The 57,671-nt window shown below is 50.7% G+C and carries 36 protein-coding genes and 1 riboswitch (1 of these 37 running past the window's edge); of the genes, 18 read left to right on the forward strand and 18 right to left on the reverse strand.

Translation table 11 applies throughout. The features are described from left to right. Nucleotides 1–350 carry the start of a TonB-dependent receptor gene (locus ACJJIR_RS08245; RefSeq protein WP_444907973.1) on the reverse strand. The gene continues 1,783 nt to the left of window position 1, outside the view, so only the first 350 of its 2,133 coding nucleotides appear in the window; it begins with the start codon at nucleotides 348–350; the stop codon falls past the left edge of the window. A gap of 55 nt (nucleotides 351–405) precedes the next feature. After that, a riboswitch (TPP riboswitch) is annotated at nucleotides 406–521 on the reverse strand. Between the two features lie 61 nt (nucleotides 522–582). On the opposite strand from ACJJIR_RS08245, the gene ACJJIR_RS08250 reads away from it, so the two are divergent. After that, complete coding sequence (locus tag ACJJIR_RS08250; RefSeq protein WP_444907974.1) at nucleotides 583–1,419, forward strand: SDR family NAD(P)-dependent oxidoreductase; 837 nt, start codon at nucleotides 583–585, stop codon at nucleotides 1,417–1,419. A gap of 407 nt (nucleotides 1,420–1,826) precedes the next feature. On the opposite strand, the gene trmA is transcribed toward ACJJIR_RS08250, so the two are convergent. Beyond that, nucleotides 1,827–2,915: a tRNA (uridine(54)-C5)-methyltransferase TrmA gene (gene trmA / locus ACJJIR_RS08255; RefSeq protein WP_444907975.1), complete on the reverse strand. Its 1,089-nt coding sequence runs from the start codon at nucleotides 2,913–2,915 to the stop codon at nucleotides 1,827–1,829. 53 nt (nucleotides 2,916–2,968) lie between these two features. On the opposite strand from trmA, the gene ACJJIR_RS08260 reads away from it, so the two are divergent. Then, nucleotides 2,969–3,373 (forward strand): secondary thiamine-phosphate synthase enzyme YjbQ, encoded by a 405-nt coding sequence (locus ACJJIR_RS08260; RefSeq protein ID WP_444907976.1) that lies wholly within the window; start codon nucleotides 2,969–2,971, stop codon nucleotides 3,371–3,373. A 27-nt stretch (nucleotides 3,374–3,400) separates the two neighbouring features. Here ACJJIR_RS08260 and ACJJIR_RS08265 read toward each other — a convergent pair whose 3' ends face one another. Continuing rightward, complete coding sequence (locus tag ACJJIR_RS08265) at nucleotides 3,401–4,426, reverse strand: Gfo/Idh/MocA family protein (RefSeq protein WP_444907977.1); 1,026 nt, start codon at nucleotides 4,424–4,426, stop codon at nucleotides 3,401–3,403. 248 nt (nucleotides 4,427–4,674) lie between these two features. Beyond that, complete coding sequence (locus ACJJIR_RS08270) at nucleotides 4,675–5,565, reverse strand: LysR family transcriptional regulator (RefSeq protein ID WP_444907978.1); 891 nt, start codon at nucleotides 5,563–5,565, stop codon at nucleotides 4,675–4,677. Nucleotides 5,566–5,656: 91 nt separating this feature from the next. Here ACJJIR_RS08270 and ACJJIR_RS08275 point away from each other — a divergent pair, with 91 nt between their 5' ends. The 5 genes from ACJJIR_RS08275 to ACJJIR_RS08295 all read left to right on the forward strand — a co-directional run bounded on the left by ACJJIR_RS08275 (nucleotide 5,657) and on the right by ACJJIR_RS08295 (nucleotide 30,009). Continuing rightward, on the forward strand, nucleotides 5,657–6,832 hold the full coding sequence (locus tag ACJJIR_RS08275) for an MFS transporter (RefSeq protein WP_444907979.1): 1,176 nt from the start codon (nucleotides 5,657–5,659) through the stop codon (nucleotides 6,830–6,832). 56 nt (nucleotides 6,833–6,888) lie between these two features. After that, nucleotides 6,889–7,599 carry an aldo/keto reductase gene (locus ACJJIR_RS08280; protein ID WP_444907980.1) on the forward strand — a complete coding sequence of 237 codons (711 nt, stop codon included), beginning with the start codon at nucleotides 6,889–6,891 and terminating at the stop codon, nucleotides 7,597–7,599. After that, nucleotides 7,526–7,693, forward strand: coding sequence for an aldo-keto reductase family protein (locus tag ACJJIR_RS08285; protein ID WP_444907981.1), 168 nt, complete (start codon nucleotides 7,526–7,528; stop codon nucleotides 7,691–7,693). Before ACJJIR_RS08280 ends, ACJJIR_RS08285 begins: the two co-directional genes overlap by 74 nt. Before the next feature lie 528 nt (nucleotides 7,694–8,221). Further along, nucleotides 8,222–29,716: a hypothetical protein gene (locus tag ACJJIR_RS08290; protein ID WP_444907982.1), complete on the forward strand. Its 21,495-nt coding sequence runs from the start codon at nucleotides 8,222–8,224 to the stop codon at nucleotides 29,714–29,716. Between the two features lie 5 nt (nucleotides 29,717–29,721). Further along, a complete protein-coding gene (locus ACJJIR_RS08295; RefSeq protein ID WP_444907983.1) occupies nucleotides 29,722–30,009 on the forward strand; it encodes a hypothetical protein in 288 nt (95 codons plus the stop codon). A 748-nt stretch (nucleotides 30,010–30,757) separates the two neighbouring features. On the opposite strand, the gene ACJJIR_RS08300 is transcribed toward ACJJIR_RS08295, so the two are convergent. Further along, nucleotides 30,758–31,009: a hypothetical protein gene (locus ACJJIR_RS08300; RefSeq protein ID WP_444907984.1), complete on the reverse strand. Its 252-nt coding sequence runs from the start codon at nucleotides 31,007–31,009 to the stop codon at nucleotides 30,758–30,760. A 360-nt stretch (nucleotides 31,010–31,369) separates the two neighbouring features. Here ACJJIR_RS08300 and ACJJIR_RS08305 point away from each other — a divergent pair, with 360 nt between their 5' ends. Then, entirely contained in the window at nucleotides 31,370–32,326 is a 957-nt protein-coding gene (locus ACJJIR_RS08305; RefSeq protein WP_444907985.1) for a hypothetical protein, read from the forward strand. 304 nt (nucleotides 32,327–32,630) lie between these two features. Beyond that, the gene (locus tag ACJJIR_RS08310; protein WP_444907986.1) at nucleotides 32,631–32,972 is read left to right on the forward strand and encodes a hypothetical protein; all 342 of its coding nucleotides are present in this window, start codon (nucleotides 32,631–32,633) and stop codon (nucleotides 32,970–32,972) included. Nucleotides 32,973–33,124: 152 nt separating this feature from the next. On the opposite strand, the gene ACJJIR_RS08315 is transcribed toward ACJJIR_RS08310, so the two are convergent. From ACJJIR_RS08315 to ACJJIR_RS08355, 9 genes are all read right to left on the reverse strand, one after another. Continuing rightward, a complete protein-coding gene (locus ACJJIR_RS08315; RefSeq protein WP_444907987.1) occupies nucleotides 33,125–33,460 on the reverse strand; it encodes a TusE/DsrC/DsvC family sulfur relay protein in 336 nt (111 codons plus the stop codon). Between the two features lie 6 nt (nucleotides 33,461–33,466). After that, nucleotides 33,467–33,760, reverse strand: a complete 294-nt coding sequence (gene tusB / locus ACJJIR_RS08320) for a sulfurtransferase complex subunit TusB (RefSeq protein WP_444907988.1) — start codon at nucleotides 33,758–33,760, stop codon at nucleotides 33,467–33,469. A 1-nt stretch (nucleotide 33,761) separates the two neighbouring features. Then, the gene (tusC, locus tag ACJJIR_RS08325) at nucleotides 33,762–34,124 is read right to left on the reverse strand and encodes a sulfurtransferase complex subunit TusC (protein ID WP_444907989.1); all 363 of its coding nucleotides are present in this window, start codon (nucleotides 34,122–34,124) and stop codon (nucleotides 33,762–33,764) included. Between the two features lie 2 nt (nucleotides 34,125–34,126). Next, on the reverse strand, nucleotides 34,127–34,519 hold the full coding sequence (tusD, locus tag ACJJIR_RS08330; RefSeq protein WP_192879334.1) for a sulfurtransferase complex subunit TusD: 393 nt from the start codon (nucleotides 34,517–34,519) through the stop codon (nucleotides 34,127–34,129). 65 nt (nucleotides 34,520–34,584) lie between these two features. Then, on the reverse strand, nucleotides 34,585–35,268 hold the full coding sequence (locus ACJJIR_RS08335; protein WP_444907990.1) for a Bax inhibitor-1/YccA family protein: 684 nt from the start codon (nucleotides 35,266–35,268) through the stop codon (nucleotides 34,585–34,587). Between the two features lie 239 nt (nucleotides 35,269–35,507). Beyond that, nucleotides 35,508–37,937 carry an endonuclease/exonuclease/phosphatase family protein gene (locus ACJJIR_RS08340; RefSeq protein WP_444907991.1) on the reverse strand — a complete coding sequence of 810 codons (2,430 nt, stop codon included), beginning with the start codon at nucleotides 37,935–37,937 and terminating at the stop codon, nucleotides 35,508–35,510. A gap of 10 nt (nucleotides 37,938–37,947) precedes the next feature. Next, complete coding sequence (locus ACJJIR_RS08345; protein ID WP_444907992.1) at nucleotides 37,948–39,222, reverse strand: glycosyltransferase; 1,275 nt, start codon at nucleotides 39,220–39,222, stop codon at nucleotides 37,948–37,950. Further along, nucleotides 39,219–41,462 carry a glucosidase family protein gene (locus ACJJIR_RS08350; protein ID WP_444907993.1) on the reverse strand — a complete coding sequence of 748 codons (2,244 nt, stop codon included), beginning with the start codon at nucleotides 41,460–41,462 and terminating at the stop codon, nucleotides 39,219–39,221. The genes ACJJIR_RS08345 and ACJJIR_RS08350 overlap by 4 nt, the downstream gene beginning before the upstream one ends. After that, entirely contained in the window at nucleotides 41,462–42,169 is a 708-nt protein-coding gene (locus ACJJIR_RS08355; protein ID WP_413662359.1) for a TVP38/TMEM64 family protein, read from the reverse strand. The genes ACJJIR_RS08350 and ACJJIR_RS08355 overlap by 1 nt, the downstream gene beginning before the upstream one ends. Nucleotides 42,170–42,536: 367 nt before the next feature. On the opposite strand from ACJJIR_RS08355, the gene ACJJIR_RS08360 reads away from it, so the two are divergent. From ACJJIR_RS08360 to ACJJIR_RS08390, 7 genes are all read left to right on the forward strand, one after another. Then, nucleotides 42,537–43,859: a TolC family protein gene (locus tag ACJJIR_RS08360; protein WP_444907994.1), complete on the forward strand. Its 1,323-nt coding sequence runs from the start codon at nucleotides 42,537–42,539 to the stop codon at nucleotides 43,857–43,859. 3 nt (nucleotides 43,860–43,862) lie between these two features. Further along, nucleotides 43,863–44,972 (forward strand): efflux RND transporter periplasmic adaptor subunit, encoded by a 1,110-nt coding sequence (locus tag ACJJIR_RS08365; protein WP_444907995.1) that lies wholly within the window; start codon nucleotides 43,863–43,865, stop codon nucleotides 44,970–44,972. Nucleotides 44,973–44,982: 10 nt separating this feature from the next. Further along, nucleotides 44,983–48,663 carry an efflux RND transporter permease subunit gene (locus ACJJIR_RS08370; protein ID WP_444907996.1) on the forward strand — a complete coding sequence of 1,227 codons (3,681 nt, stop codon included), beginning with the start codon at nucleotides 44,983–44,985 and terminating at the stop codon, nucleotides 48,661–48,663. A 141-nt stretch (nucleotides 48,664–48,804) separates the two neighbouring features. Continuing rightward, nucleotides 48,805–49,152 carry a hypothetical protein gene (locus tag ACJJIR_RS08375; protein WP_444907997.1) on the forward strand — a complete coding sequence of 116 codons (348 nt, stop codon included), beginning with the start codon at nucleotides 48,805–48,807 and terminating at the stop codon, nucleotides 49,150–49,152. A gap of 194 nt (nucleotides 49,153–49,346) precedes the next feature. Continuing rightward, entirely contained in the window at nucleotides 49,347–50,237 is an 891-nt protein-coding gene (locus tag ACJJIR_RS08380) for an AEC family transporter (RefSeq protein WP_444907998.1), read from the forward strand. A 138-nt stretch (nucleotides 50,238–50,375) separates the two neighbouring features. Next, on the forward strand, nucleotides 50,376–50,900 hold the full coding sequence (locus tag ACJJIR_RS08385) for a hypothetical protein (protein WP_444897625.1): 525 nt from the start codon (nucleotides 50,376–50,378) through the stop codon (nucleotides 50,898–50,900). Between the two features lie 127 nt (nucleotides 50,901–51,027). After that, complete coding sequence (locus ACJJIR_RS08390) at nucleotides 51,028–51,996, forward strand: UDP-glucose 4-epimerase family protein (RefSeq protein ID WP_444907999.1); 969 nt, start codon at nucleotides 51,028–51,030, stop codon at nucleotides 51,994–51,996. 30 nt (nucleotides 51,997–52,026) lie between these two features. Here ACJJIR_RS08390 and ACJJIR_RS08395 read toward each other — a convergent pair whose 3' ends face one another. From ACJJIR_RS08395 to ACJJIR_RS08405, 3 genes are all read right to left on the reverse strand, one after another. Next, nucleotides 52,027–52,578: a hypothetical protein gene (locus ACJJIR_RS08395; RefSeq protein ID WP_444908000.1), complete on the reverse strand. Its 552-nt coding sequence runs from the start codon at nucleotides 52,576–52,578 to the stop codon at nucleotides 52,027–52,029. Between the two features lie 420 nt (nucleotides 52,579–52,998). Further along, a complete protein-coding gene (locus ACJJIR_RS08400; protein ID WP_444908001.1) occupies nucleotides 52,999–53,709 on the reverse strand; it encodes a hypothetical protein in 711 nt (236 codons plus the stop codon). Between the two features lie 667 nt (nucleotides 53,710–54,376). Continuing rightward, nucleotides 54,377–55,030 carry a class I SAM-dependent methyltransferase gene (locus ACJJIR_RS08405; protein WP_444908002.1) on the reverse strand — a complete coding sequence of 218 codons (654 nt, stop codon included), beginning with the start codon at nucleotides 55,028–55,030 and terminating at the stop codon, nucleotides 54,377–54,379. A gap of 469 nt (nucleotides 55,031–55,499) precedes the next feature. Here ACJJIR_RS08405 and ACJJIR_RS08410 point away from each other — a divergent pair, with 469 nt between their 5' ends. Together ACJJIR_RS08410 and ACJJIR_RS08415 are read left to right on the forward strand one after the other, a co-directional pair. After that, complete coding sequence (locus ACJJIR_RS08410; RefSeq protein ID WP_444908003.1) at nucleotides 55,500–55,736, forward strand: LexA family protein; 237 nt, start codon at nucleotides 55,500–55,502, stop codon at nucleotides 55,734–55,736. Nucleotides 55,737–56,147: 411 nt separating this feature from the next. Next, nucleotides 56,148–56,315, forward strand: coding sequence for a hypothetical protein (locus ACJJIR_RS08415; protein ID WP_444908004.1), 168 nt, complete (start codon nucleotides 56,148–56,150; stop codon nucleotides 56,313–56,315). Nucleotides 56,316–56,441: 126 nt separating this feature from the next. Here the strand turns inward: ACJJIR_RS08415 and ACJJIR_RS08420 are convergent, their stop codons facing one another. After that, complete coding sequence (locus tag ACJJIR_RS08420; RefSeq protein ID WP_444908005.1) at nucleotides 56,442–57,491, reverse strand: alpha-hydroxy acid oxidase; 1,050 nt, start codon at nucleotides 57,489–57,491, stop codon at nucleotides 56,442–56,444. Nucleotides 57,492–57,671 lie beyond the last annotated feature (180 nt).

Raw genomic sequence — 57,671 nt, forward strand, 5'->3', positions numbered from 1 at the left:
TCGATACCGTCGATGATCAGGCCAACTGAGGGGTTTACTGGATCGATAAACTGGCTGCGCTCACCAATGCCGCGAATCTGTACAAATCGTCCCCTGGAGGCGCCGGAGGAAAAATTCACATTGGGCGCCATGTTCAAAAGCTGGTCCAGGTTGGCTGCGCCCCGCGCATCGATCGCGCTTTCATCCAGCACGGTAACACTGGAAGGAAGCTCCAAAAGGTTGGTTTCCCGTAGCTGTGCCGTAACCACCACTTCCTCAAGCCCGGTTTCTGCGGTGGCGATACCGGCGAACAAGCTGCTGGCAAGGCTGACAGACCAGGCAATAGGGTGGGTGGGAAACTGTTTTTTCATGGTTCTCTCTCGAATAACGGCAGTGAAAGAGACCCGGAGTGCGACGTGGGGAGGTTTTGCTTTGTCTACCTATTCCTACGCCGGTATTAACCGGATCAGGTTCAAGGGTTTGTCGCGACAGACCAATTTGATCCCCGGACATCTCAGGCAAGGCCACCCCTTAGGTTTTGCGGGCGCGATGATAGCAGAAACTGGGGTATAAAGTGGTAAAAGCAAGGAAGGGAAAGCGCTTATGGATCAGGTATCTTACTTCAGTGGCAAGACGGCACTGATTACCGGTGGTGCTTCTGGAATCGGTGCGGCCTTGGCCTGTCGACTGGCAGCACTTGGGGCTCAAGCCATTATCGCGGATATCCAGCAGGACCTCGCTACGCAGGTTGTCAGCCAAATACAGGAGTCCGGTGGGAGAGCATCGTTTGTTCACTTGGATGTTCGTAACTTTGATCAATTTTTTCAGGTCATTAGTGAAATATCTCCGTTAGATTTCCTTTTTAACAATGCTGGTATAGGGGTGGGTGGATATTTTTCCGATCATAATCTTGAAGATTGGAAAGCGGCGATTGATATCAATTTGTTTGGCGTTTTTCATGGGCTCCAATGTGGTTTTCAGGTCATGAAGCGCCAGGGCTTTGGCCATATTATCAATACTGCCTCGATGGCGGCTTTAGTTCCGTCGCCAGCAATGGCTGCCTACTCAGCCTCCAAGAGTGCTGTGGTAGCAATATCAAAGGCTATTCGCCCTGAGGCTGAGTCCTGTGGTGTTCGAGTGAGTGTTTTGTGTCCCGGGGCAGTATCAACGCCGATTTTGCAGGGAGGTGGCGTCAATGGGCGGATGCCAACTCCCATTCCTCTTCAACAGCAAGCAGAGATATTCGAGCCTCTGGGGCCAATATCTGCTGATGCTTTTGCAGAAAAGGCTTTGTTTCAAATAGCAAAGAACAAAGAAATCATTGTTGTGCCAGCAAAACTTAAGTTGCTGTGGTGGCTGGAAAGATTATTTCCTTCTTTGTTGTGTCGCCTTTCCTTTAAGCAGATGGAAAAAATACTTCAGCCTTTGGGACTAAAATAATTGTATCTTTGGAAGGGTGGAGTAAATTGGAAAATGATAATTTCCTGTGACCACTGTGGTGAAGTTTGGGCGTTTTCTGCTAAGACCCTGTCGAACATTCAAGGAATAGCACGGGATTTTCCTGAGGGGCGCATTACTGCAAGCTTAGTAAAGGCGCTGAGAAGGGAACTTAAGCTGCCCATGCTCTACAGTAAAAATTTTGCTGATCATTTGACGATGAGAGAGGGATGCTGTTTTTACTGTCAGGAGCCCCTGGGCATAGAAGAGGCGTTTATAAAACACTGTCGGGGCTGTGGTGCCTTGAATTTGGATCGCAGATTCGCTTAATGGAGAGCAGCTAATTTAGAAGCACCCGGCGTGCCAAATTATCAGCATGCCGGGGTGGTGTAGGGGAATAACGGAAGCGATTACTTCTTCACCAACAATAACCCTGTTTCAGTATGGTCGGTATAAGGGAACTGATCGAAGAGCGCGAAGCGCTCAATGCGATGGGTTTTGGTCAGCGACTCCAGGTTTTCCAATTGGGTTTCCGGATTGCAGGAGATATACAGGATTCTCGGGAAGCGGGCGACCATCGCACAGGTGTCTTCATCCAAGCCCGCTCGGGGGGGATCAACCAGGACGGTGGAGAAGTCGTAGCTATCCAGATCTATATCCTTAAGGCGGCGAAAGGGGCGTACCTTATCGATGGCCTGGGTAAACTCTTCACTGGATAGACGTACGATATCCAGATTGGTGATCTGGTTGTTGGCGATATTCTCCTGGGCCGAATTTACCGATACCTTGGAGATTTCAGTGGCCAGGACCTTGCGGAATTTCTCGCTGAGCGGGATGGTGAAATTGCCATTGCCACAGTAGAGCTCCAGCAGATCGCTATCACTGTCTCCGCAGGCACTTCTCGCCCACTGGATCATGGAACGACAGATCGCTCCATTGGGTTGGGTAAAGCTGCCTTCCACCTGTTTGTACTGGTAAGTTTTCCCATCGATATCCAGTTTTTCGGTAACGAAGTCACGCTCCAAAACCACTTTTTGCTTGCGCGAGCGCCCCAAAATCGGGAATCCCAGCTGTGCCTGGAGTGCTTTGGCTTCCTGCTCCCAGGTCTCATCCAGTTTCTTGTGGTAGATCAGCGTAATCAGCGCATCACCATTCAGCGTGGTAAGAAACTCGGCGGAGAACAGGCGTTTGCGTAGGGCTTCGCTATTATTGACAGCAGCCAGCACCTTCGGCATCAACTGGTTCATCAGCTCAGAGCCGACGGTAAATTCATCGATGATAAAGGGCTTCTTGTACTCTCCCTGGCGGTACATGGCGTAATTGGCTACACCTCCCTCATGCCACACCTTGAATTCGGCGCGCAGGCGGTAGTGAATGGGCGGGGAGGGGAAGAGTTCCGGCTCCAGGTCAGTGAACTTGCTGTAAGCCTCTTGCAGGCGCTCGGCCTTGTTTTGAAGCTGTTGTGGGTAGTCGTCAGTATTAACGCGGTACAGTGCCATATTACAATGCGGTGTCAGTACAAAAAGCGGGCGCGAATTATATAGGAAACCGTATGGCAATAGGTGAGATAAAAATTCCGGTTCATGGGCAGGGGCTTCACGAGTTTACCGGCAGTGTAGTTGATTGGGTCAGTGAACAGGCCCTCGATGAAGGCTTGTGTACACTTTTTATACAGCACACCTCTGCAAGCTTACTGATCCAGGAGAATGCCGACCCCAGTGCGCGCCGTGACCTTGAGAATTGGCTCAATCGACTGGTGCCGGAAAATGACTCGCTTTATACCCATACCCTTGAAGGACCAGATGATATGCCGGCTCATATCAAATGCAGCCTTACCGCGACCAGCTTATCGATTCCAGTGCAAAAGGGGCGCCTGATGCTGGGTACCTGGCAGGGGATCTATCTTTGGGAGCACCGCCATCATCATGGGGCTCGGCACGTTATCCTGCATATCTGATTCAATACCGCGCGTTGGTGGCGATAGCTAGACGGCTACGCCAACTGCTTGGCAGTACTGGTCGATCAATGACTGGGTTGCGCGGGCTCTTTCTATAGCCTTGGTACGCTCAACTTGATTATCTGGGGTTGTTAAGTGGCAGAAGTCTTCGATCATCTGTACCGCCTGCGATCGCTCTATTGGCACTTGCTGGTGCTCGAACTCGTCTGGGGATGCCTCCCCCCGGCGAATCACAAATTCTGGCGTATATTCAGGGTTGTAAAAGACTGCGCTGTCTCTCCAGTCGAGCACAAAGTTATCCAGTTGGATCAGGCCGTTTTCACCCAGAATATCCAGGTCCATTTGCCAAACGCCTGAGTCATAGCCGAAGTCAAAAGTTGAAGTCTGTCCGCTGGCAAATTCAATCAGGCCCGCACCGCTAATAATGGTCCCTGTTTGCGAGTCCCGCTTTATCGCTCCTGAAATTGTCTTTATTGCTCCTGTAGGGCGCATATATTCGACGATTGCACGCATGTTGTACCAGCCGATATCCCCGATTGCGCCAGTGGGTTCTTTTTGTGAATTGAAGCGAATATTGTCGCGGTCCATCATTGGGATAAAAAAGGCGCTGTGAACTCTATTAACTTGGCCCAGATAATTTTTTTGCCGCTGAATAATCTTGGCAGTGCGGGGGTGATGGGTGAAATGTGTGGCATCCATAAATGCCAACCCTTCAGACTGAGCCCGAGCGGCAATTTTGGCGACCGAGGCAGTATTGAGAAAAGGTTTCTCACAGAGAAGATGCTTATGGTTGGCCAGTGCCACGAGGCAGATTTCCTCGCGGCTGGTGGTGGGGCTAGCCACGTAAATGGCATCCGAATCTTCCGCCTCTACCAGTGACCTCCAATCCGGGTAGACATTGGGAATCCCGTGTTCGCGGGCGAACTCTTTGGCTGCTGTATGCCGCCTGCTGGCGACGGAGGAAAGACTGGCGTTGCCAGCCTGGCTGATGGCTCGGGCGGTAAAGCCAGCAATATAGCCTGTGCCAACAACTCCGAAACGTATGCTCGCCATTTAAGGATGCCTTGAGGTAGATTGAGGGATGGTAGGGATCAGTTTAGTAGAGAATAGAATAAGCAAAAATTGTTCAGCTGGTTTTGTGTTTGGTTCTAAAATTTGGCCTTGCTTTTAAGGGTAATTTTTTTCAGTGCTTTATAAAATAAAGTGAAGCAGGCTGATTTTTCAGGATATTTGAAAGTGCATGATTAGGTCTTTTTGCCGTTGAGGTTTGAATGTATTGGTGTTGTATTTTCATTGACTTCCTATGCAAGCGTTAAGCGCGGTTCAATAAAGTCTAAAAAAGCACGAATACGAGAAGAGAGGGCTGTGTTGCGATAGAAAACGGCGTTGACGAGTTCGCGCTGGTTCTGCTTGGATACACTCCCCGGTAGTATTTCTAATAGTTTTTTTGCTTTTAAATCCTTCTTGATCATGAAGTGCGATAATAATGCCAGGCCTTCCCCTTGCAGGCACATTTGGCGAATTAGCTCTCCGTTGCTGCTACTGATATTCGGTTTTACATCAACCCCTTTCCCGATAGGCCAACTATTAAGATGTGTGGATTGAGTAAAGCCGATGATCCTGTGGTTGGTTAATTCATTAATATGGTTAGGGGAGCCGTAGCGCTCTAGATATTGCCGGCTGGCAACAATGGATAAAGGGCTTCGCCCTAAAAAACGCGCATGCAAGTTGGAGTCTTTTAAGGGGCCAATTCGAATCGCAACGTCGGTTCGACGCTCAATGAGATCAATAATGCTCTCATTGCTGACAAGCTCTAATTCTATGTGTGGATAGGCTTGTTGAAATTCAGGTAGTAGTGGCACTAATTGGTGAATCATAAACGGCGTCACTGCATCCACCCGTAGCCGCCCTGACGGCTGTTCCTTCAGTTCTTTCAAAGTGTCTTCCGCTTGACTCAAACATTGCAGCCCTTGTCTCACCCTGTCGCTGAAGAGGCGCCCCTCCTCCGTTAGCTCCAGTTTGCGTGTGGTCCTATTTAGCAGGGTGCAGTCTAGTTCTGACTCCAGGCGGCTCAAGGCCCTGGATACCCGTGCAACCTGAATATCCAGTGCGCGCGCGGCTGCGGACAAGCTGCCAGAGTCAATAGTTGCCAGGAAAATTTCTAGGTCTTCGGTACGTGAGATTATTGCCATATTTGCAAAGGTGATTTGATAATGTTGCGGTTTTTAATAAAATTATCAGCCCGCATACTCCGGCGCAACCTTATTGCTCCGGGAGAAGAGTATGCCTATTGCATTGTTGGCACTCACGCTGAGTGCCTTTGCGATCGGGACCACCGAATTTGTGATAGTAGGATTGGTGCCCATCATCGCTCAAGATTTGAGTGTTTCATTGCCGTCAGCTGGATTGCTGGTCAGCTTGTACGCTGTTGGAGTCGCCGTGGGCGCGCCGGTGTTAACGGCCTTAACCGGCCGTTGGCCGCGGAAGCATGTGCTATTGGCACTGATGTCGCTGTTCGTGCTTGGGAATCTTTTGGCATGGATGGCGCCCAGTTATAGTTCGCTGATTACGGCGCGTATTTTGACGGGTCTCGCTCATGGTGTTTTCTTTTCAATTGGCTCGACTATCGCTACAGGGTTGGTTAGTAAAGACAAAGAAGCTAGTGCCATCGCCGTTATGTTTACCGGGCTGACGGTTGCACTTGTGACCGGTGTACCTTTGGGTACATGGATTGGCCAGCATTTTGGCTGGCAAGCAACCTTCATTACGGTAGCGGGTTTGGGGGTGCTTGCATTAATTGGCAGTGCGCTGTTGGTGCCCAATAATCTCAAACAGTCGCCGCCAGCACGGTTATCTCAGCAGCTCAGTGTGTTAACCCAACCAAGATTACTTTTAGTGTACGCAATGACTGCCGTTGGCTATGGGGGTACTTTTACCGTATTTACATTTTTAGCTCCAATCTTAGAGCAGGTTTCTGGTTTTAAGACTGGTGCTATCGGATTAATAATGCTGGTATATGGCATTTCGGTAGCAGTTGGTAATATTTGGGGTGGCAAACTTGCAGATAACTTAGGGCCTATTCGGGCGCTATCCATTATATTTTCCGCACTCGCTTTTATCTTGTTTATTTTTACGTTCACCGCAGCCAATCCCATCACGTCAGTATTGACAATTCTAGTTTGGGGCGCGTTTGCGTTTGGCAATGTCCCAGGGCTGCAAGTTTATGTTGTGCAGCTCGCCAAAAAATATACGCCACATGCAGTGGATGTAGCATCAGGGCTCAATATTGCAGCTTTTAATATTGGCATTGCATTAGGTTCAATCTTGGGCGGCTTCATTATTGAGGATATGTCACTCATGGATACGTCTTGGGTCGGAGGCTTAATCGTAATTTTGGCACTGATGCTTACCCGATTATCTGGGTCATTGGATAAACATAGTTATTTAAAAATGGCGTAAGCCAATTTATTAAATGTGAAAGACAATCTGTTAAATATCATTGAGAGAGAAGTACTATGAGTGAATTACCAAGTTTGGGAATGGGCACCTTCCGCTTAGAAGGTGATGTCGCAATCGAATCAGTTAAACAGGCACTTGAAGCGGGATACCGCCATATTGATACCGCACAAATCTATGGCAATGAGTCTGAGGTTGGAATCGCCATTGAGCAAAGTGAAGTACCCCGCGAAGAACTATTTATCACTACAAAAGTATGGCTGGATAATTTAACGCAAGACGCATTCATAAGCAGCGTAGAAGATAGCCTTAACAAAATAAGTGTTGAATCGGTCGATCTATTGTTAATTCACTGGCCAGAAAAAGATGGAAGGGTCTCCATGGAAACCTATCTTAAGTTATTAGCCCAGTGTCAACAAAAAGGGCTTACCAAGCATATCGGTGTCTCAAACTTCACAATCAAACAGCTAGACGACGCCATTGATATTTTGGGTGAGGGCAAAATTTACACCAATCAAATTGAAGTGCACCCGTACTTGCAAAATACTGCGGTTATTGAACATTGCAAGAAGAGAGGTATTACCGTAACGGGTTATATGCCGTTAGCGGTGGGAAAAGTTATGTCTGATGATGTGCTATTAAAAATTGCAGAGCGCTACAACGCAAGCCCTTGCTTCAATTGCCATTGCGTGGCAATTGAAGCAAGGGCTTGTAACTATACCTTCCTCAACAAAACGCAAGAACCTGGATGCAAACTTGGAAGCACTTAAAATCACTTTAACAGATGAAGATATGGGGGAAATTAGTGCGTTAGAGGCTAATGATCGTATCGCCAAGCCGGAGTTTGCTCCTAACTGGGATTAAACAAAACATAGCTGGGGTCAAAATATTGATGCGTATATTAGAGGTAATGGTTTCATGTACTAGTTTGTGAAGTGATTGCTATCTTCACGAAAATAGAGAAAATTCTCTCTTAAAATCGAACTTGTGAATTTAAATAGAAGTGATTTTCTATAGTATTTTTAGCTCACAGAAATCATGAGTGTCGTTTTTTAGATGGCGTAGGGCCAAGTTGGAGGCTTTATAGGGGTTCTATCAGCGGTAAATGGCTTCAGTAGCAGGCTGATTTAACGTTTTCTCTTTTTGTATAAGCTTGAAGCTAGATTATGTTTCTGAGTGCTTGGCTGAAAATATAAGTCTAGGTCTTGATTACCTCTGTGGGTTTAAAGCAATTGATCAACTTTGTGATCTGCGTCACACTTTTGACGGTTAACTGAATTTTTCCCTGAACGATTTCCAGTAATCCCTGGATGTATATCTAATCGAAAGCAAAAACTGACGACATCTCAGGGTGAGCACGTCAGTACAGATTAGATATTTTAGGGTAAAACTATGGTCGCCGTTATCAGTGGGGAAGCTCTGGGTCTGTTTAATAGCACACAGGCAGGGGTGGGTTCGGCAAGTTTTGGGCAGGGACGTGAATCCATTTATGTCAACGCCTCCACCGGCAATCTGGTACTGCGCCAGCAGGATGAATTTGTCGCGGCCTCAGGCCTGGATCTGTCATTGCTCCGCACCTACAACAGTCAGGGGCAACTGGATGGCGACAACAACGATGGCTTCCGCTTTAATTTTTCCAACCAGCTGACCAACCTGGTCGGCACCCCTAATCAGCCGGGTAGCCAGATTACCCGTATCGGCAGTGATGGGGCCGAGACCATCTACCGCTACGATGCCAGCCTACAGGCCTATATCTCTTCTGACGGTGCCGGCGCCCACGACCAGATTCTGTTCGACAGCGGCAACAACCAGTGGGTCTGGCGCGAGGGCTCCAGTCGCGTTGAAGAAGTCTACGGCAGTATCAACGGCAACTGGAAAATGGTGGCCCGTGTCGATGCCGAAGGCCGCCAAGTCGTTTTTGGCCACAACAGCAGTGGTCTGGTGGACACGGTTACCGACGCCGCAGGCCAGACACTCGCGATTACCTATAGCGGCACTCGCGTTACCGGAGTGACTGTCAGCAGCGACGGCACCACAGAGCAGCGCCTGCACTACAGCTACGACGCTCAAGGCCGCTTGGAAACCGTTACCGTCGACCTGTCCCCGCAGGACAGCAGTATTGCCGACGGCAATGTGTACACCACCACTTACGAATACGACGGTGATAGCACCCGCGTTGCCACGGTGCTGCAAAGTGATGGCAGCCTGATGCGCTTTTACTATACGGATGTGGACGGGCAGGGGGATTACCGTATCTCCGAAGTGCACAGCGGCCGGGTAGCCTCCAGTGGCATGGCGCTGGAGTTTGATAACAGCGACCGCCGCATCACCACTTACAGCTACGACCTGGGCAGCAATAAGACCACGATCACCCAAATCGACAACCCGGAAGCCGGTGGTGGCAGTTGGACAGGGGTGCAAACCGAACTGACGTTTGACAGCGCCGGGCGCATTACCGAGATGAAAGCCCCCGCCGACCAAAACGGCGTGCGCGAGCTGACCCAATATCGCTACGACGCCGACGGCAACCTGCTGAGTCTCACCGACCACAGTGGTGACACCACCACGTATGAATACGACAGCCGCGGCAACCAGACTTTGGTGCGCGACGCCCAGGGCAATACGGTCGAGCGCGAATACGACAGTGCCAACCAGCTGAGCAAAGAAACGGTCTACCTGCGCCCGGACCCCGATGGTGCCGGCGCCGAGCAACCCAGCGAAGCCCGGGTTACCCACTATGTCTACGACGACCAGCAGCGCCTGCGCTTTGTGGTCGGCCACGACGGCACGGTACAGGAAACCCGCTACAGCGATGCCGCACAGAATGCCGAACACGGCATACCCGCCCGCACCGTCAGCGGCATTACCTACTTACAACACGGCTACTTCGACCAGTTCGACGCCGCCAACTACAGCGAAGCGAGTGCCGAAAACCCCGTCGACTTTGCCTACAGCACCCTCACCAACTGGGTGCAAAACACCCAGAGTGATATCCAAGCCAACAGCTTGCACAACGCCACTCGCCGAAGCGACACCCGCCTGGACTTCCGCGGCCAGGTCTACAGTGTGACCGCCTACAGCGCCGTGGGCAGTGACGGCGAGGGCATTGCCGACGGCAGTGAATCCACCCAATACACGGTTTACGACGCCAACGGACAACTGCGCAGCACCGTCGACCCCCGCGGCGGCGCGCAAGATGCCAGCAGCTATAAAACCAGCTACGTCTATGACGGCCTCGGCCGGCTGCTCAGCAGCACCGATGCCGAAGGGCATACCAGCACCACCCTGTACAGCGACGCCCAATCGCAGGTGATTAGCACCGACGCCGACGGCCTGCAGATCACCCGCAGCTACGCCACCAACGGCAGCCTGATCAGCGAAATCCGCCACGACACCACCAACGGCAATGCCACCCTCGGTGAAACCCGCTTCTTCTATGACACCCTCGGGCGTATCCGCGCCACCCAGGACGCGATCGGTGCTATCAGCCACAGCCTCTACGACGACAAAGGCCAGATGGTAGCCGTGATCAGCGCCTCCGGCGCCATCACCGAATTCCACTACGACGAAGAAGGCCGTCAGGTACAAAGCACCCACTACGCCAACCGACTCAGCAGCAGCCAATTGCAGAGTTTGTTGCAGAAAGACAACGACGGCCAAGTGATCGGTATCGATCAAAGTATTACCCTGGCAGACCTGCGCCCCACAGCGATCCCCGACAGTGATCGCAGCACTTATCAATACTACGATGACGCCGGCCAGGTTCGCTTTCTTATCGATGCCGAAGGTTACCTGAGCGAAACCCAATACAACGCCCAGGGACAGGTGCTGCGCACCACCCAGTACGATGTAAAAATACAAAATCCTCAGGGAGAAACCACAGACACCCTAGCGGCAAAGTACGCCGCCAGTAACGCCCACCTCAACGTTACCAGTGACAGTGCCACCCAATGGCTGGACCCACAGCAGAGTTACGCCCAAGCGGATAGTCTCGGTTTTAACCAGCGCAGTATTGTCAATCAAAGTGGCAGTATCGACCTCAGCCAATCTGCCACCACGCGCCCGGCGCAAAATCCCTACGCCCTGAGTGGCACCACCAATGCGCGGGTCGAAAATACACAGACAGAAACGGTGAGTGGCAGTGCTATTACTACTGCCTATACCCGCCCGCCGGTACAGCCCTATACCTATGCCAGCACGGCGATTGTGGCGGAGCAGTTTACGGACTCAGAAACTCGCACTCTTAACGTCGCCAGCCCGATCACAAGTCGGGATGCACAGCTGGAAGGAGACCTGGGGTTTTCTTCCTACGCGTTACAAAACATTGGCGATGTAGAATCACAGAGCGAGACAGTTACTATTTACCGTGAACACACTAAGGTAAGCTCAACTAATAGTAGTACTAAGCTTAATGCAGGCAGCTATACATCTAGAACTGCATCGGCTGATAGTCAAACTAGCAAGTTCTATAGATGGGGTATTTATGTAACAGTAACGCGAAATGATGGAAGTCTTCCATCTGGTTACGATGGAAGTTTTTCTTATAGTGTTTATTCGCGAACTTGGGATGGCAGTGTAGACCTTACGCAGTTTTACGGTGATAACCTCCCGGCAGGAAACTATACTGTTAAGGTGGTAGCTACTGATGTAAGGCAGGTCTATGCCTGGTCAGAAGGTCTTTTATTACCAAGTGGTTATAAGTCTGGATCTAGCTATACGCAAACAAAAACTTATAATGTTGGAACCCGACTAGTTTGGGCTGATCCAACTAATGGCCAGAATAAAACCACCAAGTTTTATTATAAAAGTGGTAGTGGATCTTGGGTCCCCAGGAGCTTTTCCTCAAGTGGTCACACAAATACAGTTAGTTTTGATAATCCTAGTAATGGCAGTTATAGCTATCGGATAGATTATTATTCTGGTAGCGAATTGATGATGCGTGGTGAGAATACCTTTACTACCATTGCGACTTCCAATCAGTCTCGAAGCACAGTTTTTCAAGCTCAGGTAAAATCTGTTTCTGATTCGACGGCTGTTAATAACTATTCGTCAGCGACAAATATTAAATATATTAAGGCTGTTTCACAAAATCAGGAGACAGGGCAGCTATATACTGCCAAAACCTTTCCGCAAGATATTGAGAATGAAGGATTTAATTGGAATGGAAAGGTCAATTTACGTATTGGGAGCAAATTGCCGACAGGGAAATATGACGTAACTCTGTCGATAACCATGGTTGATGGAAGTACTTCAAACGATAGTTTTGTATATGAGTCGGGCACGCAAGTTTTTTATGAGTCTACAGTAGTGACCTGGCCTGCATATAGTGCCGCGAGTAAGTTTAAATACCGCGTAAGTGGTAGCGACGAATGGATTACTGTTGCCCCGACGGGTCCAGATGAAGATGGTAACCATATTGCTACTCTTGAAGTGCTTGGGTGGGACAGTAATAGAAATACCTATGAAAAAACCACCTATGAGTACCTAATTGAGTATTATGGTGGTGATGAGGACTCTTACAGCCATGTAGTAAAGTCGGCAACGGGAACTTTTGTTATCGATAAAGACGGAAAAACCACGGACAGTAGTTCTCCTACTGCAAGCTTTAAATTTGCCTCCACTCAATATATTGAAGTGGGCGCTGCCTCCAGCGTTTCCGGGTATTTTTCTGAAGGTGTGGCAGCATCTGTTACTCGCGCCGATATTGTTGTGCGCGATAAAATTAGTGGTCAGGTTGTTTATAGCGGTAGCGACTATCCGGCAGATTATTTGGCCTCGCTCAAGGCGAAAAACCCTAACGGCTACACTTATAATGGCAACCTCAATATTTCCACGGATTTTGTTCGCCATAGCTTTAACACTAGTCAGAATGTCAGTACCAATAATTGGGAAATCTATGATAGTGATCCTGCTGGGGCGACTATAAAGAGTGTGTATGACAGCACTCTTAAACGCAATGTTATCGAGATTGCCGGTGATGCTGCTAACAATGGCTTTCGCACTCTACATAATGGTCAGGTTAATGCCTGGAATATTGCCGATGGCACCAAGGCCAGAGCCGAACTGAAACTGACGGGTGATGTACAGCTTTATTACAGACTTACGACCTCAAAGGGCGCTGCTTATGTAAATTATCGCTCTGACCGGCAGGAACCCTCGGTCTATGTCTCTTCATCCAATCAAACCTACTATATTTTCCCACTGGAAGATAAATACGTAGACGGCACTTGGCAGACCTTTGAACGGGATATCCTTGCCGATGTAGCTTTCCTGGACCCGGCTGTCGAGGTACAGGAAATCGAGGCCTTCTATATCCGTGGAAATGGGCGGATAGGTACCATTGAAGTGGATACCAATACCCCCACCGGTACGGGCGAGCTGGACAATGGCCGCTACGAAGTGGAGGTCACGACCTATGCGAAAGGGAATAAAATCGACACCCACACCTTCGACTACGAAATCGGTACCCAAACCGAATACCATCCCACCACTTTCCAGTGGCCGATTAGTTCGCGCCCTCCATCCGTTAGTAAAACCATCTTCGAATATGAGGCATCGCCCAATAACTGGCAATCGGTACCTGTCGTAGAGGATGGCAATAATCTCAAAGTGATCCTCGGGGATGTAGATGATGCGACTATTTTAGAGGGCACTTATGACTTCCGTATTCGCTATGAACAAAACGGTGTAACCGTAAAGCAAACCACAGGCAGCCCATCTCTGACTGTGGGCAAGGGCTCTACCAAAGCCAGCAGTTTCGATTTCGAGTACACCGTAGTCTCCCTGCAAAGTGGCAGTGGTCACGCTATTACTGGTTATCCAGTTTCTATCGGCAGCGACCCCGCCCTCAATAAAATTGTCGCGCAAGTTAAAAATAGCAACGGCCAGCTGGTCTCCAGCGCTGAAACTTATCCGCAACTGTTTGGCAGTTACAACGGCGAAGTCAATTTAGCGATAGGCAGTGAATTGACCGCGGGCCAGTCCTATAGCGTGACTTTAACCCTGCACTACGATGATGGTAGCAGCAGTGTGAGAGCGGCCTTCCCGGTGGAAGTGGGGGAGCAGTCAACGCAGGATCAAGTGATTCGGTGGTCCGATGCTCGAGCGTCAGCCAGTACGTCTAGAAATATTTTAAACTTCAATGATATTGATATTCTCGATAATCCGAGAGATGGCACTCAAGATGGTGTCGGATCCTACTCCATCAATGGTGATGGTGACACCTTACATTTTACCGGCAACGCCTGGAAAGGCATCGCTTTTGATTACACGATTACAGAAGACACCATTGTTGAGCTGGAGTTTAGAAGTGACTCAGCAGCTGAAATCCAAGGTTTCGGATTTGATGTTGATGGGGAGTATCGAGACCAGGGTTTTATACAGCTAGCCGGCACACAAAATGTGTCAACAATGAACTCCACCTATAAAACGTACTCTGTCGGGGATGGCTGGGTGCGTTATCGCATTCCGGTGGGCCAGCTGGGGGAGCAGTTTCTAGGCAAGCATTCAATGCTGTATTTTGCCAATGATAAAGATGTAAACCGGGAACTGGGGGATAGCAGCTTCCGTAATTTCCGTATATTTGAACCTGGATCAGTAGAGGTTTCACGTCTGGAATATCGCCGTATCGGTGGCGATAACAATGTGGTGAATTACCGCTTTAATGATGGCGATAATGTCAGTGCCGACAACTGGCAAATTTATGACAATGTGCCGGGCGGGGCTGCAGCTACTAAAGTGTACGACCCTGAGCTACAACGGAATGTAATCGAGCTGACTAGCAGTGGTATCGATAACGGTTTCCGTTTGCGTAATGGTAATAATGGTCAATTTGAAAGCTGGAATATTTCTGATGGCACTATAGCTGAAGCCGAGATACAGCTCAGCGGCGAGGCTACAGTTTATTACCGATTGAGCACCTCCAGTGGTATTGCTTTTGTTGCATACCGCTCGTCAACCAGTGAGCCGTATACTTTTACTGATAGTAATGGGGTGATTTTTTATAATTTCCCCCTGGAAGAAAAATACCGTGATGGAAACTGGCAGACGTTCAAGCGGAATATTAGGGCTGATGTTGCTTACTTTGACACCAGCGTTGAAGTGGCTCAGATTGATTGGTTTACTGTACGGGGCAGTGGCCGCATTGGCATCGTAGAAATTACCAACAATGACGGTTGGTCAAGTGCGGTAGCTAACCAAAACGGCAGCGACTTCACCGCCAACCTGGGCTATGAACTGTCCGGCGACTACGAATACCGTATCGCCACCTACCGCGATGCCGACGGCAACGGCCTCAGCGATAACGACCGTTTATTGCGCACCCTGTCCGGCACCTTTGCCGCCAACGACAGCGGTACCGAATCCGCCAGCTGGGACCTACCCAGCTATGAGCGCAGCAGCGCCGAAGGCTATGCCCTTGAAGGCTACCTGAGCGCCGCCGAAGCGGCGGACATCGCCTACCTGGAAACCGTGGTAATCGACAACGCCACCGGTTCTCCCATCAGCGCACAGCCGGCACAAACCTGGATCGATCCCGCCACCCTGCGCGACGGCTCCTTTGCCGGGCGCCTCAACCTGCTGGTGGGCGAGACCCTCGCCGACGGCGATTACAGCGTGCAGGTAACCCGCCACTATATCGACGGCAGCAGCCAAGTGGATGCCACCTTCCAACAGCAGGTGGGGCGCCAGCTGCAGTCGGTGACCAACCCACAGCTGAGCCTGGGATTGGATGAAGCCTACAGCGCCAGCGGGGTGAGCCTGTCGATCCGCCCGCTGGGCAGTTCTAACTGGGAGACCCTGTCCCTCGACCCCGCCACCGGCACCGTGGAACTGGACAAAAATGTCCACGCCAACGGCGTGTATGAATACCAGCTGTCCTACACCCTGGATGTGGATGGCGTCCCGGTGAGCAAGGGCGGGGTGGGGCGCTTTACCCTGGCCGCCGGCGAGAGCTATACCCAGGCACTCAGCGCAACGGCCACCGGGGTGGACCTGGCAGATGCGCGCATCGGGCGCAGCTTCTACGACGATGCCGGTCGGGTCTCCGCCACCCTGGATGCGGAGGGCTATCTCACCGAGTATCGCTACAACCGCGCCGGCCAATTGGTATCCAGTACCCGCTACGCCAACCGGGTAGCGGATTACGAGCAGAGCAGCCACTGGCTCAACAGCGGCACCTTGCAGACCCTGCGCCCCGCCGCAGACCCGGCGGCGGATCGCAGCAATTACTGGCTCTACGACGGCCAGGGCCGCGAGGTGGCGGAGATCAATGCCGAAGGCTATGTCACCGAGCACGAATACGATGTGGCCGGCAATCGGGTGAAGAGCACCCAGTACGCCACGGCTCTAGGGGATCTGGACAGCACTTTAGCGGCAGTGGAGGGAGATCCCGCACGGCTCAGTCTGGGCGGGGTGGATTTTGTGCGGCACCGTTTTAATAGCGGCGATAATATCGATGCCAGTAACTGGCAGCTCTATGACAATAACCCTACTGGCGCCAGTGTTGCGCAAGTCTACGATGGCCAGTTGCGCCGCAGTGTGATCGAACTGACGGGCAGCGGTACCGATAATGGCTTCCGCCTGCGTATCGGTGATAACGGCGGGTTTGCCAGCTGGAATATTACCGATGGCACCATTGCCTCTGCGCAAATCAAGCTGACCGGGAGCGCTAACCTCTACTACCGGGTGAGCACTTCTGCCACTAGTAATGCTTATATCGCTTACCGTTCATCGGCCAGCCAGCCTTATACATTTGTCGATAGCAATGGCGTCACTTTTTATAACTTCCCACTGGAAGACCAGTACCTGGACGGCAACTGGCAGACCTTTGAGCGGGATATCCAGGCGGATATCGCTTACTTTGATGACAGTGTTGAACTGAAAGAGATCGACTGGTTTACCGTGCGCGGCAGCGGCCGCATCGGCACCGTAGAGATCCTCACCGACACCCTCGAAGCCGCGGGTACTGATATCCCAGGACAGCTGCGCCCGCAGGCCTCCGGCGCCGACCGCATCAGCGAATGGCGCTACGACGGGCGCAACCAGGTGACCCACGCCACCGATGCCTCCGGCAACACCAGCACCTTTACCTACACCGCCGGCGGCCAGCTGGCGAGCAGCCGCAGTGGCATTATGGCCAGCGGCTCGATCCTGGATAACTACCTGGACAACTACCAGGGCGACCCCACTTTTAGTGCCAACGACAGCGAGGCGCGGGATTACCAGCTGGAGTACGACGTCCAGGGCCGGGTGATCGCCGAGCGGGACCACCAGGGCCGGGTGGTGTTGAGTCACAGCTACGATGACAGCGGTCGCCGCATCAGCAGCACCGATGCCAACGGCTACACCACTCACTTTGCCTACAGTGCCGATGGCCTGCTGAAATACAGCCTGGCACCGGTATTCAACTCCGGTAATAACAGCCTCGAGTGGCAGCTGAGCAGCTTCAGCCACAACGCCTTCGGCGAAGTGACCGGTACCCGCCAGTACGCCAGCCGCCTCAGTAATACGGCGTTTAACAACCTGGGCCTGGCCGGCGATGCCGCCACCCTGGACAACCTGGCGGCGAGCCTCGCCGATGGTGAAGACACCGTCACCCGCACCGTCTACACCCAGCGCGGGTTGGTGGACAACAGCACCGATGGCGAAGGCTTTATCACTACAGCCCAGTACAACGCCTTCGGCGAGCGCACCCGGTTGAGCCAGGCGATAGATATTGCCAACAGCCGCCAGGCAGTCACCGACTTTAGCTACAGCCGCCGCGGCGAACTGGAAACGAGCAGCGCGCAACTGAGCAGCGGTCCCTTCGCCAGCATTACTTCCAGTACGGTGTACAACGCCTTCGGCGAAGCGGTATCCAGTACCGATGCGCGGGGTTACAGCACCCACTACGCCTACGACCGCCTGGGACAGTTGCTGACCCAGACCGATGCCCTGGCGCAGCAGACCCACTTAAGCTACGACGCCTTCGGCCGGGTGCTGACCCGCACCGATGCGCTGAACCGCAGCACCCGCTACGAATACGACGACGCCAACCGCAGCCAGACCGTCACCACCCCGGAGGGCGTGCAGACCCGCACCGTCAGCAATGTCCACGGCGAGACCTTCGAAGTCTCCATCAAGGTTGGAGACAGCTGGCTGCGCCAGGCGCGCTACGACTACGACACCCAGGGCAACCTGACCGACACCACCGATGCCCTCGGCAACAGCGCCCGCAGCGAGTACAACGCCGCCGGCCAACTCACTGCCAGTGTCGACGCCAGCGGCGTGCGCACCGAATTAACCTACGACCCCCAGGGCCGGGTACTGACCCGCACCCAGGACGTGGGCGGTCTCAATCTGACCACCACCCAGCGCTACGGCCACCGCTATGAGGAAACCGTGGATGCCAGCGGCAGCGCAACGCGCACCGAGTACGATAAAAATGGCCGCGTGAGCCGGGTAATTGTCGATGCCAGCAGCGATGGCTCCGGCCTTAATTTATTGACCCAGTACCGCTACGACGGCCAGGGCAATGTGCTGCAAGTGCAGGAGGGCAGCCTCAGTGGCGGTCTCGATGGCAGCGCCAGTATCAAGCGCACCACCGCCTACAGCTACGACGAGCTGGGCCGGGTACTGAGCGAGACCCTCGATCCCAATGGCCTCGCCATCACCACCCGCTACGAGTACGACCAGGCCGGCAACCGCACCGCGATGACCAATGCCCTGGGGCACAGCACCTACTTTGTCTACGACGAGCTGGGCCGTGAGCGCTTTGTGTTGAGTCCGCTGTATTTAAGTGGCGGTACCAGCATGCGATATATCGTGAGCGAGAAGCAGTACGATGCCGCCGGGCAGCTCACACTCAGCACGGGGCATGGGAGTGCCTATGCCATGCCGGCAATCTTGGACATGGGTTCACTGACAGCATTGGTCAGCGCTACCCAGTGGGACCGCACCACCCGTTATGTGTATAACGACGACGGCCAGCTGACCCACAGCATCGACGCCCTGGGATATGTGACGGAGACGGTGTACAGCAGCAGCGGGCGTGTCAGTGCCGTGATCCGCTATGCCGACAGGATAGATCCGTCCAGCGAAACTGTGGCCGACCTGGTGCGCGACACCAGTAACGATCGCGAGACCCGCTACCAGTACGACGCCGCCGGCCGCCAGACCCATACCCTGCGGCTGTTCGAACAGGGCGGGGTGCAATACGCCTATGTCACCGAGAGCCTGTACAACAGCCGCGGTGAAGTGGTCGGCGAGATCGCCTACGCCCGCGCCCTGAATCTGGCCAGCGAGACCACCGCTGACCTGGATGCGCAAGCGGCGGACAATCGCCACAGCACCTTTATTTACGATGCCGCCGGCCGCCGCACCCACACCGTGGACAGCCTCGGCTATGTTACCGAGACCCGCTACGACGATAGCAACGACACCGAGACGGTGATCCGCTACGCCAACGGCATCGCTGTGCCCGCCACCAGCGGCTGGGCGGACCTCAGTGCAGCGGATCTGGCCATCAGTGCCAGCAGCCAGCACGACCAGGTGATCGTCACCCAGTACGACGCCGCCGGGCGCAAGACCAGCCTTACCGAAAAGGTGTGGGCGGAGGGCGCCCTGCAAAATTACGTTGAGAGTTACCAGTACGACGCCCTCGGCAACCGCACCCAGATCAGCGACCCGCGAGGCTTCAAGACCTACTTCAGCTACGACGCCGCCGGCCGCCTGACCCACAAGCAGGTGCCGCGCAATACGACGGAGGGCTACCTGTCTATCTGGAGTTACGATGCCCTGGGGCAGGTGCTGAGTGAGACCCACTACAGCCAGGCCGTAGCGCAGAATGCCGATCCCAGTGCTATCAATACCAATACCCTGGCCCACGCCCAGGATCGCAGTACCAGCTATATCTATAGCGCCAGAGGTAATTTAAATACAGAAACCGACAGTGCAGGAGTGGTGACCCAGCATGATCATAATGCTTTTGGGGAAATCTGGCGCACGACCGAAGCCAAGGGCCTGGCCGAACAGCGCGTAACCTTCCGCGATTATGATCAGCTGGGTCACTTGGTGAAAGAAACCAGTGGCCTGCCTGGTTGGGAGCGGAGCCCGACCGAAGAAGAGATGGGTGCCGACGAGCAAGTGGCCACCACTTACTTTGGTTACAACAGCTTCGGCGAACTGGAGACACTGGTCAGCCCCCGGGGCCCCAGCTATACCAGTCAGCAGCTGCACGACCAGCTGGGGCGCAAGGTCGGTGAAATCGATGCCCGCGGCGGCAGCACCCAGACGGTACTGGACGCCTTTGGCAATATCGTCGCCACCACCGACCCCAACGGCAACACCGGGGTCTTCCTGTACGACGCCAACAACCAGCTCACCCACCAGGTGACCCCGGATGGCGCCGTTACCACTTACCGTTATGACGCCTTCGGCCAGGCCACCGACGTGCGCGCCTACGCGCAGACACTGGCCGCCAGCACCGATATCGCCGCGCTCGACCGCGCCGCTTTGGAGTCTTTGCTCGGCAACTTGCAAGACCCCATTCGCGACCGCCACAGCGCCAGTGTGTACGACAACCGCGGCCAGCTGCTGAGCAATACCCAGTACGGCTACGACCTGGTCAACGGCCACGCCACCGCCAATACCGCCACCTATGAATACGACAAGGCCGGCAACCGCACCGCCGTGATCGACGCCAATGGCGCGCGCACGGATTATCACTACGATGCCCAGGGGCGGGTGATTCAGGAGACCGGCCCGGAGTACGCTGCAACGCTGACCTATCACAACACCGGCACCACCCAGGTGCGCGCTATAACCAAGTACAGCTACAACGCCTTCGATAAAACCTTCGCGGGTGATGGCTACTACTGGGATGTCAGCGCCGGGGAGGAGAAGACCTCGGCCTACGGCATCCAAAACCGCTATATGCGCTACGACCACAACGGCCAGCTGCTGGCGCTGCTGGGCCCCGCCTTTGTCGGTGCCAGCGACAGCGCCCTGGACAGCCCGGACTTCGACGGCAGCATTAGTACGGTGTGGATACGCTCGGTAACCGAGCGCCGCTACGACGCCCTCGGCCGCCTGGTGTACGAAGGCCAGCGCGGTATGCAGAATGCCAGCCCGAACGACGACGGCAGTGTCAGCGGCACCCAGCACGGCCAGGTCCAGGCGACCGCCTACAGCTACAACCGCCTGGATCAACAGGTGTACGCCCTGGATGCGGACGGCGGCCTGACCTACAGCACCTACGACGCCGCCGGCAACCGGCGCAGCGAAACCCGCTACGACCAGCGCCTCACCATTAACGACAGCGCCTGGGATGGCAGCGTCAATGGGCTCAATCTCGACAACAGTGCCGAGCACTGGCGCACCGACGCCCAGGCCCTGCAGGGCAGCGAGTCCAGCACCGGGCGCACGACCCATTACCAGTACAACGCCAACAACCTGGTGACCAAAACCGAATCTGATGCCGGGGTCTTCTTCGATCTCAACAACCTGGTGGACCCGGACTCCACCAGCGGCGACCAACAGGAACTGCAAAACGGCTTTAGCCTCGGCAGCACCCAGAGCAGCCAAGCGCTCTACGACGCCAATGGCAACGCCATTATCCAGATTGACGGCAAGGACCAGGCCAGCTTCGCCCTCTACGACAGCGCCGGCAACCGGGTACTGGAAGTGGACCGCCTCGGCTATGTCACCGAGTATCTTTACGACGGTCTCGGCCAGATCACGGCACAAACTCGCTACGCCGACGCCCTTAACTTTAGCGGCCTCGGCGCCCCTAAAGCGGAGGATGGCAGTGAGGCGCGCCACGCCTGGCTCGACAACCTCTACACAAATAACCGCGCCGCCCTGGTGGCGAATATCGCCAGCGGCGACGAGCGCACCACCGAGTATGTGTACAGCGGCCGCGGCCTGCTGCTGGAAGAGCGCATCAAAGGCGAATCCTTCTCGCGTATCAGCAACTCCGGCACCGCCCTCAATATCACCCAGGTGAGCAGCGACCTGGTCACCCGCTACGACTACGACGGCAACGGCCAGGCCATCACCACCGTGCGCTACGACGGCGATGAGAATGCCGCAGATAGCCGCGTGGAGAGTGCCAGCTATAACGCCCGCGGCGAACAGGTGCAGATGCAAGGCGCCGAGTACACCGACTACCGCGGCCAGAGTGTGCGCGGCACGGTCAGCTACCGCTACGACCTGTTTGGCAACCGCACCGCCGAGATAGTGCACAACGACAGCGGCAACCAGGTCACCAGCCACCACTACAACATGATCGGCAAGCGGGTGGAGACCCGCGACGCGCGGGAAAACCGTGGTGACGCCAACTACGAAGGCAAGACCCGCTTCTACTTCGACGCCTTCGGCAACGCCGTCTACCAGAGCCAGACGCAGACGGATATCGACAACGCCCAGAGCCAGGTGATCACCTGGCTGCAATACGACGCCGCCGGCCGCGAGATCGCCCGCAGCAACAACGTCGATAAGACCGAACTGAACGGCTGGGTACAGCACGATATTGCCTACAACACCCACGGCCAGATTGTTGGCAAGGGTATTAATACCGACGTGCGCGACTCGGTGACCGGGGGCAAATACCAGGAGTACTACGTCTACGACGAACTCGGGCGGTTATTTAAAACCAACGCGGACAACGGCTCCCCGCGTATTTACCTGTACGACCAGAACGGCAATGCCTCGTTAGAAATTACCGCGATCAACAACGACAGCCTGGACGGTATCCAAACCGCGCGGCAGGCGATGAACGAACTCACCCAGAGTGAGACCCAGTGGAAGTACAGCCTGTACGACCAGGAAGACCAGCTAATTACGGTGGTGGAAGCCCCGCTGGCGACGCCCAGCGATAACGCCGACCTGGATCTGAACTGGGAAGTGGGCAACGACAACTCTGAAGTGATCAATGCGATAGACAGTGAAGCGGGCACAGATCCCACGATTACCGGTATCGGCTCAACCACTACAGCGACTAACAGCACCAGTAACTCCACCGTTTGGGTCAACTTCGGCAATGGCGAGAGCGTCCCCAGTACGGCCGATGTCGCAGAGGAAAATGTGCACAGCATGCCCGCTGAACGCGGACAGACAACCGTGCGCAGCACCAATGTGAGCTACGTGGATAGCGAAGGTAAGGGCTACGCCAGCAATCCCGGTGGCGCCACCGCCGTTGACGGCAGCCTTTCCTGGGAGGACAACACCGATGAGTTGTTCTACCTGAGCAGCAATGACCCGCGCCTCAACTTTGAGGAGCTGGGGCTCACCGCCGAGCAGCAAACCGACCTCGCCGGACTGCTGGGCAGCACCAGCTACCAGCTCGGCGGCACCAGCCAGGGCAGCCACCAAGGCTATATCGAACGGGATACCCGGCACTACTACACCAGCCGTCAGGTCACTCTCGACAGCGGCCGGGAAATCACCGTGTTTACCAACCGTATTGAGGTGGAAGAGCAGCTGCACGTGTTTGTGCCCCTGTCCAAAGACGGTACCCAATACGGCTGGCGCGAAGTGGTGATTACCACCAACACCTACAACTACGACATTACCAGCGACTTCCTACAAGCGGATGACAGCGCCGCAGACAGTGCCCTCGAAGATGCACAGAGCAACCCGCTGCAGGTGATGCCGAGCCTGGACTGGTCGGTAGATGGCAACACCCTGAGTCTCGACAGCAGCGATGTGGCCAGTGTGTTCGGCAACAACACCAAGGTCAAAGTGCTGGCGAAGAACAGCAGTGGCCAAGTGGTGATGGACAACGTCCAGTACAACTGGAGCGATGGTATGGACATCGCGCTCAACAGCAATGCGGCAGCAGTATCGCTGACATTCCTGAGCGCAGATGGACTGGTGTTACACGCAGTGGATCTGTACAGCGGTAGCGCCGACAGTCTAAATGGCAGCGTTGGCCTGCCGGGGGAAGGGGTTGGCCTTGAGCACTTGCCGGAGGTAAATAAGTTCTGGTTGTCTGCCGGTTATCAATCCTCGAAGCAGGGCAGTTCGAGAAGTACGAGTCTGGCTTACAGTGATTCGGCGAAAGTCAAAGAGACTACTTATGCTGTGGTTGGTGGGCAAGACACTGTTAAGAAACCCGGAAGTGTTGATACAAAAAGAATTACGGTTGAATTTACGAATGCTGGTACAAACGTAACTGGCAGAAGACAAACTGATAGCGATTCAGGCATTGTATTTTATGAGTACACCTATGAGCAATTAGTAACGATAAAGGTGTTCGGTCTGCCAACTAATGAATCTGTGTACCTATATATTGATGGCAAATCGGTAGAAATACCCGGAAATGGAACGCATATACTTTCTGGTGGGAGAAAAACTGCTCAGGTAGGAGGGACTACCAACGGTCCTATGCCATCATTAGAGCTTGACACTTCCGTTAAAATTAAATCTTTTGAGCAAGAGTGGGGGGAGCAAGCTATTGCTCATGGTTATTCCGGGACAACAAAAACCTCCGATGAATATGTTCGTATTTTTGATCTTGATAGCGCTGCAAAAACAGTAGAGTTTACCGCTGATGGCAAAACTGTAACGGCCAGTGTTGTTAATGGTATGGCCAATGTTGATACCTCTGGTATGTCCAACAGCAGCAGTCTTGCCTTCACCATGAAGGTAAAAAACAGTAGTGGCACGGTCATTAATCAAGCAAAAGGTAACTTCAATAATAATTCTACGGCCAGTGTCACCAACCTGGAAAATGCGGTTACCAAAACAGTAAAAACCAAAACTTACACCCACAGCGTTTCTTCCGAGGGCGACAGCTACACCTCCGTCTTTTACTCGCAGGTGGGCATGTACAACCGCGAGGTTATCCGCAATATTGCCCTGCAGCTGAAGGGCAAAGCCGATACCGAAACCCTGATCTCCCACCATGCCACCTACAACGCCTTCGGCGAAACCGTGGCCTCGATCGACAACAACGGCAACACCACCCTGTATGAGTACGACCAGCGCGGTAATGTGGCCAAGGAGCTGAAGCCGGAAGCGGACGTCTACACCGAGCAGATGACGAAGTTCCGCGCCCACACCGCCACAGAATACGGCGTCAATGCCTTCGGTGAAGTGGTGATGGAGAAGGTGGGGGCGGAGGCTGCCGCCGGCGCCAGCAGTGCCACTCGCAGCGCCGTTACCAACTACAACACCCAGCACGAACAGGTGCGCCTGCAGGACTATGAAGCGGGCTTATTGATTGCCAGCCAGGACGGAATAGGGGATTACGATACCCAGGCTTACGACCAGGCCGGCAACCTCAAGGGCAGCAGCCAGTTGGTGTACCGCGCCAACGAGCGCGGCAGCGGCACTAGTGCCCTCTACTACCAGGTGGCCTACCACTACGACGCCAACAACCAACTGGTGCGAATGAATCGCTTCCAGGATAACTCCCTGGCGATCGACTACGGCTATAGCGCCTCCAATCGTTACGACGAGTGGGACTACGATGAGTTCGGCAACCGCATCCGCCACCGCAACGCCCTCTACGGCGATACCAATTATGTGTTGTATGCCAGCTTCTTGGACAGCGGCAATGCCACGGCCAGCGGCAAGGTAGACCAAGAGACCTACCGCTACGACGGCATGGGCCGGGTACTGCAGTACAAGAGCTATAACGGCAAGATCACCGATTACGCCTACGCCTGGAGCGACTCGGTGAGTCGCAATGTGCTCGCCGCTACCGGCCAGCAGGCCCAGGGCGCCGCCGATGAAGTACAGCTGGGTGGCTATATCACTTCTATCGCCAAGTCCGGTATGGGCGGCGCCGTGGACACCGACTGGAACCAGTCCTCCCACGAGGATGTACTCAGCGACGCAGTCGACTACTTCGGCAAAGCCGTCTGGCACGATGACCTCGGCGGCCACCGTATCGAATACGCCTACAACTACGCCGGCTGGCTATCGCGCCAGACCGGCAATACCGCCCTGAGTGGCGACGGCACCTGGGAGGCGCGCAACAACCAGGATATTCGCTACACCTACTACCACAATGGCAACCTGTTCCGCACCTACGACTACGGCAATAACGGCCTCGCCGATGGCGACCAGACTGCCGCCAACGACGGTGTCGCCCCCGCCGTTACCGAATACCGCTACGACAAAGCGGGCAATCGCACCGGCGAGCTCTACTACCGCTCCAACGACCTGTATAACAACCTCGGCCGCGTGGTGTACCAACACAGCAACGCCACTTACGACGAACAGGGCCGCATCACCAATATCGAAGGCTACGACGAATACGGTAACGCCTACCAGATCGACTACACCTTCGATGTGTTTGGCAACCGCCGCAGCGTCAGCAGTGTTTACGACGGCCGCTATGTCGACAATCTCGATGGGACCATCGACGGCAAGACCCAATCGTTCTACTACACCTACGACAAAAACAACCGCTTCACCCTCACCCTCGGCGAGTTTGAAAACGGCCAGATTGTCCTGGGTAAAACCGGCACCGCGATTGCCTACAACGGCCTCGACCAGCGCTATCTCGCCAGCCGCGCCAGCGACGGCAGCATCCGCGAGAAGTACGCCTACGACGGCAACGGTCGACTCACCACCGTGCATATCGACCAGGGCAGCGGCTTTGTGCTGCGGGCCAGCCGCGTCAACAACGATGCGGGGCAGGTCACCGCCTACTACGAGTACGATTCTGCCGGCAAACTGTCCAGCGCCACCGATAACTACTACAACGCCGACGGTATCCAACTGGGTTACGCCACCACCCAGTACGATGAGAATGGTTTAGCCACCGACGAAGTTATCCGCAGCCGCAACACCTTCCTCGGTGATGGCCAGACGGTGGATACCACCGTCACCAGCGCCTATCCCGAAGACGGCGCCGCCCCCACGGTCACTACCCTGCACAACTCCTACGAAAAGTGGGATAGCTACAAAACCAAGTCGGTGGTAATCAGCGCCGACAACAAGGACCTGCACCCCAAGCAGCGTGACAGCTGGGAGAACGGCGAAGCCTTCTACACCTACGACAGCAACGGCCATATCCGCCGGGTCTACGACGTCGAAGGGGAGCGCGCCATCGCCTATGTGACCGACAAGGAAGGACGCACCCTGGTGCGCGAAGAGGTCAACGACGATGGTGAGAACTTTCTAGGCCGCGAGATGCGGCACTTCTACTACTTCAACGGCCACGCCGTCGGCGATGTGGGCAACGACCAGGTGCCGAGCCGCTACGACTACGTTAAAGCTTTGGCGCAGACTAACAGTGGGGGTAGCCGTCACTCTGGTAGCAACGGCGACCACGTGCAGGCGGTGCAATCGGCAGACTTCGACCAGAACTACCAGCCGATCAACCCCAACTACCCCACGGCCAGTTACTCCAGCTATGAAGCTCAGGGCGGTGAAACCCTGCAGAGCATTGCCGCCATGGTGTGGGGCGACTCCAGTCTCTGGTACCTGCTGGCCGATGCCAACGGCATGAAGGGTGACGAGGTACTGACCAAAGGCCAGCGCCTCGAACTGCCGAATGTGGTGACCAATATCCACAACAACAGCGACACCTTCCGCCCGGTAGACGGCGCCCTGCAGATGGGGGATACCGCCCCGACCCTGCCGGATGTGCCGCCGCCACCGCCGGTGGATGATGGCGGGGGTTGTGGAGTCGTTGGCGTCATTGTCATGGTGGTTGCCGCGGTTATTTCGGGCGGTGCCGCGCTGGCGGCCTATGGCGCCGTAATGAGTTTGGCGACTGGAGCCAGCTTAATAGCCCAAGGGGCAATATTTGTTGGTGCAGTCGCAGCTGCAGGGATTACCTCCCAGGCAATTACGCAGATAGGGGCGAATATTGCCGGCTACCAGGATGGGTTCAGCTTTAGCTGGCGCGATGTTGCCGTCGATGGCTTGGCTACTGCCGCCAGTTTTGGCTTGGATAAGTTGGCAGTAGCGAGCAAGGGGGCTGATTTTGCCAAGGACTATAAAACCCTCGCCCAAGTTGGCAGCTTCCTAGGGGAAAATCGCTGGGCGATGGCGGCCACCAAAAATATCGCTCGTCAGGGCGTCAATATGGCCTTTGACGATGAGAAAAAGTTTGAATGGCAGAGTGTCGCTGTTGCCGCAGCTGGGGCGGAACTGAATGACCGGTTAGCATCATCCGTCACTGGTGAACTTGACGGTTGGATGGATAATGGCAATAGCACGGGCTGGTTTGAAAGCACGACGGATTATCTCGCTGAGACCGCGGGCAGCTTGAGTGCCGGCGCTGTCACTTCCGCTCTGAGTTCAGTCATCTATGGCAATAGCAGCTTCAGCTGGGCAGAAGTGGCAGTCAACACTGTGGGGCAACAAATAGGTGAAGGCCTCAACCAACCCTTTGCAAACTACTACGGACAGCTTCAGGAAAGCTGGAGACATGGGCCGCAAGCGGCAGACGCGGTTGAATCCAATAACGTGATTTCCGCTCGGGAACAGGCTCTACTTGAGCAAAGAAATGCACAGCAGCACAGCGGACTGAATGGCGTTGTGAGTCGTATGTCGACGGGCCGGGAAGGTACTTTAGAGACGGTCGATCTCACTGTAGCGCCCATCAGTTCTGCAGAAAAACTTAATAGAAGTGATTACTGGTCCACTGGCCGTGTGATACAGCGTGAAACGAGTGTGATGATGCACTCAGCGCAATTTAATGCTGCTCTGGATGCGAAAACTGCTCAACGTAATGCTCAGGTAGCCGCTCAGCAAGCCTACGCTGGGCTGAGCTTTGCAGAGCAATATCAACTGGCGACTCCTACAAATACATGGACCGATGCTGGTTTGATAGCACCTGGTGGGACTGATTTTTCTGATCGGATTGCCTCAATTAACAGTTTTTCTGCCTGGCGCGAGCCCCAAATAGCGGCCCATACCGCGCAGTATGGTGCGCGTAATGATGTCGGAGCTTGGGGGCAGGATCTATTTGATGGAGGTCAGTCATTTACTGGAGGCGCAAGTCGATATCTAGTAGAGCTAGGCGCTGACCTATTAGGGTTAGTACTTGAACATAGTCTGAGTTACTCGCCAGATAGCTATCTAAAAGGATATGGATATGCGATCTCAGATGGCTTAAAAAATGCCTATATGGCGAAGGCTGAGAGAGCGGGGCCTAGTCCTTTCAATGGCGGGTACCGCAATGACGAGATGCAGGCTGGTTTTGAAGGCGCCAGTGTTATATTTGGTCTTGGTGAACTAGCAGGGCTTTATAAGGTTGGAACGGCTATAAGGGTCAATGGTAGAGCTGCGGCAAGTTATATAAATGCTGATACAGTTCTAAGAGCCGCATATTTTCGTCAGGCTGATCGGTCTTTAGATGGACTGTCCCCAACAGAAATTGAGCATTTAGCAATACGGGCAGAGACGCTTGCTAAGCAGTACACTACAGATCCTGAAGTTGCTGCTTTATTTAGAAATGATCCAACGAAGTCCTTTGGGGAGGAGGTGCTTGATCCAGATAATCCTGTCTTAAGGTTTGTTCCGGCGACGAAATCGGAGTTAGAGGCGATAGGACGTAACGTCGAAGCAACTTATGGCCCTCATATTTATAGCAATAAATCTCATAAGATTACTTTTTTTGCTGAGGATAAAACGCTATTAGCTGGTTCAGAGAGTATTCAAGCTTCAGGAGGTTATATCAATATATTGTTTGATCCTGAAATTTTGGCTAATGACGCAAGAGCTGTATATGCTTTTACTCATGAAGCTTATGAAGTCGCCAAACTGAAAAATATGCTAGATGGTGAATTCATAAGTGGGCAGCAATATTTGTCGTTAACTAATGCAAATAGGCCGGGTAATATTCACTTTCAGGCTGTAGATTTTGGAGAGAAAAACTCTCTTCAATATTTGCTAGATCAAGGTAAAATTACGATCACTGATTACCTGTCTCTAGTGAGGTGAGAAAAATGGTATTTGAAAACAAAGTGTTATCTATAAAAGAGGAATACGAAGCTTGGTTAGATAGGGAGGGGGAAGATTCACTCCTCCCGATCTTAATTCTTATAGCCATACATAATAAAAAATCTCTGGAAGGGTATGAGTTATTACCGAATTGGGTAAGGGGTTTTCTGGAAAAGGAGCTGGAACATTATCGCGAGAGTAAAGAATTTAAAATTTGGCATGCTGAAGGGGTAGTGGATCATTCTGACAAAATGCAAACTTTTGATCTCCTACGTAGAAAACAAGAGAAGTAGAGTGAAACAATTCTGGACACCCATAGATTAGAGAGAGGCGCCAGCAGCGTTGCTGGCGTTAGTCCCGGTGGCTATTTCTTTCTGCTTTATAGTTAAGGTGAGGTGAAATTCAGAATATCTATGCTTGGGTTTAGAAAAACTGTGGCTTTGAATAAAAGTGGAAAATAGTATCGAAAGAGTGGCAGGGAGATAGCAATGTGTCACAGAAAAGTAGCGCCGACAGTCGCTTATGCCATGTACCCAACGTTTATCGAGTTGTCTGCAAGCGTGTCGTACGGCCTCAGCAGACCCTACCAAACTTTTAAAGCGACTTTCAAAATTTTGGTTGAGATACAGCCAGTGTTTAGGTGAAATACTCAGCCGTTTAAGTATGGGAGGAGTATTTACGGCAGTATAGTTCCATTTCCAGGGAGTCAAATGTCGGTGACTCCAGTCGACTAACGTCAATATTAGTCAGTTCTGTAGCACGACTGGCTACTGGGCCTTCTCGTGCACTGCATTGCTGACTGGCGCCTGAATATATCATAAAGGCAAGCGTGGTGGATGATGGGTGCTTCGCTAAGACGAGGACAGGGGCTCCACAGGGTGCAGTGATATCGCCGATGTTGGCAAATATTTACTTGTACTATGTCTTGGACCTTTGGGCGTATCAATGACGACAACAATCCGCACGTGGAGCCTGTTACATAGTCCGATGGACGATAGCGTGAGACCGTTTGGATATCCAGCATTTCCCAGTGTCAATATCCTAACGCCTGCTTAAATTTGGGTTATAACTTAACGCAGATAAAAACCGGTTACTGGAGTTTGGTCGCTCCGCAATGAGCAACGCCAAATATCGTGAGCTGGAAAGCCTAGAAGCTTTACCATTCACTGGTTTACTCACCGTTGCGGCAAACGTATTTTGGGTGGATGCTTTATGCTCTGGCGCACCACCAGCCGAAAGTAACTCACAGCTAGGATAAAAGCCATCCGGCAGAAGCTGTTTAAGATGTGTCATAAGGGCGTATCCATACCTAAGTCAACGCCTGGATGTTTGATCTATCGTATAAGTTGTATACGTTAGTGGCGCACGTACGGAGCTGTACCGGAGGGGTAGCAAACCTGTAAGGGCGAGCTAGCTCTTTGCGCCGATTAGATTATACAGACATAGTCCTCGCACACAGCGGGAAATGAAGTGATAGCAAGAGGTATTATCTAGAGTAGCCTATCTGTAATTCAGTAAAGATATGAATTTCAATTGCCCCAATAATTTTTAAACAGCTATTGAGGTTTCAATCTGCTTGATAAGTTTTGTAAAAAAATAGAAGTGTTTGGTGGTTATAGATCTGTTAAAATTATTTAGTTGGTTTGAGTTAGTGTGCAAAAATGTCTTCAGGCTTTGAGTTGGCACATTGATGGTTACCAGTTAGATTTTACGGATTTTTTGTATAAAAAATATGGATTTTTAATGAAAAGATATTTACTTCTGGGCTTGTTGGTGCTCCCTTCCTTGGTATTTGCGGGTGCTGGAGATATAAAAATTGTCGGGCCTATGGCGGGGCCAACACCAATAGAAATTAAAACGTGCGATCATGATGCCGGCGCTGTTTGCTCGCTGACCTGGCGTGGAAAACAGTTTATTAATGATTATGATCATGGTCGCCAAATGCAATCTGCATGCCACTTTGATGGGCTGGGAGAAGCATATAATCCAACTGAGGCAGGCAGCTATTGGGATGGTAAAAATCCGAGTCCAAGTAGTAGTGATCTATTAGGTTACTGGTCTATTGATAATAGGTTGGCAACAACTGTAGATATGGCTTTCTGGCGAAGCGCATCAAAAAATGCAAGTCAGCCAAGGGGTTATAAGCTTAGTAAAGATATTGAGATAGGGGTTCATAATATAAATCATGCAATTCGGTACTCTGTAGCATATACAATACCGGCAGGGTACAAGCATGATTATGGATATTTTGAAACTCTGACGGGGTATATGCCTGCAGAGTTTTCAGAATTTTATGCATTTGATAAAAGCAATAACTCACTAAATCGACTGAGTGATAATCCAGGTGCTACCGATAAACCGATTATTGCTTCAACTCCTGATGGTGGTTGGGCAATGGGTGTGTATACGCCCGATATACATGATTCAACTTGGTTCCGTTATTATGATGCTATTACCTATCACTCTCAAGGTGTAGTTAAATGGAATAGTGTGTTTAAAATTGACAGCCCGTCAGCAGGAACCTATAACTTCAAGTCATATGTGGTTGTTGGGACATTAGAAAACACACGAGTCGCATTAAAGCAGTTGCATGCATATTTTAATGAGTAAGTCTCACTAAAAATTTTTAAAGGTCAGACAATATGCTCGCACAATTCTGGATACTCACAGATTAGATAGGGGGAGCTAGCAGTATTGCTGGCTCTTGTTCTAGCGCTTATTTCTTACTAAGGTCCAGAGATATACTGAGAAATTATGAGTTGAGTTCGAGAGTTCTAGTATTGGCTTTATGATCTCTGAGAATTACTTTATTGGCAAGCGTGCGGAGACTATCTCCACCCTTATTACCAAGCAGTGTGAGGAAATTCTCACGAGGAATGGTGTGTAAACTCCAGTTAAATCTTGCTCAATCATCGTGACTTTGTATCGATTGAATGGGTTGCCATTAAATGAAATCGCTCGTGAGACAGACTCTTCTCCTCAGCTTATTAAACAGAAACTTCCCAAGTTACTTAAGCTTTCACTCATAAAATATGAAGATGATTCAAGTGATAAACGAAGAAGACGTTTCTTTTTGACAGATGGAGGAAAGCTACAGGCAGAGAAAATACTTGAAACATTCCAAGAGTTAGAGCTTTCTATGGATAGACTCAATAAATATCTGGGATTCAGGCTTTCTGGCAAGTTAGAGGAAATAAAACGGGCGCTTAATGAAGTTCCACTACATTTAGAAGATGAGCTAAATAAAAGTTTTTAGAGGGAATCTAGGATGTGCTTTTATAGCAGACATGGATTTTAAGCTAAGGGGCAAAGAGCTCGCAAAAGAGAGCTGGCCTTATAGGTTAATTCATTTAGATAGTCTGTCGGCCAGGTTGTTTCGAGCTTACCTGGCCAAGTGTAGTGAGGGGATTACAAGCAGTTGGTCGGCTTAGGTAAGCCGGCAATTTTACTGGCCACTTTTGCTGGGCTTGGGGGGAAGAGTTGCATCAAGTAAATACTGCGACCCTTTTCTGCGCCGAGATGCTGGCCAATATATTTTACCAGCGGACGCATAGCGGGGGAGAGTTCAAACTCGCGGTAGAATTCTTGCAGCAGCTCAATAACTTGCCAGTGCTCCTCGGTTAACTCGATGTCCTCAGCCTTGGCTAACTGAAGGGCTGCATCCCGATTCCAGTCGCTAAGGTTGCGTAGGTAACCCTCCTTGTCCAAGGGGATTTCCTGGCCATTGACTACTAGGTTGCTCATTTTTTGTTACCGAAACCAGCTGACTATGGGTTGATGCTCGGTACAGAGCTGTACCCAGCGCGCATCATCGATCACTTCCACTCTATCCATGTTCACTGCAAGTTGCTGCTGGCCTCGGGCAGTTGCGTCTGCTTCAAGGCAGAAAATTTGGGTACTTGGTACTGTTTCCAGAACCTCGTGCCTCAGCGCATAGACACCATCTTCAATAAGCAGGAGCGAGTCATCCTGGGCAAAAGCACCCAGGCATTCCTTAAGGGCACTGCTGGTATAGGGGGATTTACTGACAATATGCAAAGTCATATCAGAAGCTCAATACAGTGGGATAGGCGGCGATCAGTGAGCCGGTATCTTTTACGGCTTTAGTCTCGGCGCCGGCAACCTGGATCTGCTCCAGGGTGATATTGCGTTCAGCGAGGCTTTTCTCACAAACGAAAAACTGCTCAATGCCAAACATCGGCAGAGCCTGCAAATTGCGTCGCAGGCTTTTCTGGCCGATATCCGCAGGCGATTGCTGGTCCAGCAATTGGAATACCCCATCGCCGAGAAATAGCAGGTCCATGTCCTGTTCCATCGCCGCCGCTGCCAGTACGGCTTCGATACCTTCCCGCGCCAGGGCATTGCCGTAGGGGGCGGTGCGGCATAGGGCCAATGATTTAGTACTCATGCTCAGCCTCCAAAGGTAATCAGGCGATCGGAGTTGGCGACAGCGTCGGTTAGTTGGCCGAGCCCAGCCAGCTCAAAACCCTCTGCCAAGTTGGCGGCGGGTCTTTCCAGGCGCTCGGCCTCTCTCTGATTCAGCACACCGCGCCGTTGCGCAGCGGCAATACAAACTACCAAGTCCAATTGGTGCTGGTGGCCCAGTGCCTGCCATTCTGAAGTCAGATCAGTTTCGTCCTGGGGTGGGGCGGCAATGGCATTGCTGTTTTGCACGCCGTCGCAGTAGAAAAACACTCGATAAATTTCGTGGCCTTGCTCTAGAAGGGCTTTGGCAAATCGGAGTGCACTGGATGAAGACTGGGTGCTGTGGGGGGCTGAGTAGATGGCTAGCGAAAACTTCATAGGGGGCCAAATAGTAAAATGCCCCGCAGTGCGGGGCATTGTGACTTGCTCAACAAAGCTGTTGCTTAGTCGTCAGAAGATGCGAATCCAAAGATGTGCAGCAAGCTGGTGAACAGGTTGAAGATATTCAGGTACAGGGAGGCAGTCGCCATCAGGTAGTTGGTCTCGCCACCGTTGATGATGCGGCTGGTATCGTACAGGATGAAGCCAGACATCAGCAGGGCAACAACGCCGCTCAGGGCAACGCTAAACAGCGGCATGTGGATGCCGAAGAAGCCAGCGATGATAACGCCCAGGAAACATACCAGTACTGCGATCAGGCCAACAGCCAGGAAGCCGCCCATAAAGCTGAAGTCTTTGCGGGTAGTCAGTACGTAGGCAGACAGGGCAAAGAAGATCAGGGCAGTGGTGCCCAGGGCTTGCATAACGATCTGGCCGCCGCCAGCCATGCCCAGGAAGTGGTTAAGCATTGGACCAATGGAGGCACCCAGCAAGCCGGTAAATGCGAATACAACACCAACGCCTGCGGCGGAGTTTGCTGTGCGCGGTAATACGAACCAGATGAGGGCCAGGGCTCCCAGGGAGCAGACCAGGCTCATGCCACGGCCCATGCCAATAGACATGGAAATACCGGCGGTAATGGCACTGAAGAGAACGGTCATTGCCAGTAGGGCATAGGTATTGCGCAACACCTTCGCCGATTCCGAGCGATCCAGTGCGCGGGTTTGAGTATAAGCTTGCGGTTGCATTTAGCGACTCCTGCTATTAAGTGATAGAAGAATCATATAGCTCGCAGTGGGGACCTTCAAGTCGGGAAAACCCTTTTAGCGTCCGTCTGCCAGTCTCTATGAATTCACAAAAACCCTATATTTTTAAAGGATTTATTCAAATATTCTCCGCTTATTGTGGGGGCTGTGGGGCATTTTTCAAGTGTTATCGCTCGGGTTGGAGGGTGCGAAGAGTGTGGGGCTCGATAAACCGAGATCGATTACTTTCCACCCTTGATGGGTAGGTCGATATCCACGATCAATGGCAGGTGATCTGAGGCTTGGCGGGTCAGCGATGTCCTGGGCACCCGTACCCGCTTCACATTGAGTCCCGCACTTAGGAACATGTGATCGATACGGACCTTGAGGAAGGTCCCTTTGGGGTTGTGGCGGGGCGCCTGTTCCTGGGCATCCCTGAGATAGCCTCCGAGTCGCTTGCACTCGGCAGAGTTGGGTAGCGCGTTGAAGTCTCCCAGCAGCACTCGCTCTCCGGTGCAGCGGGGATTGCTAAGCCATTCGGGGCCGAGAAGGGCATCTACCTGACGCAGCCGCTCTGCACGGGATAGCCCCAGGTGGGTGTTGATAATCTGGATAGGTTTGCCATTGGCCTCGATTTCCACCCAAACAGCTCCGCGAGGTTCGTCTGCAGCAGGGTTAAAAAGCCCCCCTTTGCCGGAGGGAGGGCCGGGCAAAATCCCTTTCTTGATGAGCCGGGCGGGGAGATGGGTGAGGATCGCATCACCGTAGCGCTCCTCTTTCATATTTATAGTGGGCTGGAAGTGCAGGTCCATTGCCAGTAGACGAGCAAGTCTTTCGGCCTGGTCGAGGCCTCCGGTGCGTTTGCGCATGACATCCAGTTCTTGTAATGCCACCACATCCGGGCGATAGCGGGCAATTACCCGGGCAATTCGCTGTGGGGAGAGCTTGCCATCCAGCCCTCGGCAACTGTGAACGTTGTAGGTCATGATGCGCAAAACAGTTTTTGGCATCCTGTGGTTATCTACCTTCATGGGGCGGGCGCCACGGAGGTAGGCGCGGGCTGTGGAGCGCAGATCCTGCGGGCGCCAGTAGCCCCGACTGGGGTCTGGGGGCTGGATATCCTCTGGCATCAGGGCGAAGGCATGGGTCTCATTGGGGCCTGAGCCGCCGTGACTGCCATTTTCCATGGCGAAAGTCATGGGTTGCCGCATACCGGCACACCAGCCGTACATCATAAAGTCGCCAGAGTCTGGGTGCCGGCACAGGCTGGCCATATCCTCTGAGGCTTCAACCGGGTAGGGGTGTTCGTCCCCCATCAATTTGCGGCCGTCTTCAGGAAGCTTGATGGGGCCATCTTTCCACCACCCATGCACTGGTGAGGAAGCGGGGGAGGATGGGTCTTCCAGGTAGAGTACTAGGGGCACTTTGGCTTGCTCCACCATCCTTTTGGCGGCATCTGCCCGGCTGGTACCGTTCAGATCAATGTTGTACAGCATGGCGATTGGGCCCAGGGCCGCTATGGCAGTAGGCGTTCTATCGCCCTCTTGCGTGGATTCCTCTTCGATGCTGCTTTTGTCCATCCACTCACTGCCGAACAGTCGAGCTCGCTCGAAACGGACCTTTTTGGGGATGGTGGTAGATTTGATCTTCGGCGCTGAAGGTAAATTGGATAGAGCTTCCGAGAGGGCATCGCCAAGACTGCGCCCGTTGACCTCTTCATAGGCCACTGTTTGTTCCTGGCCGTGGTCTGAAAAAATCCACACATCGTAGTGCCGCCGTTCGGAGCTGTGTGCAGCCTTCCAGATTTTGGCTATCGCACTATCTATGCCTTTTAGCACCCAGTGCGCGAATGCTGACTTTGGCCCGCGCCGGTGTGATTGCTCATCGTAACCGAGCAGGTTGATATAAATAATCGGCAGGCCGCGGGTGATATCAACTTTTACCCCCATGGTGCACAGCTCTCTAGTGAGAATGGTGATGCCTACCCGTGTGGGGATAAACAACAACTCCTTAATCAGGTTTTGGCCGGCGATAATCCCGCGTACGCAATCAATCAGGGATAGAACCAGTTCAATCAAAATTAATGCAGTGGTGCGAACAAGGCTCCAAATATTGGTGACAATCAGGATGGCGATTGCCATCGGGCTGGCTTCGCGTAGGGCCGGGCCCCATCCCTGGTCGGCGGGGCAGAAGTGCGCTTCACCGGTTTTTGTTCCGGCTTTAAATAGGCTGAGATAACAGCTGCCCCCTCGCAACAGAGGATCGCGGTGTTGAGTCTTAATTCTTTTTTCGACCAGGGCGGCAACCTCAGGATCGTACATGCGTCCGAGTTTTTGCGTTTCGTGGACGAGGAAGCCAAATGCAGGTACGGCCTGGCGCACTCCATAAAAAAGTTCGGCTTGCACCGCAGGAGTTGTCGAGGGGACTCCCGGATACATATGCTCCAGGCGATAGTGTTCTTTTCTAATTAGCCGCTTCAGAAACGGCATTCGCCCTCGGGCCAGTGCTTTGAGAAGTTCGGGGTAGGCCAGTCCGTCAATCTGGATCAAAATTAGCCCTGGGGCATGGGGGCTGTTTGGGTTGGTGGATAGTCCGAGTAAGCGAGTAATCCACTCGCTGCGACTGAGTCGGCGGCGCCAGCGTCTGATTGATAGTCCGATACGGCTTAACATAGTTAGTGGACTAACGCTTGGGTGGTTGATTCAAGGCTGCGCCTGCGGCTTCTGTGAAGCCCTCGAAAATCTCCCACTGTATGGTGATTAATTTTCCAGTGCGTATACATCGCGCATAAATAGAGTTATCAAGCGGCCAGTTGTAGTGCACGAGGGGTTGATAGAGATCCAGTGCTCGCTGGGCACAGCTATTCATGGAAAAGTCCTGGGCCGTAATTCTGGCTTCCCTGATCATCTGCTGGCGGCGGTCATCAGGCAGGTTGTGGAACCAACGTATCGCCGCCACAAAATCATTCAGCGATTCTTTGGTTACCAGGCAGCCGTTAATACCTTGCTTCAATATATCTCTTGATCCATTGGCTTCCAGGGCGATCACGGGAACTCCAGAGGCCATTGCCTCAGACAGCACTAGACCTTGGGTTTCAGTAGTGGAAGTAAATAGGAAGGTGTCCATCGCGCTATAGACATCCCGGCGGGCATCACCAATGACTTTCCCTGGCATATGTACACGTTGCATTAATTTTTTGTCGGTAAAAAACTGCTGGAGCTGATTTTCCAGTGGGCCGCTGCCAGCGAGAAGAAAGTGTGCGGATGGATATTCCTGTAAAAATTTGGCGACGGCCTGACAAAGAAAAACCAGGTTTTTTTCCTTCCCGAAGCGGCCCAGATGTCCCAACAAGAATGCTGATGCAGGTATTTTCAGTTTTTTCCTGAGCTTATTTCCTTTTCCATGGGCGTATTGCTCTGGGTGCACTCCCGTAGGGACTTCCGCGATTGGAGTTTGTACCCCTCGCTCCCGGAGAAGTCTCACAATGCTCAGGCTTGGGGCCAAGACCAGATTTGCTTTATTGGCGAAGCGGGTGGCAACTTCCATTACAAAGCGTTTGAGCGCTTGTGAATCTCCCATCAAGTTGTGGGTATAGTGCTCGTACAATGTGTGATGGGTAAAAACGAGCGGTAACTCGCGCTCTCGCGAAAGACGTAGGGCAGTCAGCCCCAGGAGAAAAGGGTGGTGGGCATGGAGGATATCCGGACGGAATTTATCTAGGGCATCATTCAAGACGCCTGAGAATGGCAGTGCCATGGAAAAGTCGGTGCCATTAAAATTCTGGATTGAGTGAATTCTCAGAACATGTTCTTCATCGTCAGACTTTTGCGGGAACTCGGGTGCGATGACCAGTACTTTGTGCCCACGTTTGCGATATTCCTCACTAAACGCGGCGACGGAGTGCGCAACGCCGCCCACGTGAGGTAAGTAGGTGTTGGTGAGCATCACGATATTCACTTGGGGCTCAACTCCGCACTCTGCGATTCGTCGGTGATCAGCACTGGCCGGAAGCCGATGGCCTTAATGGCGATAGGTGGGGGCTTACCATGCCAATCGGCAGCCCAAGAGACCGTTGGCGTGGAGCCTGGTTGAATCTCCAGGGTGACCGAGCCAAACCGGGTTGGCGCGGGCCCAAAGCGGATGGGCTGACCTGAGTCAGTACCTTTGAGCCACTCGGGGGGGAGCCCGGAGATAAGTACCAGAGCGTCCTGCTCTTCGCGGACGAAGCAATTGCGTTGCATCGCCACCCACTCAGCCGCTGCCCAGGCGTGCTGTCCATCCCCCATGCATCCGCCGAGAGAATGGGGGTGGATGGCTTCCGGCCATTGCCCTGTTGGCGATGCCAGTTCTGCGACACTGCGCATAAGGTCAATACAGCGGGCATCTCCAGCGCGAAGCAATACCTGGGCAATGTGGAGAGTGAGGTAGGCGTTAATGCCGGAATGGATCATGTCCTGGAAAAACCCGCCGCTCACAAAGCACTTTTCCATCAGGTATTCCGCCAGGTCTACCAACCTCGGGTCCTCTGGTGGGTAGAGTTGCAAGGGATAGCCTGCGGCGATCGACCCTACGGCACCGGCATCCAGGCGCCGGTTTGGTGAGGCGGGCATCGCGGGGCGGCCCAGGCGGTCCTGTGCATCCTGCAAGCTTTGATCGATAGTGCGCTGGAAGTCGCTGGCCGCAGTATTGAAGCGATGGGCGTTGTCATCCATACCTTCGCGTGTGCAAATATTGGCAGCACTCTGCAGGCCGGCGACGCCCCAGAAGTCGTCCCAGTAGTAGCAGTCGTTGGGCCCCAGGTGTTCTGCACTGAATCCCGCAGGGAGCAGGCCCCCACAGGGGCTACCATCATTCGGAAGGCGCTTGTTGATAATCCATTTGGCACCCCTGACGACAGGTTCGCACCACGGCTGCTTTAAGGGTTTGCCGGTTAATTCACAATAGAGGTTGAAGATCCACAGGGCTTCACCATTGGAGTCCCACTCGCCGTCCTGGGAGTGAAAAAAACCATCCCGCTTTTGCCGGTGGGGAAATTGCTCCAGAGCTCTTTCTGCGCGGTTTGTCAGTCCGGCATAAAGCAGCGATTGAATCATAAATGCCGCGTCCCGAAACCAAAACCGTTTGTAGGTGTAAGGACCTGGGTAGACATCTTTGGGAGAGTGGAGAATAAGGGTGCGTATTGCTGAGTCGTAGAGAAACTGAAACTTTTCGTCGGGAACGGTCAGGGCGCAGTGGCCTTCCAGGACGTGTTCCCAGCAAAGGGGAGAGCGCTGTTTACTCTCCTCTGTGACCAGGGGAATAGCAACCTCAACCTTGCGGGATTTTCGGTCTTCGATGCGAAACATGGCAGCAGCGGAGGCCATGCCAATATCGCAGAGCCCCTCGCGATTGCTCTCTTTGTCTCGGAGATGGAGATAGATATCGCCACGCTTGTAATTGGATGCCAGGTGTTTGTCTACCGGCTGGCTGAACTCTACGGCGGCCTTGTCTTCAATAAGCCAATTGCGCCCGCTATCGCCCAGACGAACCTTGTGAACAAAGCTGACGCCTTCAGGATTGCAGGGGCGCAAGACTACCATTAGCCAGCCGCCTCCCGGGCATTGGGCATTGAGTTCAAGCACACAGCGGGGGTGGCCTTGGAGCAGGCTCGCTGAGGCCCTATTGTGCAACTTAAGGCCCCGGCGATGGGATTCGGTAACTATTGCAATATCATCTCCCAGTTCCTGGTGCTGGTTGCAGAAGCCGAGGGTGGAAGGCATTAGCTCTTCACCGCTATCACTGATGACCCAGACATCGATAGACCAACCATCGTAGTGGGGTGTAAGCAGGCCTCGGGGGTCGACAATCGGCAGTTCTTCGCAGTCGGGTATACCTACAGCAGTCCAGTTGCGGTGGCTCAAATTACAGTGGCTAATGGAAAAAGCCCGGGGGATAAACGACTTGTCATAGGGATCGAACTGACGCTGAATCCAGTAGGGCCACACCCAGTCCAGGTTGTGTTGTATGACTTTGCTGTTGATCAGTGCTCGAGCGTGAAATACCGCCCCTGCGCGTAGCAGCTCGATGGGTTCACTCACCTCTGAAGGCTCGGCAAAGCGCTGTAAATGCGCCATCAATGTGAGTGGATCAAGGAAACCGTGAGCGGTGGCAAAGCGGCGTACGAAGAAGCGCCAAGGTAGCCATTTCATCCAAGGCATCAGAGATCCTCTTCTTTAATAATTCTTTTCAATGCACGGCGAGCCATTCGGGTGAGCCCGATTAGTGCGATGACGGCCAGGGCGAATCCGGCAATATAAAATCCCCACTGAATTGGAGTGCGCTCCTCAACCTTGCCCAGGGAGGTGAGATCTGCTGCGATGGAGCCGATGTAAACGTTGTGCAATGTAAGAGGGATAATTCCAAGGAAATTTCCGATCACAAAGTCACGCAGTCGAACTGGAGTCAGTCCAAAGAAGTAGTTCGACAACTTGAAGGGAAATAGGGGAACCAGTCGGGTCAACATAATCATTTGCCAGCCCTCGCGACGAATTACTTCGCCGACAGTCGCGGGCTTGATATGAGACATAACCCACCGAGAGGGCTTCTCGCCGAGAAGGTAGCGGGCGATAAGAAATGCGAGGGTTGCCCCAAGTACGGTGCCGGCAATAACCAGTAGAGTTCCTTTTATAACGCCAAATACAAACCCCGCCCCCATGGTAAAAATGACGCCAGGGAGTAAAAAGACGATTGCTGCGGCCACAATTAAGATAAATAGCAAACTTGTCTGCCAGCCCTGCTCATTGAGCCACTGCATCAGCTCAATAATCTGATCATCCAGGTCAAAATAAACCAATAAGCTCAACACCCCAGCCACGGCGATAGTGCAAACCGCGAGAATCAATAGAGGAATAAACTTCACCGCCATAGGGTTTTCCACGGAACCAAAGAAATACGGTTTTGATTGCCGCCATTAACTAGCCTAGCTAAAGGATCGCGACAGGTGATGCTTCTTTATGGCGTCTACACAGTTTCTGTTCGGAAAACTGATGGGAGGGGGCTGCCCGCTCTAAGAGGTGCTGGTGTTTTCAAAAATGAATTTCTAGTCGCCAGTCGGTGGAATATAAACTTACTAAGTTATTAAAAATGTGAATATTGTCCAAGGGGACAAATAGGAATCCGCCAGTCTGGGGTCAGCAGTCCGGCCAGTGGCTGTCAACAGATATACTTACTCGATCCTAAATTTATTTGCGCAGTGAGCAGATTTAAATTGTTGCTGGAAATAGAGGTGGCCGTTGTTCGAGTGCGCGCTCGCAATACTGCTGACTGGCGGCGGAGCCTGGAGCTATGCCAGCGAGCCTGTTTTGACCCTGGAAGATGCCGTCGATTTGGCAGTGACAGCTAATTTACGGGTTCAGGCGGCTGCGCTTGAAGTTAATGAGGTTTGGGATGACGTCGAGGCATTAAAAACAAAGCGCTATCCCCGGCTGGAAATGAATGCAGGGATAATCGATAACTTAACACGCCAGAGGTACACCTTTGATCGTGGCGTTTTTGTGCAGAATTCTCCGATAGGCCCTATCCCTCCTAGGGATATAGAGATCACATCAGAGGAAGGTGTGACCAAGACCTTCTCTGTCAGCGCGACCCAACCTATCACACAGCTATACACAATAGAGCTAGAGATTTGTGAGGGGTATGTTGTCACTGAAATGGCGGAGGAAAAGGTTCGCTTGGTGCAGCAGGATATAGGCTACCTCACCAAGATCCAGTATTTTGAAATTGGCAGAATCCTTGGTGATTTACAGGCCGTGGATGAAGCCATTATCTTCCTGACTTCTTTGAGTGAACTTGTAGGGAATTATGTTGCACAACAAGTTGCCCTTGAATATGAACTTTTGGATGTGCGAGCACGCCTAGCCCAGCGCAGGCTGGAGCGCCAGCGCCTTATTGATGAGATGGCGACAGCGAAGGAGCGTCTCAATGCGTTGATGGCCCGGGATGTTGAAACGCCCTTCAATATTCAGAGTCTACCAAACCCACATCATTTAGCGTTCGATGTCGAAACCTCTTTAGGACTTGCCTTTGAGCAGCGTCCAGATCTCGCTGAATCAGAGCTGTCGATTGAGCGGGCTGAATATAGTTACGATGTGAAGAAGTCCGAGTATATCCCCGAAGTAGATTTGAATATTGAATACCTAAAGCTTTATGACGTCAGTTTAATACCCGATGCTGAAGCTTTCATTGCCCTGGAGATGCGCTGGGAATTTTTTGATTGGGGGCGGAAACGGGATGAACTTTCCAGTCGTGCCAATAAAATTCTCGAAGCGGAAAAAAAGTCTGAAGAGGTTCGAAATCGAATAGAAATAGAGGTTCGTGAAAGCTTGCGTCGCTTGCGCACTTCTCAAGAGTCTGTAGGCGTTGCGCGGGAATTACAAGCGGCCTATAGGGAAAAAGTACGGGTAATGACAAATCGTTACCGCGAACAAGCTGCTGTTCTGAGTGATGTCCTGGAGGCGGAAAAACAGCTTTTTCGTGCGAATAGCGACTACAACCGCGCGATACTGTCTGTTTGGGGGTCCCTGGCGGAATATGAAAGGTCGGTGGGGGAAGTGTGATAAATGCGCGTTATCAGCCTCTATATTATCGCTATATTAGTGGTCGTCGGTGGTTGCCACCGCCAACCACCGGAGAGAAAGCCCACACCGGTGGAAGTTTTTGTTGCCCGCTCGCAAGACGCAGCAGCTGGTTATCCTTACTCCGCAGTCGTCAATCCTTATACGCAAGTTGATGTGGCATTTCGTACAGAAGGCTATGTGCGTGTAATTCCCTCTCGAAAGGCGCTCGGGCAGACGCGTTTACTGCAAGGAGGGGACTACGTTAAACGCCATGAAGTACTGGCTAAGATTGATGACGAGCAATATAGAGATCGCGTGGTAGAGGCCGCTGCGAATGTGAGTAAAGCGGAGGCAGAACGGCGTAAAGCTGATCTCAATTACAAACGGGCAACTGCGCTTTTTGCCACTGCCAGTATTACCGCTCCTGATTATGATTCAGCTAGGGAAGAGTATGAAATTGCGCAGGCTTCGGTGGTTGGCAGCAAGGCCCACTTAGATCGGGCAGAGGAAGAGTTGCAAGATACGGTACTGCGCTCCCCGCTTACCGGAATTATCCTGCAGCGCAATATTGAAGTGGGGACTTTGGTTCATTCGCAGTCGGTTGGTTTCGTTGTGGCCGACATCTCCCGAGTTAAGGTGGTGTTTTCAGTGCCTGACATAGTGTTGAGTTTTGCGCCTCTGGGAAGTGTGGTGTCATTGCGCACAGAGTCTCTGCCAGACCTTACATTCAAGGGGATGATCACTGAAGTTTCGCCCATGGCTGACCCCCGCACCAGAGTATTTGCGATTACGGTTACCGTTGACAACCCTAAGGCGCAATTACGGGTAGGAATGATTATGTCTTTGGCCTTGGATAAAATACCGATACCTCCAGATAGGGTCGTTATACCTCTCTCATGTTTAGTAGCCCATCCTGGTAAATCTGAAGGGTTCGCTGTATTTGTACTGGAAAATGATGGGAAGGTCTTGCGCGCAAAACTAAGAAAAGTTCTCCCGGGGCAAGTAGTTGGCAATGATATTGTCATTATCCAAGGGTTAACCGAAGGTGAGGAGGTTGTATCAACCGGTGCTGCCCAGCTCAGAGATGGGGAAGCCATAATTGTCGTGCCTTGAGGGCTAGGGAATGGCAGATCAGGAAGAAAAAAGACAGGCGGAAATTATTGAGGCGGAAAGTCACCACCGCTTCAATACTGCCCGCTTTTTTGTAGACAACCCAAGTATTTCCGCTGCATTACTGGTTACTATCCTGATATGGGGGGTAGTTGCATATCTCTTTATGCCGAAAAGCAAAGATCCAGATATTCCTGTGCGTATTGCTGTAGCAACAACTCATTGGCGTGGACAATCTGCAGTAAGAGTTGAAGAGTTGGTAACTCGAAAAGTTGAAGAGGCGATAGCGCAGAGTGAATATCTTCACGAGCCAGACTCAAGGACCTTTGCAATAAAGTCCCTTACATTAAATGGTGTCTCTATCGTACAAGCGCAGTTGGCACCGAAAACCGATGTTACCAAGGCATTTAATGATCTTAATCTGAAGCTGATTGATGCTCAGCAGCAATTGCCATCTGGAGCTAGCAAAATTTCTCTGAACTCGGAGTTTGGTGATACTGCAGCTATATTACTCAGTGTTGCTAGTCCCCATGCAGGGCCAACTGAAATTACATTACGTGCGGAGGATATTAGGGAAGGTATTTCAGAGGTTCGAGGGCAAGAGTCAAATAGTAAGGGACGGGTGAGTATTGTTGTTGCCCTTCCTTTGTCTTTAGCAGATACGTACTCTGCTACAGGCCTATGGATTTTTGCTAACTGGCTGGAGGCCCAAGGATACGGAACGAATTTTGAAGTATTAAATGGGACTGGCTACCTTGGGCTGGATTTTTTATCTGATAAAAGTAACAGTGAAATACTAGCGGCTACAAAGCTCTACCTATCCGATAGGCTAAGTGCCCAGCGCTTTTTTCCCGATGCTTGGGACCCTTTCGTAGTTCGTAACCTAGCCAATACTCGTGACAACTTAATGAAAGTGGCAGGTGCGAAATATAGCTATCGTCAACTTGATGATTTCTCTGATCTTATTGCAGCAAATATAAGAGCCATTCCTGAAGTGAAAAGGGTGTTAAGAACTGGTGTGCTGACTCAGGAAGTGAAACTTCTGTATTCGCAGGAGAGGTTGGCCTCCTATGGGCTGCGACCTGACATGATTGCCCCTATTCTCAATGCCCGCAATACAACTATTCCCGGCGGTACCATTATTTCGGATGATTTGGGTATCGCTATTATGCCCAGCGGTGAATTTAATAATCATGAAGAAATTGCCAGCGTTCCGGTGGCCTTAAGCGATACAGGAACGCCGGTATATTTGCGGGGAATTGTCGATATTATTATGGGGTATCAAGCGCCACCGCCCCTGTTAAATTACTACGTAAATAAAGATGAAAATGGAGACTGGCAGCGTAGCCGCAGCATTAACCTCTCTGTGCAGATGCTGGATGGCAAACAAATAGGCGAGCTTGGTCGCAATGTTAGCACAGTCTTGGAAAAGGTTAAGGTTGATTTACCAAAAGACCTTATTATTGAAAGAGTTTCTGATCAGCCGCGTCAAGTGCGAGAGAGTGTAAGCCTCTTTCTAGAAGCTTTGATAGAGGCGATTATTTTAGTTGTGATAATTGCATTTATCGGGTTTTCAGATTGGAGATCTGCTGTACTGTTAATGATATCTATACCAGTAACACTGACAATGACCTTTGGATTTATGCAGCTGCTGGGGATAGATATTCAACAGGTGTCAATTGCTGCGTTGATAATAGCTCTGGGCCTTTTGGTAGATGATCCAGTAGTGGCGAGTGACGCGATTAAACGACAAATGGCATCCGGTAAACCCTCAATTATTGCTGCTTGGTTGGGCCCAACTTTGCTGGCTAAGGCGATTTTTTTTGCGACATTGACAAATATTGTTGCGTATTTGCCGTTTTTATTGCTAACGGGTAACCAGGGGGATTTTCTACATAGTCTTCCTGTTGTGATGGTTTGTGCTTTGGTTGCATCCCGCATTGTTTCCATGACATTTATCCCTTTTCTTGGGAATACGTTATTACGCCCGCCGGATCAAACGGAGCGCAGTTTGGAGGTGCGGCGGAAAGAGGGGCTTACCGGGCACTACTACCGAACAGCAGATTGGGCTATTAGTAACAGAAAGATTGTTATATTAATTGCTTTAGGCATCCTTGTATTGGGTGTTGTTATAAAAAGCCAGTTGAGGAATGCATTCTTTCCCGCTGATGTTCAGTATTTATTTTATGTTGATATCTGGTTGCAAAATGATGCGAGTATTGATGCAACGGATAATGTAGCAAAGGTCGCAGAGGAAATAATTAGAGAAACTATCGAAGAGTATCAGCGGGAGCATGTAAAAAATAGTGACGGACCCATATTGGAGGGGATTAGCAGCACTTTAGGTGGTGGGGCGCCACGTTTTTGGTACACCTCCAATCCTCAACAAAAGCAATCCAATTATGGGCAGATTATCGTTCGATTAAGTGATAAGTATCTGACACCTATTCTAGTTCCAATTATCCAGGCTGCTCTTTCTGAACGAATCCCTGGAGCGGAGCTAGATGTTCGCCAGCTACAAACAAGTACAGTTGATCACCCTGTTGAGATAAGAGTTTCTGGGCGAGTTGCTGTTGGGTCTTTGGAGGAGGAGAAGGATATAGCACTTCTGCGAGAATATGCTGCAAAAGTTAAAGAAATTATTGAGAAATCTCCTTATGCTCGTGTGGTTCGCGCTGATTGGGCAGGAAAAAGTCTAGTAATGAATATGAATGTGCTAGAAGATCGAGCTGAGATGTCGGGCGTAACCAATGCTGATATCGCTCTGGCATCGTCTTCAGGTTTTACTGGGTCTACAGTGGATACCTTGCGTCAGGGAGATAAGGAAATACCTATTGTTGCCCAGCTTCGATTGGCGGAACGTGGACAGTTGGAGGATGTCAATAATCTATATGTATTCGCATCTGATAGCGATATTCATATTCCATTGCGACAAGTGGCAACCACTTCCATTCTCTTTTCGACAGAAAGAATATATAGATTGGAAAAGTTTCGAACGATTACTGTTTATGCATTTCCATATTCCGGGTTCATTTCATCAGATATTATGTCTGGTGTTCAAAAAGAGTTAAAAGAACTCTCAAATTCCTTGCCTGCTGGATATCAATTGCAGATATCTGGAGATGCAGCCAGTACTCGTCATGGATTCTTGCAATTACTAATGATCATGGCTGTTTCCTCCAGTGCAATATACCTTGCTTTGGTATTCCAATTTAGTAGTTTGATAAAGCCTCTGGTAGTGTTCGCCACGGTTCCATTAGGTATGGTGGGTGCACTAGTAGCGTTGTTTATATCTGGTCAGCCATTTGGCTTTATGGCGTTTTTAGGGATAGTGAGCCTAATAGGCGTCATTGTCAGTCATATTATTGTCCTATTTGATTTTATTGAGATGCGTCATACTGCAGGAGATTCGCTTCGTCAGGCATTACTTGATGCAGGTATTCTTAGACTGCGCCCCATTTTAATCACTATTGCAGCGACGACCTTCGCCTTAATCCCCTTAGCTATTCACGGAGGCCCCCTCTGGCGGCCATTATGTTTTGCGCAAATTGGCGGCCTTATCTTGGCCACTTTTGGAACACTATTTTTGGTGCCGGTCATCTATACAACTATGGTAGAGGACTTAAAATGGATTAAGTGGATTGAGCGTAAGCCAAAGAAAGGGAGCGATCCCAGTGACTTGGTGACTACCTAAGTCATGTTTTCCCTTCCCTGGGGCATGCTGTAGAGATTCGATGGCGCCTTCAGGTAGTAATACTATTGGCCGGAAGGAAAAGGCTACTTACTGAATATCAGTTGTAAATTACCACTGATATGCTCAGAGAATTGTCACTTAATGCAGCGCAGCTGGATAGTGAAAAGGCTATGTTTTGATCCTGCAAACTCGACAACTGCTAGGATCAAAATGCGCCTATTAATGAAAATCCTGATACCGGCAAAGGCCGGCAACAAGTCCATTGCTGATGATAGTATGTCTGTAGCGATGAATGATTTTATCGCCTCAGCCAATCCTGAGGCTTCCTACTTCTTTTTGGAGCAAGGAAAGCGTGCAGCAATTTTTATCTTTGAGGAGAACTGTCAAGATCAGTTGATGACCTATAATGAAAAATTTTTTGCGGCCTTTGATGCTGAAATATGGATCACTCCGACCTTAAACCTTAAGGAGTTGCAGTTGAATTTATAGGCATTTTTTATGGTTGCAGTTTCTGACTTGAAAATCTGTCAGAACATCGCAATTTTGCCTGCTTAATTCTGTGGGATATTAGAAGGTAAATATATTATCGATTTTTTTTGTGTGTTCTGGTGGGGCTGTCAGCGTATTAAAGGGGTGCTTGTTACGCAGTGCTGAGAAGTAGGGCAGAGGGGGTTTGATGTTCGATGAGAACCCTATTTGAGAACGTATTTGAAGTTATTATTCCCGTATTTATCTGCGTTCTTATTGGATACCTGTTTGCAGCAAGTAAGCAAGAATTAAATTCCAAAATGGTATCCAAATTAATGGCCCATATTGGTTATCCGGCGCTGATATTGGATCATATGCTGGGCCAGCAGATAGTATTGGGTAGATTTCTATGGATGCTGTTGGCCGCCTTCCTGATGTACTCGTTGATGTCAGTGCTAGCCCTTCTATTCTTATCTTTATTTAGGCAAAATATACGTACTTACTTTTCTTGTCTAAGTATGAACAATGTAGGCAATATCGGCCTCGCAGTATGTGCGTTAGCATTTGGACATGCGGGAGTTCTATACGGAATTGCTTTTGTTGTTGTGGGAATGATTTTTTTCTTTGTGGTTGCTCCTGGAGTAACATCGGGTAGCTGGTCGGCCAAGGAAATTATGCTTAGCCCAGCAATTTACAGTGTGGTTTTTTCTATAGTCGCATTGATTTTCAATATAAGTTTACCAAAGCCCGTTATGTCATCTCTTAATATTTTGGGCGGTATGGCAATCCCTCTAATGTTGTTGACCCTCGGACATAGCTTGGCCCAAATTAAGCTGGGTGATACTAAGATTGGATTGGTCTTTGCTATTGGGCACATAATTCTCGGTGGCGCCGTCGCGCTTATTTTGATAAATCTGTTTAACTTTACGGGTGCTATGCGAGGGGTGCTTATTCTGCAATCCCTTATGCCATGCGCTGTTAGTACTTACCTCTGGATATCTATTTATCGCCCCCAAGATACCCCGAAGATATCCGGTATTATTTTCCTCTCAACTATTATGAGCATTTTTATTTTGCCTGTTGTGTTGACTTATTGGGTACAGTAGTTCATAGCTAGTGCCTGAGCTTCAGGCTATTTGGGAGTGATAAGGTGGTTCACTAAACTTCTGTGTGTTGTTCATTTGGCCTTCACAGTACGGAATTCACAGCCGTAGGTAGATTATTTAGGGAGGCTCCAGACTTAAATGCCAACACAGATTTTGACTGGGCGGCCACTCTTGCTGCTGTTGACGTTGCTACTTTTCATGCTGGCTGTGCCACTTCTTGTTATTGCAACTCCCCATCCTCCAGGGCTATTAACCAGCTCCAATGATGATCAATATGCTAATGAGGAGCTATTGGGAGTTACATTTTTTCGAATGCTCCATCTGGATAGTACTATGGATAAGCAGGTGCGCCCGGATAGAAAAATCCAAACACCACCGATCCGCCACTTTGAAGGTGCTACTGCCAAGAACTTTCAGGAAAAGATAGCCCATAAAAAATACCACCAGATTTGTGATCGTCAGTCACCCAAAGGGTTGTCTCTTTGCGAGGAGGCGAACTGGAAGTACAAGCAAGCGAAAGCCTGTTTACAAGCCAGGGAAGCCTGGGAGGCCCGCTGGGGCAGGCCGGATACTCAAGCTCCACATGGGAGAGCCCTGAAGAATGTCCGGGCTCGGCTTAAAAATGCTATTACTGACAAAGAACGCCTTTGTGGTATTGAATAGAGTTCTAATAGCCAGCGATGCTTGGGTAGTTTGTCATGCTCACTATGTAGTTGACGAGATAAAGGTGTGTCGAAAAAGTGGTCCGTGTAAACTAACGTGAATTCTACAGCTGAGAAATAGGCCCCCATTGAAAGGACGTATATTACTAACCGGCGCTAGTGGCTTTGTGGGAACCGCACTCTTGCCGCAGCTTCGCAAAGACGGTTACCAGGTTTTGCCGGTGTATCGCCGCGATGTTGAGGGTGGCTTTCAGATCGGTGACCTGTCAAGCAATACGGATTGGGCACAGGCGCTTGTCGATATAGATACAGTCATTCACACCGCTGCGCGCGTCCATGTAATGGAGGAGACCTCTGCTAACCCTCTGGACGAATTCCGTCGGGTGAATGTCGGGGGTACTATCAAGCTGGCACAGCAGGCGGCTTCATCCGGTGTTAGACGTTTTATTTATCTTAGTTCTATTAAGGTTAACGGGGAGTCTACCGACAACCGCTTACCATTTAATGCGGATGAACAATGTGATCCTACGGAGCCCTATGGGATTTCAAAGAAAGAGGCCGAAGACGCACTGCTTGAGCTGGCTGAATCTACGGGGATGGAAGTTGTTATTATCCGCCCACCTCTGGTCTATGGTCCTGGGGTGAAGGCGAACTTCCAAGCGATGATGCGTTGGCTTACCAAGGGGATCCCGCTGCCACTTGGGGCTATTAATAATCGCCGAAGCTTGGTATCTATCGGTAATTTGATCGACCTGATCCGCGTTTGTATTTCTCACCCCAATGCGGCAAACCAGGTATTTCTGGTATCCGATGATATGGATGTATCGGTAACAGATTTGTTGCGTGGTTTATCCCATGCCATGGGATGTGATGCTCGACTATTGCCTCTTCCCCAATTCGCACTCACCAGTGCGCTGAAGCTAATAGGAAAGGGGGCAGTTGCCGAGCGCTTGTGCGGTTCACTACAAGTGGATATCACTAAAACCAAAGAGTTGCTTGACTGGACCCCCCCGGTGGCCTTAGGTGAAGGTCTGGCGGAGACTGCACAGGCATATTGCCAGGCAGGAAGCTCTCAGACCCCACAAAAGAGCACTTAGTCAACATTTATTGCCTACGGAGAGGGGTAGTCACCCCTCGTAATTGGCAACCGCAGCGTAAAAACCAAGCAAGTAGGTTGCTGGAACCTCAATGGTAGAGCTGTGCCCGGATCTTGCTCTCAGTTTAAGTTTGAGTTTATCTCGATTGCGCACCGAAGCCTGTATTTGTTCCTCAGTGAGAGCAATATCCAGAATCTCTTCAAGCATACATTCATTACCACTTACGCATTGAAGGACATTTTTGTTAATAGGGGCCGTCTCTACTGGTTGTCCGCCATTTAACTCCGCAGACTCATAGTGACGCCACGCCTTGCGATAGGTGATATGGATCTGTAGATGGTACTTCGTTGGTTCGTTAGCAGCGGGTTCAAATGCGCGGAGGTTGTAGTAGTAGAGGTTCAGGTCAGAGCCATCAGTAGTGGCCTGTAATTTCGGCCCTGAGAACTGAGTACCAGAATTTTCCCCACTAGCTTGTATAGATACCGCCTGTCTGATTTCCCCTGCCGTTTTTTCCGAGAGCTGAGTGACTGAACTACAGCCAGCCAATAAAACCGCTACCAGAGTTAGTGTGAATTTAGTCATGGGTCTTCCCTGTTTTCTTTTCACTTCTTTTGGGGCGGAAGTATCGCATAGTTGGAGTGCTGGCTGAAACTCAAGGTTGTCGTTTAGCTGGGTTTTGCCCTGAAGTTGTTATGCAAATGTACGAGTATGTCACTGATTTATCAGAGAGGCAGGTTGGCGCCAAAAGATAATATGTCGTAAGTGCTAGCTTGGGGAGATTACTTTAGGTGTGGCAAATACAGTGAAATATACCTTTTTCAGGCTTAGCTAATTAATCTTGGTGAATTAACTGGAAGAGGTTTCACTGGTTGACAAACTCTTCTGAGCCTAAGCTAGGTATAGTCCCTATATATTATTGCCATGGTTATAACTCAATACACTTCAAAGCTGCTAACACCGCCTTGCCGCGTAATTGTCGGCAAGGGGTATTCTTTATGAGGCTTATTGTTTTTTCAAGATTACAGGTGCGCCTTCTCCAAAAACCAATATGGATCTTCTGATATTTGGATCATTTGGATCATAGGAAACAAACAGATTCCCAGCAGAGTCACCCGTAAAGAAGTTGGCTTCGAAGATCTTCCAGTCTTGATCGTTTTTTACGCGGTGTTCAGCTGCGCATAATTTTGTATTGCATGAAAAAATGCTCTCTACTTCGATGTTGAGGTTTGCGGTAGTGGATCTGGCTAGTTGATTGAAATCCTCAGATTTCATTAAATTTTCTGATAGCAGTTTGGGGATTGTGCTCATTATATCTTTATAGTTTTTACTATTGATGACGAGCCCAATTCCTTCGGATTTTGCCGCATTTAGATTCCCATCGATTAATATTTCAGCTAAGTCAATATCCAGCCTTATATTGCATGAGTGGTTTTGTATTTTATCTGCACACAGCACACTCTCTGCTACTGCCTCAGAGTCTTCGTTGCTTGATTGGGGCAGGTCTACATCTTCTGTACTTCCAGTAAGGGTATATTCTTCCAGTTTGGTATGATTCTGTTTTGATCTTTCAAGTCCTAGATTATTATTTTCTTTGTTCCCTGTTATCGTAGTCTGGGAAGACTGTTTATTAGCATCGTCTGTAGAGTTTTTTGTATATAGGTAAGTTGTTGCGGCAATTAAACCAGCAATCAGAGAAATATAAATTTTGTGCATATCACTTCCATGGATTTTCTTGGTTGAATAGATTCGTAATTGGCGGATTTTTAGTTTTGTTTATTTGTAGGGGCTGCCAATAGATGTTCTAGCTTTAAAGCAATGCATGCGGCGGTATAAAACTTGCTGTGAGTTTTTCATGTTGGGGATGGTGAGGCTATCTATTGCAGGCGTCATCGCCGAATGCTGGCTTGAATTCATGAGAACTATTATCACTTCTGGTTGTTGGTTTTATTTCTTGAGAGAATATACATCTTTATATTTATTTTTCCAGCAAAACCTGGCTTTTGCTGGGTGTTTGTACCAATTGGAGAAATCTGGTGGAGAAATTTTAGGGCATTTATAATAGTATTTTTGAGACGCTATATTGATATCATATGTGATGGAAAATAGAGGGGCCGGCCCAGGGGTGTTCATTAGGTTCTTGTGTCATTTAATTCAATACGATGTTGATTTCTCTATCTGCAGTATATCCATGTTAGAAAATTCCATGTTAAGTAGGGGGTAATAGTTTTTTTCCGGATTCTAATAGGGCGCTCACATTTGTTCATGGTGATGGGTTGCTATTTATCTGACGTGGAGGTTCTGCAAAATTGTTGTCGAGATGAGGTAAGTGTGGGGTTTTCTCTATCCTGGATGGATTTCTCCAGGTCAGGTAAATGAGTAATTAATATTTCTTCCCTGTAATTATCACTGAGTCTGCTTGGATCATAGTATCTCCAAAAGGAACCATTTCCTTATCAAAAAAAGAGGACTCAACAGCGTTAAACCCCGCATCTTTCATAAGAAATTTGATTTCGGCTGTAGTGCGTATGTGAAATTTGAACTGAGTAAAGGGTAATTGTTTAAGCGACTTATCAGATCGAATTCCAAATGCCACTCGGCCTCCAGGTTTAAGCCATTTGAAAATATGCTTGAAAAAAATTGACAGATCTTTAATGAAGTAGAGTAGATTAACCCCAATAACACCATCAATGCTTTCATTTTTAAGTTGGACCTCCAAGCAGTCACCATAAACTACTTTAGTGGTACAATGATTTCCTGCCAAATTTTTCTGAAGTTCTTCTGCCATAATTTCCGACATTTCAATACCCAGATAGTGTCCGTTACGACCTAAGTTTTCCAATATTGGTAGTGACAGAGATCCGTTGCCTGGTCCTATCTCGATAATTGACTCACCTTTTTGGGGAGACAACTTCTCAATGGTTTGACTAGTAATAATCTGGTTGAGAATATTCATTTTATTGCCTATATCGATACCAGCATCCCCCTCAGGGCATGAAAGTTGGTTTGCGATAGATTGCAGATCTTGATCTTGCATTGGTGTTCACTTTGCCGTTGTTTGTTTCGCCCATTAGTATACTCCGAAAATTCCGTAATGCTGAGTTGCTTGGAAAAAATTGTTACGTACATTTTAAGTAGGCTTAGTCCAGTATCACGATGCTGTATAAGTTGTGTTATGCACCATCGGATATTTTTTTGAAATATCCCTTTGTTTTTATCCGGTTTTCTATGTATCTGATATCTAAAGTTGATTTGGGTGCTGCAAATAGAGGGGATTATCTATTTATATTTCGGTCGTTTTTTGGTACACAAAAGGATCGAAAAGCAGAGCGTAGATTGATGTATGTGCTTTGCACTGGATAGGGTGGGGTGATTATCACTTCTTTGGTGTAAATGGGGGCTTATGTAGACTAGGAAACGGTGCGTGGCTTTGAAGTCACATGTACTAGTTGTCAATATTGGGGCTAAACAATAGTTTGTATTTATATAGTATTGCAGTATCGGATATGAAGTTCCTTTCTTTATTCAGTCGTAGTGTTGCCTGCGGCTTTCTCTCGCCAGCAGATGAGCATGCAGAGGCTGCGTTGAGCTTGGACCAGCACTTGATCACGAGTCCAGCTGCCACGTTCCCGGCCAGAGCTTGTGGTGATTCTATGCAGAATCTTGGGATTTTTGATCGTGACCTTCTGGTAGTAGATCGGTCTCTTACGCCTGTTCATGAGGATGTTGTTGTGGTCGCTTAAGTTGGGCAGATAACCTGTAAGGTGCTCGATTGTCATAAGGGCAGGCTGTTATTAGCAAACGATTAATATGAACCAATTCCTATTGGGGATGGCCAGGAGTTGATTGTTGAGGGGGTAGTAAAGGCCTCTATCCTTGTACCATCGCCCCTGCTAATGTTGGCCTTGGTTGATTACAACAGCTGCTATGCCAGCTGTGAACAAATATTTCGTACGGACTTGGGCGGTGGCCTGCTCTGTTGAGGCCAAATCGCTTGGTATTCCCGAATTACAACCTTTCTTCAAAATTGAGCACCTACTGCGGAAGCATGGAGTTGCTATTTTCTCCTGCATGCGTCACCTCACGAATCCAACAATTACCGCTGTAGTACTGTAGTACGACTCCCATACCCAACTGATGACACCCGGCTCATAGTGCAACAGGTAAAGAGGGCTGTGTCGGGGCTATTTCGACAGGCTTGTCGATTCTTTAAAGCTGGAGTGGGGTTGGTGGAGTTAACTCCCTGTTCATTTGGGCAAGGTGATATGTTTTGTTTGGGACAGCCATTTAAGGCCAGTAAAATCATGCAAACCATTGATTGAATTGACCAATGTTTTAGCCGAAGATTACTATTTCTAGGGGGATGGGTATCCAAAAGAATAGGAAAATGCGGCAATAGTATAAGCCTCCGGCTTACACGACTCGGCGGGATGAACTGCCTGAGCTTTTCATCTGTTGGTTAGTTCTACCTTGCCGCAAATGCCTTCAAGATTAGTAGCTCCGATTTGCTGCATAACCTGAGTTAACTGAGCTTTAAGTAGGTAAATTGCATGATTGGCTCCTTCATTGCCAAGGGCACAGACGCTATACATAAAAAATCTTCCCAGAAAGCAAAAGTTTGCCCCTAGGCCACAAGCACTTGCGATATCCACACCGGATCTGATTCCACTATCGATAGCCAAGGAAATCCTATCCTGATAGCTGGAAAACCGTCCCAGTAAGGGGAGAGTCGCTTCGCCTAAATCAAGTTGCCGTGCACCGTGATTGGATAAAATGACTCCATCTGCCCCGAGTTTAATCGCTTGTTGAAGATCGGGTTCACTCATTATCCCTTTAATAATAAGTTTATGGGGCCATAGATCTCTTATGCGTTTTACACTGTCAAAATCCAGTGGGCCCATAGTTGTGGTGTTCATAAACTCGGTTAGTTCAAGTTTTTTGTTATCGGTATCAATGTAAGGCTCTAGATTTTTAAATTTAGGGAGACCGTATCGCAATGTAGATAGGCTCCAATTTGGCCTGAGTATCGCTTGCCAGATGTTTTTTACATTCAACTTCGGTGGCATTGCCAACCCGTTGTGGAAGTCTCTGGGGCGTAAGCCAAATGTAGGAACATCAATGGTAATGACTAAATGTTGATATTGGGCAGAGGTTAGTCGGGATAACAGGTCAGAAAGAATGGCTGGGTCTGTTGGGTTGTAGAGTTGGTACCAGGCTGTTCCCTGTGAGACTTCAGAAATTCGCTCTAGTGCTTCTGAGGATGCAGTGCTGAGAATGAATGGGATATTGTGCTCGTATGCAGCTTTAGCGAGTATGACAGGTGCATTTGGCCACATAAGCCCCTGTAGCCCTATGGGGGCTATGCCAAATGGAGCACTGTATAACTTCCCAAGAAGCTCACAGTTTAAATTCGGAGTAGAGTTTGGACGGATATATTGGGGAGTGAATTTTACGGAGGCAAATGCTTGGCGATTGCGGCATAAGCCAATATCATCCATACAGCCCTCTATTAAGTACTCATAGGAGAATTTTGGAACTCTCTGCTTTGCGCGATTTTTTAGCCTTTGGGAGCTTGCGAAGTGGCGATTGAATCCATTGCTGCAGTTGGTCACACTTAGCTCCTAGGATTGTTATTGACTCAAGATTAGTTAGGTGGGTGATTGTTGCCTCATTTGGGT

It is taken from the genome of Microbulbifer maximicatervae (SeqCode), assembly GCF_052467385.1.

Excerpts from the sequence above, each read along its gene's own strand:
- ACJJIR_RS08405 (WP_444908002.1), bottom strand. The coding sequence starts at position 55,030 with ATGCAAGATCAAGATCTGCAATCTATCGCAAACCAACTTTCATGCCCT.
- ACJJIR_RS08355 (WP_413662359.1), bottom strand. The coding sequence starts at position 42,169 with ATGGCGGTGAAGTTTATTCCTCTATTGATTCTCGCGGTTTGCACTATC.
- ACJJIR_RS08375 (WP_444907997.1), top strand. The coding sequence starts at position 48,805 with ATGCAGCGCAGCTGGATAGTGAAAAGGCTATGTTTTGATCCTGCAAAC.
- ACJJIR_RS08385 (WP_444897625.1), top strand. The coding sequence starts at position 50,376 with ATGCCAACACAGATTTTGACTGGGCGGCCACTCTTGCTGCTGTTGACG.
- ACJJIR_RS08270 (WP_444907978.1), bottom strand. The coding sequence starts at position 5,565 with ATGGCAATAATCTCACGTACCGAAGACCTAGAAATTTTCCTGGCAACT.
- tusC (WP_444907989.1), bottom strand. The coding sequence starts at position 34,124 with ATGAGTACTAAATCATTGGCCCTATGCCGCACCGCCCCCTACGGCAAT.
- ACJJIR_RS08265 (WP_444907977.1), bottom strand. The coding sequence starts at position 4,426 with ATGGCGAGCATACGTTTCGGAGTTGTTGGCACAGGCTATATTGCTGGC.
- ACJJIR_RS08370 (WP_444907996.1), top strand. The coding sequence starts at position 44,983 with ATGGCAGATCAGGAAGAAAAAAGACAGGCGGAAATTATTGAGGCGGAA.
- ACJJIR_RS08380 (WP_444907998.1), top strand. The coding sequence starts at position 49,347 with ATGAGAACCCTATTTGAGAACGTATTTGAAGTTATTATTCCCGTATTT.
- ACJJIR_RS08315 (WP_444907987.1), bottom strand. The coding sequence starts at position 33,460 with ATGAGCAACCTAGTAGTCAATGGCCAGGAAATCCCCTTGGACAAGGAG.
- ACJJIR_RS08340 (WP_444907991.1), bottom strand. The coding sequence starts at position 37,937 with ATGTTAAGCCGTATCGGACTATCAATCAGACGCTGGCGCCGCCGACTC.
- ACJJIR_RS08335 (WP_444907990.1), bottom strand. The coding sequence starts at position 35,268 with ATGCAACCGCAAGCTTATACTCAAACCCGCGCACTGGATCGCTCGGAA.
- ACJJIR_RS08350 (WP_444907993.1), bottom strand. The coding sequence starts at position 41,462 with ATGCCTTGGATGAAATGGCTACCTTGGCGCTTCTTCGTACGCCGCTTT.
- ACJJIR_RS08280 (WP_444907980.1), top strand. The coding sequence starts at position 6,889 with ATGAGTGAATTACCAAGTTTGGGAATGGGCACCTTCCGCTTAGAAGGT.
- ACJJIR_RS08400 (WP_444908001.1), bottom strand. The coding sequence starts at position 53,709 with ATGCACAAAATTTATATTTCTCTGATTGCTGGTTTAATTGCCGCAACA.
- ACJJIR_RS08260 (WP_444907976.1), top strand. The coding sequence starts at position 2,969 with ATGGCAATAGGTGAGATAAAAATTCCGGTTCATGGGCAGGGGCTTCAC.
- ACJJIR_RS08410 (WP_444908003.1), top strand. The coding sequence starts at position 55,500 with ATGAAGTTCCTTTCTTTATTCAGTCGTAGTGTTGCCTGCGGCTTTCTC.
- ACJJIR_RS08250 (WP_444907974.1), top strand. The coding sequence starts at position 583 with ATGGATCAGGTATCTTACTTCAGTGGCAAGACGGCACTGATTACCGGT.
- tusB (WP_444907988.1), bottom strand. The coding sequence starts at position 33,760 with ATGACTTTGCATATTGTCAGTAAATCCCCCTATACCAGCAGTGCCCTT.
- trmA (WP_444907975.1), bottom strand. The coding sequence starts at position 2,915 with ATGGCACTGTACCGCGTTAATACTGACGACTACCCACAACAGCTTCAA.
- tusD (WP_192879334.1), bottom strand. The coding sequence starts at position 34,519 with ATGAAGTTTTCGCTAGCCATCTACTCAGCCCCCCACAGCACCCAGTCT.
- ACJJIR_RS08295 (WP_444907983.1), top strand. The coding sequence starts at position 29,722 with ATGGTATTTGAAAACAAAGTGTTATCTATAAAAGAGGAATACGAAGCT.
- ACJJIR_RS08420 (WP_444908005.1), bottom strand. The coding sequence starts at position 57,491 with ATGGATGATATTGGCTTATGCCGCAATCGCCAAGCATTTGCCTCCGTA.
- ACJJIR_RS08300 (WP_444907984.1), bottom strand. The coding sequence starts at position 31,009 with ATGACACATCTTAAACAGCTTCTGCCGGATGGCTTTTATCCTAGCTGT.
- ACJJIR_RS08290 (WP_444907982.1), top strand. The coding sequence starts at position 8,222 with ATGGTCGCCGTTATCAGTGGGGAAGCTCTGGGTCTGTTTAATAGCACA.
- ACJJIR_RS08275 (WP_444907979.1), top strand. The coding sequence starts at position 5,657 with ATGCCTATTGCATTGTTGGCACTCACGCTGAGTGCCTTTGCGATCGGG.
- ACJJIR_RS08365 (WP_444907995.1), top strand. The coding sequence starts at position 43,863 with ATGCGCGTTATCAGCCTCTATATTATCGCTATATTAGTGGTCGTCGGT.
- ACJJIR_RS08395 (WP_444908000.1), bottom strand. The coding sequence starts at position 52,578 with ATGACTAAATTCACACTAACTCTGGTAGCGGTTTTATTGGCTGGCTGT.